At 60.8% G+C, this 56,017-nt stretch carries 59 protein-coding genes (2 of these 59 cut by a window edge); 24 read left to right on the forward strand and 35 right to left on the reverse strand.

Annotated features, from left to right (window positions below; translation table 11 throughout):
- On the reverse strand, positions 1–722 hold the 5' portion of the coding sequence (locus PSN43_RS06485) for an O-acetylhomoserine aminocarboxypropyltransferase/cysteine synthase family protein (RefSeq protein ID WP_272699909.1). It extends 583 nt beyond the left edge of the window; only the first 722 of its 1,305 coding nucleotides appear in the window; the start codon lies at positions 720–722; its stop codon lies beyond the left edge, outside the window.
- Positions 723–951: 229 nt separating this feature from the next.
- Positions 952–2,352 carry a methylenetetrahydrofolate--tRNA-(uracil(54)-C(5))-methyltransferase (FADH(2)-oxidizing) TrmFO gene (trmFO, locus tag PSN43_RS06490; protein WP_336314025.1) on the reverse strand — a complete coding sequence of 467 codons (1,401 nt, stop codon included), beginning with the start codon at positions 2,350–2,352 and terminating at the stop codon, positions 952–954.
- Positions 2,353–2,357: 5 nt separating this feature from the next.
- Between trmFO and PSN43_RS06495 the strand changes: the two genes are divergently transcribed.
- The 13 genes from PSN43_RS06495 to PSN43_RS06555 all read left to right on the forward strand — a co-directional run bounded on the left by PSN43_RS06495 (position 2,358) and on the right by PSN43_RS06555 (position 15,227).
- Positions 2,358–3,326, forward strand: coding sequence for an ABC transporter ATP-binding protein (locus tag PSN43_RS06495; protein WP_272699911.1), 969 nt, complete (start codon positions 2,358–2,360; stop codon positions 3,324–3,326).
- 3 nt (positions 3,327–3,329) lie between these two features.
- A complete protein-coding gene (locus PSN43_RS06500; RefSeq protein WP_272699912.1) occupies positions 3,330–4,289 on the forward strand; it encodes an ABC transporter ATP-binding protein in 960 nt (319 codons plus the stop codon).
- A gap of 91 nt (positions 4,290–4,380) precedes the next feature.
- Positions 4,381–4,944 carry an HD domain-containing protein gene (locus tag PSN43_RS06505; protein WP_272699913.1) on the forward strand — a complete coding sequence of 188 codons (564 nt, stop codon included), beginning with the start codon at positions 4,381–4,383 and terminating at the stop codon, positions 4,942–4,944.
- A gap of 96 nt (positions 4,945–5,040) precedes the next feature.
- On the forward strand, positions 5,041–5,811 hold the full coding sequence (gene cbiQ, locus PSN43_RS06510) for a cobalt ECF transporter T component CbiQ (protein WP_272699914.1): 771 nt from the start codon (positions 5,041–5,043) through the stop codon (positions 5,809–5,811).
- The gene (locus PSN43_RS06515) at positions 5,808–6,524 is read left to right on the forward strand and encodes an energy-coupling factor ABC transporter ATP-binding protein (RefSeq protein WP_272699915.1); all 717 of its coding nucleotides are present in this window, start codon (positions 5,808–5,810) and stop codon (positions 6,522–6,524) included. Before cbiQ ends, PSN43_RS06515 begins: the two co-directional genes overlap by 4 nt.
- Positions 6,525–6,705: 181 nt before the next feature.
- Positions 6,706–8,070: an MATE family efflux transporter gene (locus PSN43_RS06520; protein WP_272699916.1), complete on the forward strand. Its 1,365-nt coding sequence runs from the start codon at positions 6,706–6,708 to the stop codon at positions 8,068–8,070.
- A gap of 9 nt (positions 8,071–8,079) precedes the next feature.
- Positions 8,080–8,961 carry a DUF2156 domain-containing protein gene (locus PSN43_RS06525; RefSeq protein ID WP_272700007.1) on the forward strand — a complete coding sequence of 294 codons (882 nt, stop codon included), beginning with the start codon at positions 8,080–8,082 and terminating at the stop codon, positions 8,959–8,961.
- 3 nt (positions 8,962–8,964) lie between these two features.
- Positions 8,965–10,263 (forward strand): alkaline phosphatase family protein, encoded by a 1,299-nt coding sequence (locus PSN43_RS06530; RefSeq protein ID WP_272699917.1) that lies wholly within the window; start codon positions 8,965–8,967, stop codon positions 10,261–10,263.
- Entirely contained in the window at positions 10,264–12,399 is a 2,136-nt protein-coding gene (locus PSN43_RS06535) for an ATP-dependent helicase (RefSeq protein WP_272699918.1), read from the forward strand. It abuts the gene before it with no gap.
- Between the two features lie 17 nt (positions 12,400–12,416).
- Positions 12,417–13,364, forward strand: coding sequence for a thiamine-phosphate kinase (gene thiL / locus PSN43_RS06540; protein ID WP_272699919.1), 948 nt, complete (start codon positions 12,417–12,419; stop codon positions 13,362–13,364).
- An 11-nt stretch (positions 13,365–13,375) separates the two neighbouring features.
- Positions 13,376–13,780: a tRNA (N6-threonylcarbamoyladenosine(37)-N6)-methyltransferase TrmO gene (tsaA, locus tag PSN43_RS06545; RefSeq protein WP_272699920.1), complete on the forward strand. Its 405-nt coding sequence runs from the start codon at positions 13,376–13,378 to the stop codon at positions 13,778–13,780.
- 4 nt (positions 13,781–13,784) lie between these two features.
- Positions 13,785–14,651, forward strand: coding sequence for an alpha/beta fold hydrolase (locus tag PSN43_RS06550; protein WP_272699921.1), 867 nt, complete (start codon positions 13,785–13,787; stop codon positions 14,649–14,651).
- A gap of 9 nt (positions 14,652–14,660) precedes the next feature.
- A complete protein-coding gene (locus PSN43_RS06555; RefSeq protein ID WP_272699922.1) occupies positions 14,661–15,227 on the forward strand; it encodes a chalcone isomerase family protein in 567 nt (188 codons plus the stop codon).
- A gap of 3 nt (positions 15,228–15,230) precedes the next feature.
- Here PSN43_RS06555 and PSN43_RS06560 read toward each other — a convergent pair whose 3' ends face one another.
- The 5 genes from PSN43_RS06560 to PSN43_RS06580 form a co-directional block, all read right to left on the reverse strand.
- Positions 15,231–16,022 carry a formate dehydrogenase accessory sulfurtransferase FdhD gene (locus PSN43_RS06560; protein ID WP_272699923.1) on the reverse strand — a complete coding sequence of 264 codons (792 nt, stop codon included), beginning with the start codon at positions 16,020–16,022 and terminating at the stop codon, positions 15,231–15,233.
- 4 nt (positions 16,023–16,026) lie between these two features.
- Positions 16,027–16,941, reverse strand: a complete 915-nt coding sequence (locus tag PSN43_RS06565; protein WP_272699924.1) for a formate dehydrogenase accessory protein FdhE — start codon at positions 16,939–16,941, stop codon at positions 16,027–16,029.
- An 81-nt stretch (positions 16,942–17,022) separates the two neighbouring features.
- On the reverse strand, positions 17,023–17,757 hold the full coding sequence (locus PSN43_RS06570; RefSeq protein ID WP_272699925.1) for a 4Fe-4S dicluster domain-containing protein: 735 nt from the start codon (positions 17,755–17,757) through the stop codon (positions 17,023–17,025).
- 11 nt (positions 17,758–17,768) lie between these two features.
- A complete protein-coding gene (gene fdnG, locus PSN43_RS06575) occupies positions 17,769–20,810 on the reverse strand; it encodes a formate dehydrogenase-N subunit alpha (RefSeq protein WP_272699926.1) in 3,042 nt (1,013 codons plus the stop codon).
- Between the two features lie 149 nt (positions 20,811–20,959).
- The gene (locus PSN43_RS06580) at positions 20,960–21,349 is read right to left on the reverse strand and encodes a winged helix-turn-helix domain-containing protein (protein WP_272699927.1); all 390 of its coding nucleotides are present in this window, start codon (positions 21,347–21,349) and stop codon (positions 20,960–20,962) included.
- A 526-nt stretch (positions 21,350–21,875) separates the two neighbouring features.
- Between PSN43_RS06580 and PSN43_RS06585 the strand changes: the two genes are divergently transcribed.
- Both PSN43_RS06585 and PSN43_RS06590 read left to right on the forward strand, forming a co-directional pair.
- Positions 21,876–23,153, forward strand: a complete 1,278-nt coding sequence (locus tag PSN43_RS06585; protein ID WP_272699928.1) for a double-cubane-cluster-containing anaerobic reductase — start codon at positions 21,876–21,878, stop codon at positions 23,151–23,153.
- Positions 23,150–23,929, forward strand: coding sequence for an acyl-CoA dehydratase activase (locus tag PSN43_RS06590; RefSeq protein ID WP_272699929.1), 780 nt, complete (start codon positions 23,150–23,152; stop codon positions 23,927–23,929). Before PSN43_RS06585 ends, PSN43_RS06590 begins: the two co-directional genes overlap by 4 nt.
- 9 nt (positions 23,930–23,938) lie before the next feature.
- Here the strand turns inward: PSN43_RS06590 and PSN43_RS06595 are convergent, their stop codons facing one another.
- The 11 genes from PSN43_RS06595 to PSN43_RS06645 all read right to left on the reverse strand — a co-directional run bounded on the left by PSN43_RS06595 (position 23,939) and on the right by PSN43_RS06645 (position 31,634).
- On the reverse strand, positions 23,939–24,511 hold the full coding sequence (locus PSN43_RS06595; protein WP_272699930.1) for a DUF2179 domain-containing protein: 573 nt from the start codon (positions 24,509–24,511) through the stop codon (positions 23,939–23,941).
- A gap of 456 nt (positions 24,512–24,967) precedes the next feature.
- Positions 24,968–25,957: a ketol-acid reductoisomerase gene (gene ilvC / locus PSN43_RS06600; protein WP_272699931.1), complete on the reverse strand. Its 990-nt coding sequence runs from the start codon at positions 25,955–25,957 to the stop codon at positions 24,968–24,970.
- Positions 25,958–26,076: 119 nt separating this feature from the next.
- On the reverse strand, positions 26,077–26,568 hold the full coding sequence (gene ilvN / locus PSN43_RS06605; RefSeq protein ID WP_272699932.1) for an acetolactate synthase small subunit: 492 nt from the start codon (positions 26,566–26,568) through the stop codon (positions 26,077–26,079).
- Between the two features lie 9 nt (positions 26,569–26,577).
- Positions 26,578–28,269: a biosynthetic-type acetolactate synthase large subunit gene (gene ilvB / locus PSN43_RS06610; protein ID WP_272699933.1), complete on the reverse strand. Its 1,692-nt coding sequence runs from the start codon at positions 28,267–28,269 to the stop codon at positions 26,578–26,580.
- Between the two features lie 3 nt (positions 28,270–28,272).
- Entirely contained in the window at positions 28,273–28,503 is a 231-nt protein-coding gene (locus tag PSN43_RS06615; protein ID WP_272699934.1) for a DUF465 domain-containing protein, read from the reverse strand.
- Positions 28,504–28,523: 20 nt separating this feature from the next.
- Entirely contained in the window at positions 28,524–28,832 is a 309-nt protein-coding gene (locus tag PSN43_RS06620; protein ID WP_272700008.1) for a DUF167 domain-containing protein, read from the reverse strand.
- A 10-nt stretch (positions 28,833–28,842) separates the two neighbouring features.
- On the reverse strand, positions 28,843–29,346 hold the full coding sequence (locus PSN43_RS06625; protein ID WP_272699935.1) for a DivIVA domain-containing protein: 504 nt from the start codon (positions 29,344–29,346) through the stop codon (positions 28,843–28,845).
- Between the two features lie 23 nt (positions 29,347–29,369).
- Positions 29,370–29,678 carry a YggT family protein gene (locus PSN43_RS06630; protein WP_272699936.1) on the reverse strand — a complete coding sequence of 103 codons (309 nt, stop codon included), beginning with the start codon at positions 29,676–29,678 and terminating at the stop codon, positions 29,370–29,372.
- Between the two features lie 85 nt (positions 29,679–29,763).
- Positions 29,764–30,444: an HAD family hydrolase gene (locus PSN43_RS06635; RefSeq protein ID WP_272699937.1), complete on the reverse strand. Its 681-nt coding sequence runs from the start codon at positions 30,442–30,444 to the stop codon at positions 29,764–29,766.
- Between the two features lie 15 nt (positions 30,445–30,459).
- Positions 30,460–31,242 (reverse strand): hypothetical protein, encoded by a 783-nt coding sequence (locus PSN43_RS06640; protein ID WP_272699938.1) that lies wholly within the window; start codon positions 31,240–31,242, stop codon positions 30,460–30,462.
- A 14-nt stretch (positions 31,243–31,256) separates the two neighbouring features.
- Positions 31,257–31,634: a hypothetical protein gene (locus tag PSN43_RS06645; protein ID WP_272699939.1), complete on the reverse strand. Its 378-nt coding sequence runs from the start codon at positions 31,632–31,634 to the stop codon at positions 31,257–31,259.
- Positions 31,635–31,875: 241 nt separating this feature from the next.
- Between PSN43_RS06645 and PSN43_RS06650 the strand changes: the two genes are divergently transcribed.
- Positions 31,876–32,079, forward strand: coding sequence for a twin-arginine translocase TatA/TatE family subunit (locus PSN43_RS06650; protein WP_272699940.1), 204 nt, complete (start codon positions 31,876–31,878; stop codon positions 32,077–32,079).
- 393 nt (positions 32,080–32,472) lie between these two features.
- Here the strand turns inward: PSN43_RS06650 and pgsA are convergent, their stop codons facing one another.
- Genes pgsA through PSN43_RS06665 form a run of 3 tightly spaced genes read right to left on the reverse strand, consistent with a single transcriptional unit; the run spans position 32,473 to position 34,813 of the window.
- The gene (gene pgsA, locus PSN43_RS06655; RefSeq protein WP_272699941.1) at positions 32,473–33,039 is read right to left on the reverse strand and encodes a CDP-diacylglycerol--glycerol-3-phosphate 3-phosphatidyltransferase; all 567 of its coding nucleotides are present in this window, start codon (positions 33,037–33,039) and stop codon (positions 32,473–32,475) included.
- A 21-nt stretch (positions 33,040–33,060) separates the two neighbouring features.
- The gene (locus tag PSN43_RS06660) at positions 33,061–33,966 is read right to left on the reverse strand and encodes a hypothetical protein (RefSeq protein ID WP_272699942.1); all 906 of its coding nucleotides are present in this window, start codon (positions 33,964–33,966) and stop codon (positions 33,061–33,063) included.
- Positions 33,959–34,813 carry a hypothetical protein gene (locus PSN43_RS06665; RefSeq protein ID WP_272699943.1) on the reverse strand — a complete coding sequence of 285 codons (855 nt, stop codon included), beginning with the start codon at positions 34,811–34,813 and terminating at the stop codon, positions 33,959–33,961. Before PSN43_RS06665 ends, PSN43_RS06660 begins: the two co-directional genes overlap by 8 nt.
- Positions 34,814–35,048: 235 nt before the next feature.
- On the opposite strand from PSN43_RS06665, the gene PSN43_RS06670 reads away from it, so the two are divergent.
- Positions 35,049–35,537, forward strand: coding sequence for a SixA phosphatase family protein (locus PSN43_RS06670; protein WP_272699944.1), 489 nt, complete (start codon positions 35,049–35,051; stop codon positions 35,535–35,537).
- On the opposite strand, the gene miaA is transcribed toward PSN43_RS06670, so the two are convergent.
- The 4 genes from miaA to PSN43_RS06690 are packed head-to-tail and all read right to left on the reverse strand — an operon-like array spanning position 35,538 to position 39,150.
- Positions 35,538–36,467 carry a tRNA (adenosine(37)-N6)-dimethylallyltransferase MiaA gene (gene miaA / locus PSN43_RS06675; protein WP_272699945.1) on the reverse strand — a complete coding sequence of 310 codons (930 nt, stop codon included), beginning with the start codon at positions 36,465–36,467 and terminating at the stop codon, positions 35,538–35,540.
- On the reverse strand, positions 36,464–36,991 hold the full coding sequence (gene coaD, locus PSN43_RS06680; RefSeq protein WP_272699946.1) for a pantetheine-phosphate adenylyltransferase: 528 nt from the start codon (positions 36,989–36,991) through the stop codon (positions 36,464–36,466). The genes miaA and coaD overlap by 4 nt, the downstream gene beginning before the upstream one ends.
- On the reverse strand, positions 36,979–37,539 hold the full coding sequence (gene rsmD / locus PSN43_RS06685; protein WP_272699947.1) for a 16S rRNA (guanine(966)-N(2))-methyltransferase RsmD: 561 nt from the start codon (positions 37,537–37,539) through the stop codon (positions 36,979–36,981). Before rsmD ends, coaD begins: the two co-directional genes overlap by 13 nt.
- A 3-nt stretch (positions 37,540–37,542) precedes the next feature.
- Positions 37,543–39,150, reverse strand: coding sequence for an MBL fold metallo-hydrolase RNA specificity domain-containing protein (locus PSN43_RS06690; protein ID WP_272699948.1), 1,608 nt, complete (start codon positions 39,148–39,150; stop codon positions 37,543–37,545).
- Positions 39,151–39,320: 170 nt separating this feature from the next.
- On the opposite strand from PSN43_RS06690, the gene PSN43_RS06695 reads away from it, so the two are divergent.
- Together PSN43_RS06695 and PSN43_RS06700 are read left to right on the forward strand one after the other, a co-directional pair.
- The gene (locus tag PSN43_RS06695) at positions 39,321–39,977 is read left to right on the forward strand and encodes a TIGR00730 family Rossman fold protein (protein WP_272700009.1); all 657 of its coding nucleotides are present in this window, start codon (positions 39,321–39,323) and stop codon (positions 39,975–39,977) included.
- 3 nt (positions 39,978–39,980) lie between these two features.
- Positions 39,981–40,883: a DMT family transporter gene (locus tag PSN43_RS06700; protein WP_272699949.1), complete on the forward strand. Its 903-nt coding sequence runs from the start codon at positions 39,981–39,983 to the stop codon at positions 40,881–40,883.
- A 34-nt stretch (positions 40,884–40,917) separates the two neighbouring features.
- Here the strand turns inward: PSN43_RS06700 and PSN43_RS06705 are convergent, their stop codons facing one another.
- The 5 genes from PSN43_RS06705 to PSN43_RS06725 form a co-directional block, all read right to left on the reverse strand.
- The gene (locus tag PSN43_RS06705) at positions 40,918–42,285 is read right to left on the reverse strand and encodes a methyl-accepting chemotaxis protein (RefSeq protein ID WP_272699950.1); all 1,368 of its coding nucleotides are present in this window, start codon (positions 42,283–42,285) and stop codon (positions 40,918–40,920) included.
- Between the two features lie 513 nt (positions 42,286–42,798).
- Positions 42,799–43,041, reverse strand: a complete 243-nt coding sequence (locus PSN43_RS06710) for a hypothetical protein (RefSeq protein WP_272699951.1) — start codon at positions 43,039–43,041, stop codon at positions 42,799–42,801.
- A gap of 2 nt (positions 43,042–43,043) precedes the next feature.
- Complete coding sequence (gene gpmI, locus PSN43_RS06715; protein ID WP_272699952.1) at positions 43,044–44,573, reverse strand: 2,3-bisphosphoglycerate-independent phosphoglycerate mutase; 1,530 nt, start codon at positions 44,571–44,573, stop codon at positions 43,044–43,046.
- An 11-nt stretch (positions 44,574–44,584) separates the two neighbouring features.
- Positions 44,585–44,929, reverse strand: coding sequence for a ribosome silencing factor (rsfS, locus tag PSN43_RS06720; protein WP_272700010.1), 345 nt, complete (start codon positions 44,927–44,929; stop codon positions 44,585–44,587).
- 62 nt (positions 44,930–44,991) lie between these two features.
- A complete protein-coding gene (locus PSN43_RS06725) occupies positions 44,992–45,579 on the reverse strand; it encodes a nitroreductase family protein (RefSeq protein WP_272699953.1) in 588 nt (195 codons plus the stop codon).
- Between the two features lie 321 nt (positions 45,580–45,900).
- Between PSN43_RS06725 and PSN43_RS06730 the strand changes: the two genes are divergently transcribed.
- Together PSN43_RS06730 and PSN43_RS06735 are read left to right on the forward strand one after the other, a co-directional pair.
- On the forward strand, positions 45,901–47,205 hold the full coding sequence (locus tag PSN43_RS06730; protein ID WP_272699954.1) for a phenylacetate--CoA ligase family protein: 1,305 nt from the start codon (positions 45,901–45,903) through the stop codon (positions 47,203–47,205).
- A gap of 23 nt (positions 47,206–47,228) precedes the next feature.
- Positions 47,229–47,660, forward strand: a complete 432-nt coding sequence (locus PSN43_RS06735) for an ACT domain-containing protein (protein WP_272699955.1) — start codon at positions 47,229–47,231, stop codon at positions 47,658–47,660.
- A gap of 79 nt (positions 47,661–47,739) precedes the next feature.
- On the opposite strand, the gene PSN43_RS06740 is transcribed toward PSN43_RS06735, so the two are convergent.
- Positions 47,740–48,408, reverse strand: coding sequence for a substrate-binding periplasmic protein (locus tag PSN43_RS06740; RefSeq protein ID WP_272699956.1), 669 nt, complete (start codon positions 48,406–48,408; stop codon positions 47,740–47,742).
- A gap of 341 nt (positions 48,409–48,749) precedes the next feature.
- On the opposite strand from PSN43_RS06740, the gene PSN43_RS06745 reads away from it, so the two are divergent.
- Together PSN43_RS06745 and PSN43_RS06750 are read left to right on the forward strand one after the other, a co-directional pair.
- Positions 48,750–49,379: a CPBP family intramembrane glutamic endopeptidase gene (locus PSN43_RS06745; RefSeq protein WP_272699957.1), complete on the forward strand. Its 630-nt coding sequence runs from the start codon at positions 48,750–48,752 to the stop codon at positions 49,377–49,379.
- A 175-nt stretch (positions 49,380–49,554) separates the two neighbouring features.
- A complete protein-coding gene (locus PSN43_RS06750; protein WP_272699958.1) occupies positions 49,555–49,830 on the forward strand; it encodes an Hpt domain-containing protein in 276 nt (91 codons plus the stop codon).
- Positions 49,831–49,890: 60 nt separating this feature from the next.
- On the opposite strand, the gene PSN43_RS06755 is transcribed toward PSN43_RS06750, so the two are convergent.
- A complete protein-coding gene (locus PSN43_RS06755) occupies positions 49,891–51,171 on the reverse strand; it encodes an MATE family efflux transporter (RefSeq protein ID WP_272699959.1) in 1,281 nt (426 codons plus the stop codon).
- Positions 51,172–51,349: 178 nt separating this feature from the next.
- Between PSN43_RS06755 and cls the strand changes: the two genes are divergently transcribed.
- Positions 51,350–52,789, forward strand: a complete 1,440-nt coding sequence (gene cls, locus PSN43_RS06760; protein ID WP_336314024.1) for a cardiolipin synthase — start codon at positions 51,350–51,352, stop codon at positions 52,787–52,789.
- A gap of 98 nt (positions 52,790–52,887) precedes the next feature.
- Here cls and dapB read toward each other — a convergent pair whose 3' ends face one another.
- The 3 genes in view from dapB to PSN43_RS06775 are tightly spaced (at most 34 nt apart) and all read right to left on the reverse strand, a layout consistent with a single transcriptional unit that may run on beyond the window.
- Positions 52,888–53,667, reverse strand: a complete 780-nt coding sequence (dapB, locus tag PSN43_RS06765; RefSeq protein WP_272699961.1) for a 4-hydroxy-tetrahydrodipicolinate reductase — start codon at positions 53,665–53,667, stop codon at positions 52,888–52,890.
- 34 nt (positions 53,668–53,701) lie between these two features.
- Positions 53,702–55,759 carry an NAD-dependent DNA ligase LigA gene (gene ligA, locus PSN43_RS06770; protein ID WP_272699962.1) on the reverse strand — a complete coding sequence of 686 codons (2,058 nt, stop codon included), beginning with the start codon at positions 55,757–55,759 and terminating at the stop codon, positions 53,702–53,704.
- 23 nt (positions 55,760–55,782) lie between these two features.
- Positions 55,783–56,017, reverse strand: partial view of a potassium channel family protein gene (locus PSN43_RS06775; RefSeq protein ID WP_272699963.1) — the end only. It continues 776 nt past the right edge of the window; the window shows 235 of its 1,011 coding nt (coding positions 777–1,011); its start codon lies off the right edge, out of view; its stop codon occupies positions 55,783–55,785.

Raw genomic sequence — 56,017 nt, forward strand, 5'->3', positions numbered from 1 at the left:
GGCGCGGTCAATTCAGGATATTTTCCACCGGCGGCCCAATCGAAATCCCCCTTCTCCACAATGGCCCCGCCCATGGCCACGCCATGGCCGCCCACGATCTTGGTCAGGGAATACACCACGATATCGCAGCCGAAGTCGAAGGGATTGAAAATCGGCGGCGGAGCCACAGTGGCGTCAAGGATAAACGGCACCCCGTGGGCATGGGCGACTTTGGCGATGCCGGACAGATCGTCCACGTTGCAACGCGGGTTGCCTATGGCCTCGCTGTAAACCAGCCGGGTATTTTCGTCGATGGCGGCTTCGAAATTCGCAGGATCGGAGGAATCCACGAAACGCGCCTCGATCCCGAACCGCTTGAGGGTATGCTCGAACAAGGTCTGGGTCCCGCCGTAAAGGTTGGAGCCGGTGACGATGTTCTGGCCTGCGGACGCGATGGTCGTGACCGCATAGAAGATGGCGGCCATGCCGCTGGCGGTGGCGATGGCCCCGGCCCCGCCGTGCAGGGCGGCAAGCCGCTTCTCCAGCACGTCGGTCGTGGGGTTGTTCAGCCGTGTGTAGATATAGCCGGGTTCCTTGAGGGAAAAAACATCCGCGGCGTGTTTCGTGTCGCGGAACAGGTACGCGGTGGTCTGATATATGGGCACGGCCCGCGAGCCGGTCTCGTCCGGGGTATGCCCCGCGTGAAGGGCCACGGTCTGAGGCCCGTAATGTCTGTCGGTCATGGTATGTCTCCTTGGTCTGGGCAAAAACACGCCCGTTGCCCAATAAAATGCGCCTTCGACCTCGGGTTGGCAAGGGCGGACGCATCGCGATTCATGATCGGCTCCATAACCGGCGGGCAGTAAACCTGGCCCCCACCCCATTGAAGCGGGAACGCGCCGCGCCGGGGCACTGCGCCTTTCAGCCGGGCTGCCATTAACGGGAAATCAATCCCTCGGCCGCCCGACGGAATCAGCCCGCCAGGCCCGCCGACTCGAACCAGGCGGTGAAGGCTTCCTGGGCGCGCTTGCCGTAGGCTTCCTTGCGGAACTTCTTCTTTATCCGCCCCTCAAGCCCGGGCATAAGGCCGAAATTGACGTTGGACGGCTGGAACTGCTTGTCGGGCCGGGTCCGCAGATGATTCATGAGCGCGCCGAGCGCCGTTTCCACGGGCGGATCGACGACCTCCCCCCCATTGAACCGCTTGCCCAGGGTCAGTCCGAGCCACAATCCGCAGGCCGCCGACTCCAGATACCCTTCCACTCCGGTAATCTGCCCCGCCAGATATACGCCGGGCCGGTTCCGGAGTTGCAGGGTCCCGTCCAGGACCTCGGGCGCATTGACGTAGGTGTTGCGGTGAATGGAACCGAGCCGCAGGAACTCGGCATTTTCCAGGCCGGGAATCATGCGGAAGATGCGTTTTTGCTCCGGGTACTTGAGCTTGGTCTGGAAACCCACCAGATTGAAGGCGGTCTTGTCCGCGTTCTCGGTGCGAAGCTGAACGATGGCGAAGGGACGCTCGCCGGTCCTGGGGTCCACGAACCCCACGGGCTTGAGCGGGCCGAAAGCGAGCGTCATCTCGCCGCGCTCGGCCATGGCCTCCACGGGCAGGCACGCCTCGAAATGCACTTCCTTCTCGAAGTCGCGCGGCTTGACCTTCTCGCCCTCCAGCAACGCGGCCACGAACGCCTTGTACTCGGCCTCGTCCATGGGGCAGTTGAGATAGTCGTCGTCCTCGGGCTTCCAGCGTGATCCCCAGAACGCCTTGTCGAAATCGACGGATTCGCGCGAAATGATGGGCGCGATGGCGTCGTAGAAATAGAGCCGTGCGTCGCCTACGGCGGACATGAGGCTTTCAGTCAGGTCGGCGCTGGCCAGGGGACCGGCGGCCACGACCACCGCGTCGCAGTCCTTGAGCGCGTCGTCGTCCAGGGAGGTTATTTCCCGGCGGACCACGGTAATGAGCTCATGGCCCTCGATCTTATCGGTGATGTATTCGGAAAACAGGGTGCGGTCCACGGCCAGCGCTCCGCCCGCCGGAACCCTTGTGGCAAAGGCCGCTTCCATGACCAGGCTGCCCAGGGCTTCCATTTCATCCTTGAGCAGGCCTATGGCCGCCGCCGGACCTGTGGCGCGAAAAGAGTTGGAGCAGACCAGCTCGGCCAGTCCGTCCTCGGTGTGGGCCTCGGAATGTTTTTCGGGCTTCATCTCGAAAAGAGTCACCGAGACCCCGGCGCGCGCCAGTTGCCAGGCGCAGTCGCACCCGGCCAGACCGCCGCCCACTATCACCACATGTGCCATTTCCCCTCCCGGGTATCGTTTACGTCCGCCGCAATATGCCGTATAGGTGGCCTGACTGCGAACCTGCGGAATTCCTTATGACAAAACCATTACTGGACATACGCGAGCTGACCACCTGCTTTTCCTCGCCCCAGGGCATCGCCAAGGCGGTGGATAACGTCAGCCTTTCCTTTATGCAAGGAGAAACCCTGGCCGTGGTCGGCGAGTCGGGTTGCGGCAAGACCGTGCTCGCCCTTTCCATCCTCGGACTCATACCCGACCCGCCGGGCCGGGTCACGGACGGAAGCATCCTGTACAGGGGCAAGGACCTCCTCGACATGCCTGAGAGCGAACTCCGGCGCATCCGGGGCAACGCCATCTCCATGATCTTCCAGGAGCCCATGACCGCCCTCAATCCGGTCTTCCGCATCGACGACCAGATCGCCGAGCCGTTGCGGCTGCACCAGGGATTCGGCAAACACGAGGCCCTGGAAAAAGCCGTGGACGCGCTCAAGCTGGTGGGCATCCCGAACCCGGCCAAGGTCGCGCGGTCCTACCCGCACGAGCTGTCCGGCGGTATGCGCCAGAGGGTCATGATCGCCATGGCCCTGGCCTGCAATCCCGACATTCTCATCGCCGACGAGCCGACCACAGCACTGGACGTAACCATACAGGCGCAAATTCTCGACCTGATGGACGACCTCAGGGAACGGATGAACGGCTCGCTCATGCTCATCACCCACGACCTCGGCGTGGTGGCCCGCATGGCCCGGCGCGTGGCCGTCATGTACTCGGGCAAAATCGTCGAACTGGCGGGAGTGGACGAACTCTACGCCGAGCCGCTGCACCCCTACACCAGGGGGCTGCTCGCCTCCATGCCGTCGCTGGGCGAAACCCGCGAGCTCAACCCCATCCCCGGCATCGTGCCGGGCATCTTCGACCTGCCCCAGGGGTGCCGCTTCCATCCCCGCTGTCCCGAGGCGTACCGGAAATGCTCGCTCCTGCTCCCTCCGCTGTTCGAACCCGAGCCGGGCCGCAAGGTCCGCTGCTGGCTTTACGAGGACTAGGCCATGGCCCTGCTCGAACTGATAAACGTGACCAAACACTACAGGGTCTCCGGCGGAATGCTCGGGCTCGTCACCGGCACGGTGCGCGCCGTGGACGGCGTGAACCTGAGCGTGGACCGCGGCGAGACCCTCGGCCTGGTGGGGGAATCGGGGTGCGGCAAGTCCACACTCGCGAAATGCATCATGGGCCTCGAACCCATCACCTCCGGCGAAGTCGTCTTCGGCGACCGTTCCATCGCCGCCTGGGATGAAAAAAAGCTGCGCGCCAAAATGCAGATGATCTTCCAGGACCCCTATTCCTCCCTCAATCCGAGGCAGAAAATCGGCTCCATCATCCGCGAAGGGCTGGATATCCACGATATCGGCACCAAGGACGAACGGCGCGATAAAGTGGCCGACCTTCTGAAGCTGGTCGGACTGCGGCCCGAACACGGCCAACGCTACCCCCATGAATTTTCCGGCGGCCAACGCCAGCGTGTGGCCGTGGCCCGCGCCCTGGCCTTGGACCCGACCCTGGTGGTCTGCGACGAGCCCGTGTCCGCCCTGGACGTGTCGGTGCAGGCCCAGGTCCTCGGCCTGCTGAAGACCCTGCAGAAACGGCTGAGTCTGACCTATGTCTTCATCTCCCACGACCTGTCCGTGGTCAGCCACATCTGCGACCGCGTCGCGGTCATGTATCTCGGAAGGATTATGGAAATAGGTCCAAGCAAGGCCCTGTTCGCCGCCCCCAGGCACCCGTACACCGAAGCCCTGCTCTCAGCCGTGCTGCGGCCTGATCCGACCGTCCGGCCCCAGCGCATCGCGCTCACGGGCGACATGCCCAGCCCCATGGACCCGCCCAAGGGTTGTCCTTTCCATCCCCGCTGTCCGAAAGCCTTCGACAAATGCAGGACGGACCGCCCGGAGCTCATGGAGCAGCCCGACGGCGTACGCGCGGCCTGCTGGCTCCACGGCGGGCTGTAACTGTACCGCACCGCTACCGGGCCATCTGTATCTGGACCGGGCGGTGACATTGGGGCATCCTTTCCCGAAATCAAACCAGTTAGGAGCGCACATGATAACGCGAGAAGAAGCCGTCGCCCTGCTCAAGGCGCACAACACCGAAGCCAACCTGATCCACCACGCCCTGGAATCCGAGGCCGTCATGCGCGGCCTGGCCCGCAAACTGGGCAGGGATGAGGATCTGTGGGGCCTTACGGGCCTGCTCCACGACCTCGACTACGCCACGACCAAGGACGTCCCCGCCCGCCATGGGCTGGATACCGTCGACCTGCTGGCCGACAAGCTGCCTGAAGAGGCCCTGTCCGCCATCCGCCGCCACGCCGCCGAAATGAACGGCTCCGAGGGACCGGAAGCCGAATTCGACTACGCCCTGCGCTGCGGCGAGACCGTCACCGGCATGGTCCACGCGGGCGCGCTGGTGCGACCGACCAAGATTGACGGCATGACGCCCAAAAGCCTCAAGAAAAAGATGAAGGACAAGGCGTTCGCGGCAAGCGTCAACCGGGACTGTATCCGGGAATGCGAGAAGATCGGCGTGGAGCTCGGCGAATTCCTGCAAATCGCCATTGATTCCGTTACCGACATCGCTCCGGAAGTGGGACTCGCCGCCGAGTAGGGCCTGTTGCGCGGCCACGGGTTTTGTATTACTCCTGTGAATCGGCCGAAGCGTCGTATTGAATTCCCCGGATATGCTTGACAAACAGGAGGTTGAGTGGCCGCACTGACCGAGCCGTTCGCCACGGGCGACTCCTTTCTGCATCGCATGGATCCGCGCATCCGACTCGTCGCCGCGCTGGTCCTGAGCGTGCCTGTGGCCCTGTTGCCCGAGTCCCGGCCCGCCTGGCTCGCGCTGGCCGCCGGGCTGATCCTGGTAAAGATGGCCCGTCTCGATCTTTTGGTGGTGCTGAAAAGGCTGCTGATGGTCAACTTCTTCATCGCCTTCCTGTGGTTCTTTCTGCCCTTCTCCGTGCCCGGCGAACCGGTCTTCGACCTCGGCCCGCTGCACGCCACGGCCCAGGGCATCGACCGGGCCCTGCTCATCACGGTCAAGTCAAATGCCGTGGTCATCAGTCTGATGGCCCTGCTCGGGACCATTTCGATACAGAATCTGGGCCCGGCCCTGCAACAGCTCGGCGTTCCCGACAAGCTGTGCCACATACTGCTCTTCACCCACCGCTACGTCTTCTCCATCTATCAGGAATACACGACCATGCGCCAGGCCATGCGGGCGCGCGGGTTCAAGCCGCGCACTGACAGGCACACCTACCGCACCTTCGCCTGGCTCGTCGGGATGCTCCTGGTCAAGAGCTGGGACCGCGCGGAACGGGTTCAGGGGGCCATGCGCTGCCGGGGATTCCACGGCCGTTTCTACAGTCTGGCCGCGTTCAGGACACGGCCCCCGGATTATCTGTTTCTCGCCGCCTGCGTCGCATTGAGCGCGGGCCTCGCATACATGGGCTTCATCCAAGGGGGACTGTCGTGAGCCACGCCATCATCCAATTGAAGGACATCTTCTATGCCTTCCCCGGCCGGGGCGACACCCTCAAAGGGCTGACCTTCCATCTGCATCCGGGAGAAAAACTCGGGCTGTTCGGGCCGAACGGCGCGGGCAAATCCACCATGCTGCACATCCTCATGGGATTGATCGCCCCGGACAAGGGCGAGGTGGAGCTGTTCGGCGTTCCCATGACCGACAACAAAGCGTTCGAGACCGCCCGACCGAGGATAGGCTTCCTGTTTCAGCACTCGGACGACCAACTGTTTTGCCCCACGGTCCTCGACGACGTGGCCTTCGGCCCCCTCAACCAGGGACTTACGCGCGAGCAGGCCGCCGACCGGGCCAAAGAGGCGCTCAAGACCGTCGGCCTGGAGGGATTCGAAGACCGCGTTCCGCACCGGCTTTCCGGCGGCGAAAAGAAGCTGGTCGCCCTGGCCACGGTCCTGTCCATGCGGCCCGAAGTCCTGGTTCTGGATGAACCGACAACCGGCCTCTCTCCCGAGGCCAAAGAGCGACTGGTAGCCATCCTCGCCGGGCTGGACATGGCCCGCCTGGTAGTCTCCCACGATATGGACTTCCTGACCGCCACCACGGATCGGTTGCTGGCCATGCGCGAAGGACAAATCGGGCACGGCGAGCTAAAGCCGCACAGCCACATCCATGTGCACGTGGAAGGGGACATCCCCCATCAGCACTGAGCCTTCCACGGCCGATATGACGCGTTACGGGAATCGCCCCTCGACGCTTCCGGGCCGGGCAAATACCGTCCCTCCCCTTGGCAACGCGAAATAAGAACCTATTATGAAGCACAGGCCCGTCAAATTCGTCGGGTCCGAGACAAAACGCCCCACGATGCCGAACACCGATCTCACCGCACAAATGTCGCACTCCCCTTCCAGAACCATCTGGAAACTGGCGTGGCCCCAGCTCATCATGACCATGTTCCATGTGCTCATCGGCATGACGGACGTCTGGGTGGCGGGATATATCTCGCGCGAGGTCCAGGCCTCGCTCGGCATCATCACCCAGTCCCTCTTCTTCCTGCTGGTGGTGGCCATGGCCGTGGCCAACGGCGCGGTGGCGGCCATCAGCCAATCCATCGGGGCGGGACTGGAAAAACGGGCCACACGGTATGTGGGCTTGTGCCTGATTCTGGCGGCCCTGCTCGGCGCGGTGTTCCTGGTTCTGGGCCTGCCGCTCAAGAACCTCCTGTTGAGCGCATTGCAGGTGCCGGAGTCCATGCGCCCGGTGACGCAGTATTTCCTGACCGTGTTCCTGCTCCTGCTTCCGCCTTACTATATCCTGCTCATCACCAACGCCATCTTCCGTGCGCGCAAGCAGGTGATCTACCCCCTGTATTGCATGATAATCGTCACGTCCCTCAACACCGTGCTCGACCTGGGACTGGGCCTGGGCTGGTTCGGTATGCCGAACATCGGTTACAAGGGGTTGGCCTGGGCCACCTTCGGCTCGGTCACCTGCGGCGCGCTTTTCAATCTGGCGCTCCTGGCCAGACAGGGACAACTGCGTCCCGCCTGCTTTGCGCCCTGGCGCTGGATGAAACGGGCCACCCCCTACCTTGTCAAAGTCGCATGGCCGTCGGGCCTCATGCAGGTCGTCTGGCAGTCCGGCTACCTGGTGCTCTACGCCATCACCGCAAGCCTGCCCGGCGGCGCGGTCAACGCGCTGGCGGGCATGTCCATCGGACTGCGCATCGAGTCGCTCCTGTTCATGCCGGCCATGGCTTTCAACATGACCGCGTCCATCCTGGTGGGCCACTACCTCGGAGCGCGGCAGCCGGAAGAGGCCAAACGGTTCGGCTTCCGCATCCTCGTCATCGGACTGGTGTCCATCTCTGTTTTCGCCCTGGTGGTCTGGCAATTCATCAACCCGTGGGTGGCCCTGCTCACCCGCGACGCCGCCGTGGCCGCGCAGGCGGTCAGCTATCTTAAATGGAACCTCCTGGCCATTCCCTTCACCCTGTCCAGCATGATCCTGGCCGGGGCGTTCAACGGCGCGGGAGCCACCCTGTACAACATGCTCATCATGGGGGCGGCCACATGGTGTCTCAGGCTGCCGCTGGCATACATCCTGGGCCACCAGATCATGGACGGCGCCGAAGGCATCTGGATCGCCATGTTCTGCTCACAGATCGTCCAGTCCTCCACCCTGCTCTACTTCTACAAATTCAAGAACTGGCAACGTTTCGCCATGATCCGCAATCGAAACGGCCACAAAGGATAAGCAATGTCTATGACCCTGCAATTCGAACCCATCTCCCTGGACCGGCAGGACGAATACCATGAAGCCCTGACCGGCTGTCCTCAACTCATGACCAGCGACTTCTCCTTTGCCAACGTTTTCGGCTGGGCAGAACACTATGGACTGGAATGGGCCTTCCACGACAAACTGTGCTTCATCCGCCAGACCAAGCCGGAACAGGTCTGCTGGGCTCCGGTGGGTCCCTGGGAAGAGTACGACTGGGCCGATTGCCGGGCCATGACCGAAGGGAAACGGTTCGTCCGCGTGCCCGAAGCCCTGACCAGGCTGTGGTCCATTGCCTACGGCAACAAGATCACCATTTCCGAGAGCCGCGAGCATTGGGATTACGTCTATTCGGTGGAAGAGCTCATCTCCCTCAAGGGCAAGGCCTTCCACAAGAAAAAGAACCTGCTCAATCAGTTCAAGAAGAGCTACCTCTACACCTACGAATCCATGGCCCCCGAGTGCGTGGAGGAGGTGCTGGAGATGCAGGACGAGTGGTTCAAGTGGTACGAGGAGAACAACCCCTCGGAAGCGCTTGAGGCGGAAAACCACGCCATCACCCGGGTGCTCCAGCACATCGACCAGATCAAGGGGCTGATGGGAGCGACCATCCGCGTGGAGGGCAAGGTCATCGCCTACACCGTGGCCGAACCGCTGTGCGAAAACTCCCTGGTCATCCACTTCGAGAAGGGGGACGTCCGCTACAAGGGCGTGTACCAGGCCATCAACCAGATGTTCCTGGAAAACGACGGCGCGGAGTTCACCAACGTCAACCGCGAACAGGACCTGGGGGACCCGGGCCTGCGCAAGGCGAAGATGTCGTACAATCCCTCCTTCTTCCTGAAAAAATTCGAGGCCGAACTGCTCTAGCCCATGTCTCTTCTCCTGTCCTCCGCGCCGCGCTCCCGACTGGTCGTTCTCGGGCTGGACGGCCTGCCCCTGAGCCTTGCCAGGACCCTTGGCGCTTCCCTGCCCAATGTGCGGCGGCTGGCTGAAAACGCCTGTTCGGTCAAAGCCGAACTGCCCGAGCTCTCCCCGGTCAACTGGACCAGCTTCTACACCGGGGAAGGCCCGGAGACGCACGGGATTTTCGGTTTCTCCCACATGGACCCGCGAACCTACGAACTGCGCGTCAACCAGGGCGCGGACGTCACCGCGCCGACCGTCTTCGACCGCCTCGGGGAACACGGGCTGGTCTCCCGGGTGGTCAATCTGCCCAACACCTATCCCGCCCGCCCGTTGCGCGGGATGCTCGTGGCCGGGTTCGTGGCCCCCGATCTCGGAAGAGCGGCCTACCCGCCATTTCTCGCAGGCAGGCTCGCCGACGCCGGGTACAGGCTCGAAGCGGACACCAACCGGGGCCGCGGCGACCTCGCCCACCTGCTGGGGGAACTGCGCGCCACCCTCAAATCCCGGCTGACCGCCCTGGACATCCTCTGGCCCGATCTCTCGTGGGACCTGTTCGTGCATGTCTTCACCGAGACCGACAGGCTCTTCCACTTTTTCATGGACGCGGTGCTTCACGCCGACCATCCCGACCACATGGAATGCATACGGTTCCTGGCAGACTGGGATTACGCCCTGGGCGCATTCCTGGCGCGCTACGACGCACTTCCCGGCCCCAAGCGGCTGCTGGTCCTGGCGGACCACGGATTCACCGAATTGAAGACCGAGGTCAGCCTGAACACATGGCTCATGCGCGCCGACCTGCTTTCCCTGTCCGGACCGCCGCGCGACGAATGGGATGTTTCGAAAATCACTCCCGAATCCAAGGCGTTCGCCCTGGACCCCGGCCGCATCTATCTCCACGACCGAGGCCGGTTCGAACGCGGCAACGTGGCCTCGCCCGAACGCCAAGGACTGCTTCGGCGCATCGCCGACGGCCTCATGGAGCTCGAATACGAAGGAACGCCCGTCCTGCGGGCCGTGCATCGGGGGGAAGCCCTCTACCCGGGAGCTACCTCGAACCAATGCCCGGACCTGGTCTGCGAGGCACGCCCCGGATTCGATCTCAAGGCCAAATTCGACCGCCGGGAAATTTTTGGTTTGCATGGACGCACCGGGACACATACGGTGGACGGAGCCATCTTCGCCGACTCGCACGGGGCGCGCCCCGAACGCATGAGAGACGTCGGACGCATCATACTACAACATTTCGACATCACAGAATAAATGAGCATCGACTTCGAACACGAATTGAACGAGGCCCAACGCGAGGCCGTTACCACCACCGAAGGACCGGTGCTGGTCATCGCCGGAGCAGGATCGGGCAAGACCCGCACCATCGTCTACCGACTCGCCAACCTGGTCAGCCAGGGCGTGGACCCGGCCCAGATTCTCCTCCTGACCTTCACGCGCAAGGCCGCACAGGAAATGCTGGTCCGCGCCGAGAGCATTCTCGGCCGCCCGCTGCACGGCACCTCGGGCGGAACCTTCCACTCCTTCGGCTATGCCACCCTGCGCCGAAACGCGGCGGACATCGGCTTCGAAAGCGGTTTCACCCTCATGGACCGGGCGGACAGCGAGAACATCTGCAAAGACGTCAAGGAAGCCCTCAAGCTGGGCAAGGGAGACCGCTCCTACCCCAAGAAGGCCACCCTCCTGGACATGATAACCAAGTCCCGCAACAAGGAGCTGTCCATCGAGGGAATCATGGAGCGCGAGGCATACCACCTGAGCCCCTACCTCGAAGACATCCAGCGGATCGCCGACGGATACGCCAAATTCAAACGCGAACACGCCCTGGTGGATTACGACGACCTGCTCTTCCTGCTGGATGAATTGCTCGCCTCCAACGAACCGCTCAAGAACCAGCTCCAGTCCCGCTACCGGTACATCATGGTGGACGAATACCAGGACACCAACCTTGTCCAGGCCCGCATCGTCAAGCATCTGGCCGGGACGCGGGGCAACGTCATGGCCGTGGGCGACGATGCCCAGTCCATCTACGCGTTTCGTGGGGCCAATGTGGCGAACATATTGGAATTTCCTCATATATTCGAGGGCACGAAAATCATCCGGCTGGAAAAGAACTACCGTTCGGTACAGCCCATTCTGGACCTGACCAACGAGATTCTCAAAGGCGCGACCACCAAATTCGAAAAGCACCTCTATTCGGACCTCAAGAGCGACCGACTGCCTCAGGTCATCCACCCATTGAGCGACCAGACCCAGGCGCGCCTTGTGGTGGACCAGATACTTCAACTGGGCCGGAAGCACATGCTGCACGACGTGGCCGTGCTCTTCCGCGCGGGCTATCAATCGTACCCGCTGGAAGTGGCGTTGACGCGCATCGGCATCGACTACCAGAAATACGGAGGCATCCGCTTCCACGAGGCCGCCCACGTCAAGGACGTGCTTTCCTTCATCCGCCTGGTGCTCAATCCCCACGACCTTCTCGCCTGGCAGCGGGCCATGGAGCACATCAAGGGAGTCGGCCCCAAGACCGTGGCCAGGATATACCAGGCCATGCACTCCGGCGACAGCAAGTACATGGCCCAAATGGTCAAGAAGCATGAGCAGTTGAAGGAATTGCTCACCGAACTCGACAGGCTGCGCGCCGGTGAACGGCGGCCGTCCGCCGTGCTGGAAGCCGTGCTCGCCTTCTATCAGCCCATCCTCATCGAGAAATACCCGGACGACTATCCCAAACGGCAGGCAGGGCTTGAGCAACTCAGCCAGATCGCAGCAAGCTACAAGGATATGGAGCAGTTCATCGGCGACCTTTCCCTGGACGGCGACCCGGACGAGGAAAAGCGCAAGGAGAACGCCGTGGTCCTGTCCACGGTCCATTCCGCCAAGGGACTGGAATGGGCGGCGGTCATCATCATCGACCTGGTTGAGGACCGATTCCCGTCGCGCAAGGCAATGCAGCGGGCCGAGGACCTGGAGGAGGAACGCCGCCTCATGTACGTGGCCTGCACAAGGGCCAAGGAAGAGCTTAAGCTGTTCGTGCCGGGCTCGGTATACAACAGGGCCAGCGGCATGTCCGACCCGACCCTTCCTAGTCCCTTCGTGCTGGAACTGCCCGACAATGTCTTCGAGCGCGTGAACGAGTCCTACGGCGGCGGCCTGGAAACACGGCGCAAGGACGTCTACTCCACGCCGGACTACGAGATTCCCGACACGTCGCCCGAATCGGCCGAACCGCCCAAGCCCAGGTTTTCCCCGTCCAAGCTCGGCTTTTGCCGACACAAGATTTTCGGCAAGGGCAAACTCGTCGCCCAACTTGAATCGAACAAATACAGGGTCAACTTCCCCGGCTTCGGCCTCAAGGTCATCATCGGGGACTACCTCGAATTCCTCTGATGGAGTATGAACAGCATATGCGAAGCGAAGAACACTTTCTGGAGCTGATCGACCGCCACTTTCCCCGTGAGCACGACTTCATCGCCCTCGGCAGGGGTGACGACTGCGCCGTGCTCAAGGGCGGGACCGATTACTGCGTGTCCTCGGACCTCTTCCTTGAAGGCGAGCATTTCCGGCGCGATTACTTTTCCGCCGCCGATATCGGCTACAAGGCCCTGGCAGTGAATATCAGCGACATCGCGGCCATGGGCGCCAAACCCGTGGCCTTCACCATGGATTTGATGGCCCCGACCGATCTGCCGGACGAGTTCTGGGATGAATTTCTCAAATCCATGGCCGGGCTGGCGCGACAAAACGACATGGTCCTGGCGGGCGGCGACCTGAGCCGTTCCAGCAGGCTCGGCGTGTCCATCTCCGTTTTCGGCGCGCCCGGCTCCACCGGATTCATCCGGCGCGGCAACTGCGCTTTCGGCGACATCCTGTTCACCGTGGGCGACATCGGGATGGCCCGGACCGGGCTCATGGCGCTCGAAGCCGAGGGAATCAAGGCCCGCGAAACCCTGCCCTCGGCGGTCATGGCCCACCTGCGGCCCCGGCCCAAGGTCATGATCGGCACCCTGCTCAACGCGGCGGGCGTCAAGAGCCTCATGGACCTTTCCGACGGATTGGCCCGCGATCTGCCCAGGCTCCTCGGCCCGGACCTCGGCGCGAATCTGACCATCGCTCCCGAAGCGCTCAACCGCGACGTACACGCATGGTGCAACACCGTCGGCCTGGACCCGGTGGAATTCGCCGTGCTCGGCGGCGAGGACTATGCCCTGCTCGGCGCGGTCTCCCCCTTCGAGGCGGGCAAGGCCCGGTCCGTGCCCGGCTTCATGGAAATCGGCACAGTGACAAGAGAGCCCGGCCTCATCCTCAACGGCAAGCCGTTCGTCAACCCGGGATTCGACCACTTCAGCCAATAAACGGAGGCGACATGGATAGGGAACTGGCCGTCATCGGCACCATTCAATCGGAAATCAAGGATATTGCCTCGGCCCCCAAGATGGAGGACGAGCCCGGCGCGGTACGCGCCCGCATCGTCATGGACCCGGCCTATGCCGAGGGACTGGACGGACTCGAACCCGGTGCCGCTCTTGAAATCTTCACATGGTTCCACAAATCCGACAGATCGGTCCTCAAGGTTCATCCCCGAGGCATCAAGGAACGCCCCCTGCGCGGCGTCTTCGCCACCCGATCCCCGGCCCGCCCCAATCCCATCGGCCTGCACCGCGTGACCCTGGTTGCCATCGAAGCCCCCCTGACCCTGGTCGTGGAGCCGCTTGAGGCCATTGACGGCACTCCGGTCATCGACATCAAGCCGAAGCCGAAAGGCAGCTAGCGGAATGGACCTCTTCGAGGCCGTGGAAACCACCGGCGAAAACCAGGTGGGCGGATGGGTCCGCACCACGGACGGAGTACGTCTGTGGGTGGAAATCAGAGGCACGGGACGTCCCGTAATCCTCCTTCACGGCTGGACCATGAGCTCCCTTTTCTGGCGTCGCCAGGCACAACTGGCCGAATCCTGCCAGGTGGTGACCATCGACTTTCGCGGCCACGGGCGCTCCCAGACTACGCCGCGCGGGCACAACGTTCCGCGTTACGCCATGGACGTGCGCGAAGTCGCTTTTGCGCTGGGGCTGAACAAAGCGATGCTTCTCGGCTGGTCCATGGGCGGCTCCGTGGTCCTCGACTATTGGCGGCAGTACGGGGCGGACCGCTTATCCGGCCTCGGGCTGGTGGAAACCGGCCCCTACCCCATGTCTCCCGCGCCGTGGAACGTGCACAAGTGCCGGGACCACAACGAAGAGGCCATGCACCACGACCTGGCCGCCATGAAAACGGACCGGCAGGGATTCGCCGCCAGATTCATCAACGCCATGTTTCTCTCGGGACAGGCCCCGGAACACGCCCTGCACTGGATGGTCGCCGAACAACTCAAGACCGATCCGGAAACGGCCGCCGCCATCTACGCGGACTACGCCAGGCGGGACGCCACTCCCCTGTTGCCCACGGTGAGCGTGCCTGCGATGGTGGTTTACGGCCGCTCCCTGCACATGTGTTGCGGACCTTCCACCGGCCGTTTCGTGGCGGGCACCCTGCCCGGATCGCGATTCGTCATCCTGGACAGAAGCGGCCATATGCCGTTCTATGAACAGCCCGAGGAATTCAACCTGACCGTGTCCCGATTCCTGGACACCCTGGACGCATAAGGAAACGCCATGAGACATCTTGTCCCCTCCGCCGTTCTGATCGCGGCCCTGCTTTGCCTGAGCCCGGCCTTCGCAGCCGAATTGGCCGGAGTCGCCCTCCCCGACACAGAGAGCGGGAACGAGCGGGAACTCGTCCTCAACGGCATCGCCCTGCGCGAGAAATTCTTCGTCGACGTCTATGTTGCCGGACTGTATCTTGCCGAAAAATCAAATGAACCCAATAAGATTCTTGAAAACGGCGAACCGAGGATAATGGTCATGCGCTTCCTGCGCGATGTGGATGCCAAAGCCATAAACCAGGCATGGATCGAAGGACTTGAAGCCAACGTAGAAAGCGTCGCTCCGGAACTCAGGAAGGAATTCGACGAACTGACCGGCATGATGGCTGACATGAAGGAAGGGCAGGAGATGCGCTTCACCTACACCCAAGGTGTCGGCACGCTCGTCATGATCGCGGGACAGGCCAAAGGGACCATTCCCGGCAAGGACTTCGCCGACGCCATCCTGTCAACATGGATAGGACCGAAACCCGGGCCGGGCGCGTCCTTTAAGCGGCAAATCCTCGGCGGAAAATAACCGTCAGCAAAAACGCCAGCCGTTGGCGTAGACATTGAACGAGTTGCCCTTGATGCGCCCCACCAGACTCAGGTTGTTGCGCTCCGCAAAAGTAATGGCCGAACTCGTGGCGGCCGAGAACCCGCACAACACCGGAATGTTGGCCGTGGTCGCCTTCATGGCCAGCTCCAGGGCCAGCCTGGACGAGAGCATGGCGATGGTCACGGTCTCCAGAGTCCCTTCATTCAGGGACCGCCCCACGGCCTTGTCGAAAGCGTTGTGCCGTCCGACGTCCTCCCCGTAGGAAATCAGCTCCCCCTCTTTGGAAAACAGCGCAGCCGCATGGGTTGACCCGGTATTCTTGAACAGGCTCTGCCGCCTTTCAAAGATTTCCTTCAGCCTGAAGAGCAGCTCGGGCGCGATATGCACGGGTCTGGGCGAGGGGTAGATGCGCCGCACGACGCTCGGGGCCTTGAGAACCACATCCACCCGCGACGGCCCATGGTAGGAGAACGTAATGCTCAGGATATCCTCCGGACACATGACCATGGCCCGGGAGAACAGGTAGCCCGCCACAAGGTTCATGTCGTCGCCGGGCGTCCGGGCCAGGACGGCCTCCTGCTGTCCGTTGACGGTCAGCCGGATGTCCGCCTCCTCGGCGATGCTGTCCTTCTTGAAGGCCAGCTTCCCGTCGGCATACCGCTGAATGGTCACCGGACAGGCCAATTGGATGGGCCGGTTCCCGGTTTCGCGGACGGGCCGTTCCGTTTCGGCCGGACCGCTCACGGCCCTGAGATGCGTGGTGGACGCGGTCATGCGCCTACTCCAAACTGTTCCACAGCGTTGAAGAAATGGGGCTCAAATCATGTTCCCGGGCAAAGATGTCCAAATGAATGAGCCCGATCTGAACGGCATCCAGGTCCGGCTGAGGGTCGCACTCGCGCATGTCGATGTTCAGGCAGTACTTGCCGCACTTGTGGCACGCCTCGATACGCTCGAACTTCACGTCGTCCATGAAAAAGATTTCACGCGACTCGTTCTCGTCGTTGCCGCAGGACGGGCAGGCGTTGCGCTTGTAGCGCCAGTCATGGCCGCACAGGGAACAGTGCAGGAACTTCTTGCCCCCGCCGCCGACCAACTGATCCAGCTCGGTGACTTCCTTGGGGGAAAGCTGCGAAATGGAGGGCGCGGAGCCGCACACGGGACAGTATCCTTCATCCCAAGGGAGCTTGGAAAGGGGCTCGCCCAGGGCGTCGGTCAATGCACACAAAACAGGCGAGAAAACGGTCTCTGAAATATACAGCAGCGTGGTATACGGTGTTATGCCGAGCTGTACGGAGGTATTCTCAAAGTGTTTCCAATTACCTTCGATCCGAGCCTGGGCAAGCCCTGCAATCTTGTCGGAATCGTCCAGAAAGGCTTCAAGATTCCTCCACGCCTTCTCATCCGGCTTGAATACGTCGAAAAGCAGGGGCAACAGGGCCGCCGCCGACTTCTTCAAACTTTCAGCCCAAGGGGAGAAATCAGTATCGACCAGGACCGGCACGCCCTGATTGGCGCGCGCCGTGTCGATGGCGGGCGCGACCGGCCCCGCGGCCGCGAATTCATCGCGCAACCGGGCTTTTTCCACAAAAAGCGGACCGAATGTTTCGGCCAGCTCGGTATACGCGGGCACGCGTTTCTTGATGGCGTCGAGAGTCGTAGCCACAGTCTTCTGGTCGGAAACCGTTTTCATGGAGCGCTCCATACTCCGCCCCGCTTCGGGCCAGGGCGTCCACGGCGGACGCCCCGGCCTCTGCGGAGAGGTTGTTTCAGGTTAAGCCTTCATGGCCTTGAAGGGTCTTGCCAGGGTGGCAAGGAACTGCTTCTTCGACATGGGGCCGACATTGGCCTCCGCAACCGCGTGATCGTGATAATTCGCGGGTTCGTCGGTGAGCAGGTAGATGACGTTGACGTCTTCGGGATCGGCCAGCATAGCCTTGGGCCATTTCTGCTTCAGGGTGGCGAGGCGCTGCTTGCCGAGGGCGAGCATCTCCTCGCGGTCGCCGAAGTTCATGGTCCCGGTGGGACAGACCTTGACGCACGCAGGCAACATCCCCGCATGGACGCGGTCGTTGCACATGGTGCACTTGGACAGCATCCCGGTGGTTTCGTTGCGCCTGGGGATGTTGTACGGGCATGCCTCGCGAACCTCTTCAGCCTGTTCCTTGGAGAAGTCCTTGGTCTTTTCGGTGAAAAGAACCGCACCGGTCTTCTCGTCCTTTACGATGGCCTCCTCGATGTACACGTCGCCCAGTTCCTTGCACGGAGGGACTTCGCAGTGGCGGCACTGATCCGGGAAGAAGTTCCAACGGACCACGCCGTCTTCGAGGTGTTCGCTGAAGCGAACAAGTTTGTAGTTGTTGGGGTTCAGGTCCTGCGGGTTCTGATGACTGCCCCAATGGTACTGGGTCGTCTTGTTGGCGGGCAGTTCATGCCACTCCTTGCAGGCTATCTGACAGCCGCGGCACGCGGTGCAGCGGGAAGTGTCTATCAAGAATGACTTAGGCATGTCGCATCTCCTTAGGTTGCCAGCTCAGTGAGCTTGTCGGCCTTGCGAATGTTCACGCAGCAGGCTTTATACTCGGGAATGGTGGTGTTCGGATCGCCCACCGAAGGCGTCAACCTGTTGGTGGCGTCACCACTGCCCGGAGTCGTCCAGCCAAAGCAGAACGGCATACCGATTTCGTGGATGATGCGTCCATGGACCTTGAGCGGCCTCATGCGGACCGTGACCATCGCGATGGCCTCGACCTTTCCGCGGATGGATTCGATGATTACGCCGTCGCCGTTCTTGATGCCTTTTTCCTGCGCCAGCTCCGGGCTCATCTCGACGTACTGCTGCGGCTCGGCCTCAAGCAGGTTCGGGATGTTCCGGGTCTCGCCGCCGCCACACCAGTGCTCGGTCAAGCTGTAGGTGGTCAGCACGATCGGGTAGTTGGGATCGGCGGGCTTGGCCAGCTTGTCCATGTTGGAGGAAACGAACTTGTACACCGGGCTGTTCAACTGCTTGGAGAACTTGTTCGAATCCACCGGAGTCTCGACCGGCTCGTAGTGCTCGGAGAACGGGCCGTCCTGACGGCCGGGGCCGTAGATCTGGCCGAAGCCGTGCTTGGACATGATGAACGGGTAGCGGCCCTTGCCGGAGGCGACGGGCGGCCATCCGCCGTCGGGGATGTCGCCGATCCACTTGCCGTCCTTCCACTCGATAACGGCCTTTTCCGGGTTGTACGGCTTGCCGTTCAGGTCGACGGAGGCGCGGTTGTACAGGATGCGGCGGTTGACCGGCCAACACCAGGCCCAGTTGGGGAACAGGCCGATCTTCGCCTGCATCTCGGTCTGCTTGGTGCTGCGGCGCTTGGCCTTGTTGCCGTCCTCTTCGGTGTAGCTGCCCGCGTACAGCCAGTTCAGACTCATTGTCGAGCCGTCATCCTTGAGCGCGGTGAAGGAAGGCACCTGCTGGCCCTTCTTATACATCTTGTCGCCGACCTTGCTATCCTGGGTGAAGCGACCGTTGATGCGGGCGCACAGTTCATCGGGATCGTAGGTCTCGGGGTAGTCGAGCCAGGTGACGGACTCGGGCAGCTTGCCGCCCTCCTTCGCATACAGGGCCTTCAGCCTGGACATGAATCCGCAGAACATGTCGCCGAAGGGACGCGCCTCGAAGGCGGGTTTCACGGCCTGGTAGTGCCAGAGCATCCAGCGACCGGAGTTGGTCACCGAGCCTTCCTTCTCCAGCCGGTGGGCCGAAGGCAGGAGGAAGACTTCCGTCTTGACCGTCTTGGGGTCCACGCCGGGACGATGCCAGTTGTCGGTGGTCTCGGAGTGGTGAAGCTCGGATGTGACCAGCCATTCCAGGTTGTCCAGGGCCTTGCGGACCTTGTTGGTGTTGGGCACGGAGTTCATGGGGTTCAGGCCGATGATGATGCCGCCCCGGATCTTGCCCTGATACATCCGGTCGAAGAGGAACATGTAGGAGTAGTCCTCGCCCTTTTCGATCTTCGGAAGCAGTTCATAACAGAAGCCGTTTTCCTTGTTGGCGTGATCGCCGTACCAGGCCTTGAGCAGGCTGGCGAAGTACTTGGGCTTGTGCTGCCACCAGTTGGCGGACATGGGATCGTTGCTCACCGGGGTGTTGCCCTTGATGTACTGATCGTAGGTCTGCCAGCCGCTGTGCGGCATGGCCATGTAACCGGGGATGATGTGGTACAACAGGGTGTGGTCGGTGGAACCCTGGACGTTGGGCTCGCCGCGCAGGGCGTTGATGCCGCCGCCCGCGATGCCGATGTTGCCGAGCAGCAGCTGGATGATGGCCGCGGAGCGAATGTTCTGCACGCCCACGGTGTGCTGCGTCCAACCCAAAGCGTACATGACGGTTCCCGCCTTGTCGGGTTTGCCGGTGGCCGCGAAGGCCTCGTACACCTTGAGCAGGTTTTCCTTGGACACGCCGGTGGTGGCGGAAACGGTGTCCAGGTCGTAGCGGGAATAATGTTGTTTGAGAAGCTGGAACACGCAACGGGGATTATTCATGCTGGTGTCGCGAACGGGAACGCCGTTGGCGTCCATTTCGAAGCCCCACTTGCTCTTGTCGTAGGAACGGGTCTTCTCGTCGTAGCCGGTGAAGAGACCGTCCTTGAACCCGTACTCCTTGCCGACGACCAGAGCGGCGTTGGTGTAGTTGGCCACGTACTCCTTGAAGTACTTCTCATTGTCGACGATGTACTTGATCATGCCGCCCAGGAAGGCGATATCCGTGCCGGACCTGAGGGGGACATGGAAATCCGACCGCGCAGAGGTACGCGAGAACTTCGGGTCCACATGCATGACAGTGGCGCCCTTGTCCTTGGCCTGCAATACCCACTTGAACGAAATCGGATGATGTTCGGCAGCATTACTGCCCATTATAAGGATTGAATCGGCATTCTTGATGTCGATCCAGTGGTTGGTCATCGCACCGCGTCCGAACGACTCTCCCAGAGCCGCAACTGTGGCGCTGTGTCAGATACGGGCCTGGTGGTCCATATGGACGACGCCCAGGCTGCGCATGGCTTGATGCGCGATGGCACATTCCTCGTTACCCGCATGGGAGGTGCCCAGCAGGAACATGGATTCGAGGCGATTGACCGTTTCGCCCTTGCCGTTTTTGAGAATGAGGTCCTTGTCGCGGGTGTCCTTGATGCGGCGCGCGATGCGGTCCAGCATCCAGTCCCAGCTCTTCTCTTCCCATTTGTCGCTGAAGGGTGCGCGGTACAGGGGCTTCTGCAACCGATGATGGCTCGTGGTCATGCTGAACATGGCCGCGCCCTTGGCGCACAAGGATCCTTCGTTGATGGGGTAGTCCGGATCGCCCTCGGCGTTAACGAGCTTCCCGTCCTTGACGTACCCGATGACGTGGCAGCTCACCGAACAGAACGGACAGACCGTCACAACCTCTTTCGCACCGGATATCTTGATCTCCGCTGCGTAGGCCTTGATCGGCGTCAGGCTGACACCGAGCTGCCCGAGGGTGAGACACGCCGCTCCGGAGCCTGCGAGCTTCATGAAGCTTCGGCGGTCGAGTTTCATACCTATGGCCTCCTTGATCTATGCCGGAATACGTAAACCTGCCCGGCAGTTGCTTCCCCGCGCGAAATGCCCAGGTATCGTCATAATAGCATAAAATTCAATTAATTCAATATGTTATATTTAACACATTGAAAAATACTGAATTAGGCTCATTTGTACCGATCAAGAGAAAAAGGCAATAATTCATGACTCTTGGATAATGCGAAGGCCTCGACCTCCTGATACCACCTGTCATAGCACTTGGCGATGGATTTTCCGTAGGTGGTCAGGTGATACCCGGCACGTCTGTTGGAGGCCCGTTCGATAAGTTTGTGGCCTATCAATTCCTCGGTTGTCTTAATCTTGCCCCAGGCTCCCCGATAGGACATGCCCAAGGCCTCGGCCGCCGCCTTGAGAGAACCATACTCCTCCACACATTTGAGCAGTTGCAGACGGCCAAGACCGAAAAGGACGCCCTCATCGGTCTCAAACCACAGATGCATGCGCATGGTGGGATTGCTCTTTCCGACGGTGTTTTTTCTCGTTATTGCTTCAAGCATGGACTCCCCCCTACCTTACGAGCATCAAGGCGATCCGTCCCCGACATGACCTGAAGTCCGGTTACGTCGGTCCGTACCCTCCGCCTTCAGCGCATTCCGCAGCCACGCCATGACGGAGTCGGGCACTGAAAAAAACAGTTTTTCAGAAATCGCCCCATTCAATATTATGCTCGACAAGACATAACTGAACCTATGAAACTGACGCGCCCTATTCAATGGAGAAGCGACTGCACAAAGATTTGACACCAACACATACATAACAGGTTGAAATAAAGATATTAAATCATATGGCATTTCCAAAGGAAATTTGACTGATTGCAGCGTCCATGGAATTTCCCAGCTAAATCATCCAGTTATGAATATGCTGAAATTCCGATGTTTTTCAAAAAATTGGTGCAAAAGCTTTGTACAGTGCATTTTTCTGTCATTATCCCCCTTCGATATATAGAAAATATAGCTAGTCATCTATCTACTTTTTCGATAGATAAATCGCCCAAGAATCAACACCCAGCCCATGGAGACCGTCATGTCAGATACCGGCCACCACGCAATGTGGGAAAAACTGAATATGGACCTGGAAGCCCACGACGGGCTCCTCGAAGTGCTCGGCAAATTCTACGGCGACATTTACCTGTCCCAGGAGAACAGGCTCAAGGGTGCGGAGTATCTGGACTTCGTTCTCTCCGAAGTACACGGGCTGCGGATACGCGAACTCCAGGAAGCCAAGGCGGCAGGCCGCAAGGTGATCGGCTCCTTCTGCGTTTTCGTGCCTGAGGAAATCACTCTGGCCGCCGACGCCATCCATGTCGGACTGTGTGCCGGAGCCGAGGCCGGCAGCGACCTGGCCGAACAACTCGTGCCGCGCAACACCTGCGCCCTCATCAAATCGTTCATCGGCTTCAAAATGGCCAAACTGTGCCCGTATATCGAATCCTCCGACATGATCGTCGGCGAGACCACCTGCGACGGCAAGAAGAAGGCATATGAGGCGTTCAACGAGATCGCGCCCACATATGTGATGGAAGTGCCGCAAACCAAATCGACGGCGGCCCGCGACCTCTGGAAATCCGAAATCCTCCGCTACATGAAAACCGTCGAAGAAATGACCGGCCGCACCGTCACCGCCGACAGGCTCAAGGAGGGCATTCGCATCGCCAACGGCAAACGGCGCGCCCTGCAACGGCTCACGGCCCTTCGCGCGGCCTCTCCCGCTCCCATTTCCGGACGCGACGCCCTGCTCGTCAACCAGATCAGCTTCTACGACGATCCGGTCCGGTTCACGGCCAAGATCAACGAACTGTGTGACGAGTTGGAGGAACGTATCGCGGCGGGCGGCGGCGTGGCCCCGGCGGATACCCCCAGGCTTTTGCTTTCCGGCTGTCCCATGGCCGTGCCCAATTGGAAGCTCCCCTACGTGGTGGAAAGCTCGGGTGCGGTCATCGTGGGAGAGGAATCCTGCATCGGCACCCGCAACTCCCGCGACCTGGTGGACGAATCTGGCGAAACCCTGGAAGAAATGATCGACGCCATCGCCGACCGATACATGAAGATCGACTGCGCCTGTTTTACGCCGAACGAAGAACGCCTGAACAACATCACTTCCCTGGCGAAAACGCTGAAGGCGGACGGCGTGATCCATTACAGCCTGCTTTTCTGCCAGCCCTACACCCACGAAGCCCTCAAGGTCGACAAGACGTTGCAGGCCGAAGGCATTCCCATGCTCTCCATCGAAACGGACTACTCCATGGAAGACGTGGAGCAGCTCAAGACGCGGGTGGAGGCGTTCGTGGAGACCCTTGCATGATCGTGGGACTGGACATCGGGTCCCGCTCCATAGAGCTGGTTGGCCTGATCGGCGGCGAGGTGGTGTTGTCGAGAAAGCTCCCCACCACCTTTTCCCCTCTGGATCAATGTTCCAGATTGCTGGAGGGATTGCGCCCCGCCTCCTTGGTCGGGACCGGCTACGGGCGCAATCTCATCCAGCGGCTGGACCTGGACTGCGAATGCTCGACCATCACGGAGATCAAGGCCCATGCCCTGGGCGCGGCTCACCTGTTTTCCGATGCGGCGACCGTGCTCGACATCGGCGGGCAGGATACCAAGGCCATGTCCCTGGCGGACGGCAGGGTCCTGAAATTCGAGATGAACGATCGATGTGCGGCAGGGACAGGCAAATTCCTGGAATACACGGCCGGAGTCTTCCAGATTCCGGTGGAAGAGTTCGGACCTTACGCCCTCAAAGGAGAGAATCCGCCCGAGATCAGTTCCATTTGCACGGTCTTCGCGGAAACCGAGGCGACCTCCCTCATGGCGCGCGGCGAGAGCCCCGAGGCCATCGCGCTCGGTCTGCACAAGGCCATTGTCAAACGTACCGCCAACATGCTCCGCAGGGTGGGACTCAAATTCCCCATGGTATTCACGGGCGGCGTGGCGAACAACCCCTGCGTGCTCAGACTGCTCGCCCAAGCCGTGAACGGCGAAATAGGTCGGGACATTCTCATTCCGGAAAATCCCGACCACATGGGAGCGCTCGGCGCGGCCCTGCACCGCCATAACGGCAATGCGGCCCGCGTTGCGTGACAGGCGGGATCAGAACTGCGGGACCAGGCGGCGGATAGGACGCAGGAACCTGTCCATGCGGCCGGCCGTCGGACTCGGCACCTCGCTGGCGCCCCCCGCGGTCTCGAAGGTATAGAACAAATCGGGATCGACCCCGCGAGCCTCGGACAGCACCAGCTTCATATCCTTCCGCTTGCAAACCACGAACTGAACCGAAACCGCGCCATGGCAGCCTTCACCTGCCACCGTGGTAATCATGAAACCGGCCCGGCGGACCGCGCGGGCTATCTCATCCCCGCCGTTCGCGCTGATAAGACGCACGACCACGTTGCCTAGGGCCAGCTTCTTCTCGGCCATGATGCCCACCACGTTGCCGCAGGCGAACCCGACGGCGTAGCACACGCCCAGAATCGGCTCGTCGCCGACCTTGAGCATGACGGCCGAAGTCCCGAACACCCAAAGGGTCATCTCAAAGCAGCCGAGATAAAAAGCCGCCCGGGATTCACCCAACACGGTGACCATGGTCCGCACCGTGCCGATAGTCAGCACCAGCACTTCGGCAAGGAAGACGAGCCCCCCGAGAAACAGCACATCCAAAGACATGTTTTTCACCCCTCAAAGAAAATAGAGAGCGTCCTCTAAAAACGATCACACACTGCGTCAAGCGAAAAAAACGCGGGAGGAAATAATGTCACAAACACGGCTTCCAGGCCCATTCCACGGGTATTACGACGGAGCGCTCCGCCCTCTTCCTCTCCCATTCGCCAACCTTCCGTAAACAAAGGAAGACCTTCCTCGCAGGCAAAAGAAAAGAGTCCCATATATCCAACGCCCCGCTTTCGCCGCAGAACGCACGTAACGAACCCCCTGCGCCGAAGGCGCTTACATGGGATGCAAGGGTGCGAACCCTTGCCCGCCGGAGGCGAAATCACCCGACTATCGCCGCGAAGCGGCTTTCAACACCTGATTTCCTTCTTCAGAGACTTAAACGATGAGTCCCAAAGAAAAGGCCTCCGCACAACTGTGCGGAGGCCTTTGTATGTCACAAGCGAAAGAGAGCTACTTCTTGAGCCAGCTCATCATTTTGCGGAGACGGCCGCCGACTTCCTCGATCTGAGTCTCGGCTTCGATGCGGCGCATGGTCTTGAGGCCCACCTGACCGGCCTGGTTATCCAGGATGAAGTCGCGGGCGAACTTTCCGGACTGGATGTCCTTGAGCACGCGGCGCATTTCTTCGCGGGTTTCGTCGGTGATGATGCGCGGGCCGGTGACGTAGTCGCCGTACTCGGCAGTGTCGGAGATGGAATAGCGCATGTTGGCCAGGCCGCCCTCGTACATCAGGTCGATGATGAGCTTGAGCTCATGCATGCACTCGAAGTAGGCCATTTCGGGCTGATAACCGGCCTCGACCAGGGTGTCGAATCCGGCCTTGCACAGAGCGGTCAGACCACCGCAAAGCACGGCCTGCTCACCGAACAGATCGGTTTCGGTCTCTTCCTTGAAGGTGGTCTTGATGACGCCGGAACGAGCTCCGCCGATGCCCTTGGCGTAGGCCAGAGCGATTTCAGTGGCTTTGCCGGAAGCGTCGGCGGCCACGGCCACCAGGCACGGCACTCCGCCGCCCTCGGTAAAGGTGCGGCGAACCAGATGGCCCGGTCCCTTGGGGGCGATCATGACGCAGTCCACGCCCTTGGGCGGGGTGATCTGCTGGAAATGGACGTTGAAGCCATGACCGAAGGCGATGATGTTGCCTTCTTCGAGATACGGGAGAATATCCTTCTTGAAGACCTCGGCCTGATACTGGTCGGGCAGCAGGATCATAATCATGTCGGCCTGCTTGGCGGCGTCGGCGACGGACATGGGCTCGAAGCCGTGCTCCTTGGCCAGATCGTAGTTGGGGCCACCGGGACGCTGGGCGACGATGACGTTTACGCCGGAGTCGCGCAGGTTCTGCGCATGGGCATGACCCTGGCTGCCGTAGCCCACGACGGCCACGGTTTTGTCTTTCAAAAGGCTCAGGTCCGCATCTTTCTCGTAATACACTTTCATGGGAGTTTCTCCTCGATATTATTTGCCCCCGTTGAGGGCGCAACAGCTTGAATTATATAAACATGCAAAAGACCGGGCAAGGAGCGAACTCCTGGCCCGGTGACTCGCCTGATTGCAAATTATAGGTCGATCTGCATGGATCGTCGCATTGCGACGTTGCCGGTGCGGGCGATTTCCTTGATACCGAAACGGGTGAGCAGGTTGATGATCGCGCTGATCTTTCCCTGGTCTCCCGTGACCTCAATGGTCAGTTCGTCAACGCTCACGTCTACAACCTTGCACCTGAAGATGTCAACAATACGCAGGATCTCCGCCCGTTTTGAATCTTCGGCATTGACCTTGAGCAGGACCATTTCCCGTTCAACCGAATGCAGCTCGGTAAGATCCTTCACTTTAATGGTGGGGACCAATTTCCGGAGCTGCTTGACGATCTGCTCGATGATGGAGTCGTCGCCCTCGGCCACAATGGTCATGAGGGAGACCCCCTTTTCCAGGGTCGGGGCCACGTTCAGGGAGTAGATGTTGAAGCCGCGTCCGGAAAAGAGCCCGGCCACGCGGGACAGGACGCCCGGCTCGTTTTCAACCATTACGGAAAGAGTGTGTTTGCTCATCACGGCCTCCTAAACCAGCAGCATCTCGGTCAGCGACGCTCCGGCCGGGACCATGGGGTAGACATTTTCTTCTTTTTCCACGCGGATATCCACGATGACCGGCTTGTCCACCGCAAACGCCTCGCGCAAGGTCTTCTCGACGTCCTTCTTCTCGGTCACGCGATAGCCTGCGGCTCCGTAGGCCTCGGCCAGCTTGACGAAGTCGGGCTGGGCGTCCATGCAGGTGGCGCAGTAATTCTTGTCGTAGAAAAGCTCCTGCCACTGCCGGACCATGCCGAGATAACCGTTGTTGAGAATGACGATCTTGACCGGCAGTTTGTTGCACACGGCGGTCATCATCTCCTGGATGCACATCTGTATGGAGCCGTCCCCGGCGATGTCGATGACCAGCTTGTCTGGGAAGGCCCTCTGCGCGCCCAGGGCCGCCGGAAAGCCGTATCCCATGGTGCCGAGACCGCCCGAGGTCAGCAATGTGTTGGGCCGGGTGTATTTGAAGAATTGGGCAGCCCACATCTGGTTCTGCCCCACTTCCGTGGCGATGATGGCGTCGCCCTTGGTTATTTCATAAATCTTTTCGACCACGAACTGGGGCTTGATGCTGTCGGAGTCGTCCTTGTAGGTCAGCGGATGCTCCTTGGCCCAGCCCTGAACCATGTCCACCCAGGGCTTATGGTCGGCAGCCCAGTCGAATTCGTCCAGCGTGCCCTCGGTCTCCGCCTTGAGAGAAGCCAGGGCGGGCTTGCAGTCCGCCACCAGGGGCACATGGACCGAGACGTTTTTCTGGATGGAGGTCGGGTCAACGTCAATATGCACGATTGTCGCGTTGGGCGCGAAGGTGTCCACCTTGCCGGTGACGCGGTCGTCGAACCGCGCGCCCACTGCCAGGAGCAGATCACAGTTGTTCACGGCCATGTTGGCCGCATAGGTGCCGTGCATACCGAGCATACCGAGAAAGAGCTCATCGTCGCCCGGAAACGCGCCCAGGCCCATGAGGGTGGACGTCACCGGAATGTGGAGCGTCTGGCCCAGCCAGGTGAGGTCTTCGTGGGAGCCGGAGGTTATCACTCCGCCGCCGGAATAGATCAACGGCCGTTTGGCCTTCTTGAGGAGTTTGACCACCTTGCGGATCTGGCCGATGTGCGGCTTCCGGGTCGGTTTGTAGCTGCGCATGGACACGCTGTCCGGGTACTCGAACTCGGCCACCTGCTGCTGAATGTCCTTGGGCAGGTCCACCAGCACCGGGCCGGGACGTCCTAAGCGGGCCAGATAGAACGCCTGCTTGACGGTCCGGGCCAGGTCCTCGATGTCCTGCACCAGGTAGTTGTGTTTTGTGCAGGGCCGGGTGATCCCGACGATGTCCACTTCCTGGAATGCGTCATTGCCGATCAGGGCCCGGGGCACCTGACCGGTAAAAATGACGACCGGAATGGAATCGGCGTAAGCCGTGGCGATTCCGGTCACGGTATTGGTGGCGCCGGGGCCTGAGGTGACTAGGCATACCCCTACCCGGCCGGTGGCGCGGGCATATCCGTCGGCGGCGTGAATGGCCCCCTGCTCGTGACGCACCAGAATGTGCTCCACGGACGAATTGGGAATCTCGTCATAAATGTCGATCACGGCTCCCCCGGGGAAACCGAACATGACATCAACACCTTCCTCTTCCAGACACTTCAACAGAATCTGGGCCCCGGTCAATTTCATCGGCTATGCCTCCAATTTGCGATATTTGTCGAGCAGAGCCAGCAAGGTCGTCTTGCCCGCCAGCTTCTTCTTTTTGAGCTCCTTCACTTCCTGCATTTCAGTAGGAGACAGGTAGGCCTTGGACTCAAGCTTATCCAGCATTTTTTCGTAATTGTTATGTTGATCCCACAGAGCCTTGAGTTGCGAATCTTCGGCCCCGTACTTCTCAATGAGTTCAAGGTCTTTGGCTTCCATGTGTTGCTCCTTTTTACAGGTTAACGCGGTGACTCGCCTGGAAGAAGACTTCCCCAGTCCGGCTCTCCCGCAATATTAAGGGCCAGGTGCTTTTTCCGGCTGGAGTGGCCGGAGGCGATCTCCACCTGACTTTTTTTCAACCGCAACAACCTGGCGATGAATTCGACCAACCCCTTGTTGGCCTTGTTGTCCACCGCCGGTGCCCTAAGGCGAACTTTCAGGCACCCCTGGTACACGCCGGCGATCTCGTCCTTTCTTGCGCCCGGTTGGGCCCAAACGTCGAGGGACCACCCCGACTCCCGCCTTGAAACGAACTCCGGCCTTGAAATACGATTCTCCCTATTCGACCTTCTTCAGGTACTTGAGCTTGGACTCGATCTCCTCGACCTTGTCCCTTTCAGGATCGCTGTGCTCAAGCATTTCAAGATGCGCGTTGAGCATCCCCTTGAGCTGGACCTCGAACTGGGTGCGGGTCCGCTTCAGGGACTCTATCTCCTCATGGATATGAGCCAGGCGGTTGTGCCCCTTGCGCACGGTTTCGTCCGCCTTGGCGCGCGCCTCGTCCAGAATGAGCCGCGCCTCGCGACCGGCCGCGACCTTGAGATCGTCGACCATCTTCTGAGTGGACATGAGCGTGTCGCGCAGGGTCTCGTCGCGCTGGCGGTACTCCTTGAGGGAACTTTCCAGCCGCTTGATCTTCACGCGCATGGCCTTCTGCATGTCGGCCGCGTCGCCCAGGACTTCGGCCAGCTCAAGCATGAACTGGTCGACCTCGGCGCGCGAATAGCCGAGCAGGCCCCGCGAGAACTGTTTGTTGAGCAAATCGATCTTGGAAACCGTCACCACAGTCCTCCTTGGTCAAAGGGCTACATGGACATCCCGGAGCCCATGGAATAGGCCAATCGCAGGAGGTTCCCCACCACCACGATCTGGCAGACCTTGATGGCCAGCAGCACCACGATGGGGGAAAGGTCGAAACCGCCGACAACGGCGAACGGAATCCAACTGCGAATCTTGTAGAAAACAGGCTCGGTCACGCCGCGCAGAAAACGCACGACGGGGTTGTACGGGTCCGGATTCACCCAGGACAGGAGCGCAGATATGATGACGACCCAGAAGTAGGCAGAGAGAACGATGTCGAGAACTGTAGCAATTGCTTGGACAATCAAGTCCATGAGGCCTCCAAACGACGCGGTGCCAAGCACCGGTGATTAGTATCAATGTTGGTAATTTCGCATACGGGAATGCAAGAATCAAGTCCTAAAACGCGGGGGCGCACCCTTTATAGCAGCGTTGCATGGCCGCCCGGATGGCCCAGAAATTCTCAACGTGCACATCGGCCTCAAGGCCCTGGTCGCGATATGCCCAGAAACGCACCCCCGCCGCCTGCGCGGCCCGCTGGTCCACCACGGAGTCGCCGATGTAGGCCACTTCGTCCGGACGCACACCGTGTTCCTGCATGATCCGGAACAGCCCCTCGGGATGCGGCTTGGGCTTGCTGACCTTGCAGGAAGTGATGACCGGGTGGAAGAATCCCTCCAGATCCGTAAGCTTGAGGACCAAATCCATGGACGAGCCCCGGCTGGTGTTCACGGCCAGACCGAACCCGGCCGAGCGGAGCCAGCTCAAGAACTCGCGGATGCCCTCCGAACGCTTAAAGTACGGGGCCAAGGACGCCTGGTTCATGGTCGCGCCGATCTGGAAAGCCCGCTCAAGCTTGTCGGCGGGAACGATATGGCGCACGGCTTCTTCGTGGGTGCGCGTGTGCACATAATACTTCTCGGCCTCGGTCATGGGCGGCAGCCCCAGCTCGCGCCGGATGGTGCCGTAATAGACCATATTGGCCTCATAGGAATCGATCAGCACCCCGTCATTGTCGAAGACAACGGTCTTGACGCCCTCGATCAGGCGGGGGTTCATCAATGGGTTGGCTATCGCCATGTATCACTCCGAAATCTATTTGAGAATTGCGACGGTCAGTTCCTTCAAGGCCGCAGGCATCCCCTTGGGCTCGCTGCGGCGGCAGCCAAACCGCCAGGCCGGGGCCGTGGCCCGCAGGAGTCCGTCCTCCCCTTCCTCGAAGGCGATGCCGAACTCTTCCCAAACCTCGAATATCTCGGGATCGGCGCAGACCAGCTCGGCGTCCCCGGGGATGAAGGCGGGCAAAGCCTCGATCACCCGCTGCCAGGGCAACTGGATTTCCTGGCCGGCGGACGCGCCCCCGGTGTGGCTTAAAGTCTCGCCCAAAGCGGTCTCCCGCTCACCAAGGCTGTCTTCCTCGTCCACCCCGATAGTCCGGTCCATGGAGTCCCAATGGTCCTTGATCCCCTCTTCGAGCCCGACCAGTTCCAGGATGCGCTCTTCAAAGGACCAAGCCAGAAGCAGCACGAACTGGGCCTTGGAACGGGCGTCACGCTCTTCACGCTCCGCCTTCGATCCCTGCCCGTCATCGAACTGGCGGGTCAACTGGGCCTGGATGGACATGGACGAGCCCTCGTAGAAATCGTCGGAGGTCAAGGCTCCGAAATAGGCCATTTCACTGGGGTCCTTGAACTGCTCTCCAAAATTGATGCAGTCCTTGATGAGCGACCGCGCCGTCTTCGGATCAAGGGGCAGCCCTTCGGGCCGAAATGCGTGGTGATCGGCCTCGTCGGTCAGGCCGGGATCGAAAAAGGTCAGTCCGTCGAGGTCGTCGCCCGACCACAATTCGGGATGCATGTAGGGAAAAGCCAGCAGCATGATGCGCAATCTCCTTAGCTCTGTTCGTCGGTGTTCAGACCGTAATGGCGGCACCGCCCGTTACATCGGGGCAGCCCCATGACGCAGACCCCGTCCAGATGGTGGCCGCAACCCGGCGCGTCCGTGCCGGGCCTGTAGGTGTACATCCCACAGTGGAACGTGTCCCGGGCCATCCGCTGGAATTGGCGTCCCCAGAGGTCGGGGGCCGCGTCCTCGGCCACGCCGAAGAATTCGGCGCGCCGCAAAAAATCGTCGAAGGAAGACTCCCACCGGGCCGTAACCTGGCAGCGCCATGACTTCGTGTATCCGGGATTGAGCCACTCCTCGTAAAGGCAGCGGCCATTGAGATGATGCCGACAGTCCGTGCCCGGCAACCGGGAAATTCTGCTCATCCGTACCCTTGATTCAGTGCGTGCGAAATCTTCGGAGCCGTGACCGGCCGGTCTTCCTGCGCCAATGGGGATCATGTAAGGCCCGAGCATTCAATTGTAAAGTCAAACCGGCCTTTTCCCGGCCGCGACACGGCCGGACCATATCGGGGAAATGATCCGCCGTCCTTGACTGGGCAATGAGGCGGGTGTATAGCCCTAACACAAATAATCGCGAAGTCATTCACGCAATTGGAGGCAATATATGATTGGCGGATTCGGCGTTTGGGAACTCTTGATTATCCTCGTTATTGTCCTGGTCATTTTCGGCGCGAAAAAGCTTCCGGAAATCGGCGGCGGCATCGGCAAAGCCATCAGCAACTTCAAAAAGGCCACCAGCGAGCCTGACGAAATCGACGTGACCCCCAAATCCTCCACCTCCGAAGAAGAGAAGAAGAAGGACAGCTAGACACTGCCCTAATCACATAGCTTTTCCGGCCCGCCTGCAAACGCAGTCGGGCCTTTTTATTTCCCTGGCCCTTCCTTTATTCTCAACTCCTTTAATGCCCAAATACCCCGGCGCACGATCAGCCCAAATACTCTCCCCCAAAAAAAGACCTATATATCCCCCCCCTTTCGCAGCAAAACGCTGCCAAACCCCAAAAGCCCGCGCCGAAGGCGCATACAAGGGATGCAAGGGTGCGAGCCCTTGCCCGCCGGAGGCGAAATCACCCGACTATTGCCGCGAAGCGGCTTTCACCACCTGATTTCCTTACCACAAGCTAAAGGGGTATCCCCCCCAAAAAAAAGGGAAGCTCAACGAGCCTCCCTCTTTCCTTTCCTCTGTCCACCCAACGATCTGTTAAGCAGTGCCTTCTTCCGAGAAAATTTCGAATCCGCGGCGGACGTAGGCAATGCCGGAGAGGATGGTGGAAATGGCGGTAACGGCCAGCAGCCCATTGATGATGAAGCCGTAATCCAGCTTGAAGGTGCGATGGATCATGACCGACACGACGAAAAGGATTTGGGCGGCCGTGTTGAATTTGCTGATCCAGATGGGCTTGATTCGGTTCTTCACGTCCACGCCGAGGAAAGCGAGCACGGCCAGGCCGCCGACGATAATCAGATCGCGGCTGACCACCAGGACGGCGAACCAGAAGGGAATCCATCCCTTGACCGCCAGACAGATGAAGGAAGTCACCAGCAGCGCCTTGTCGGCCAGGGGATCGAGCACTGCCCCGAGTTGCGTGCGCTGATTCCATATGCGGGCCAGGAAGCCGTCGAAGGCGTCGGTCAGACCGGCCACGGCGAACAGCATCCAGGCGAGATTGAAATTCTCGCCCACGTAGGCCACGACGAAAAGCGGCGTCAACAGTATGCGGACGACGGTCAGAATATTGGGAACCGTCCAGATTGCGTCACGCGACACGTTGCTCGTCCCCTCTCCCGCCTAGTCCTTGTTCCCTTCGGCCAGATGGAAACTCAAACCACGCTGGGGCAGAAAGGCATTGAGCTGCGTTTCCAGCCGGTTGCGGTTGACCACGGTAAGAGTCCAGGTGGCCCCGGCCCCGGTGGGCTGCATATCCATCTCCACAAGCTGCGCATTCTGCACGGCGGAATCCCAACCGTGCAGCACGCGATCGAACTCCAGCACGCCATCGGCGGAGAACCAGCCGGAAACGGTCAGGGATTCGCCGCCTCCCCGCGCAGCCTTGGCCACGGGACGATTGAAGAACCTCGGCCAGAGAGTGAACCAGGCCTGGGCCATGTCGCCGTTGAGGGCCAACCACTCCTCGCCGTTGTAGGACAGGCGGCATCGATAGACGCCCTTCTCGTCGCCCCGCTCCAGGGTGAACACCGGAGAGACTCCCTCGGCGGGTGCGATTCCGGTCAGTGCGATGAGATGGTGCAGGGCCAACAGCTCCTCGTCGGCAAGGTCTCCGGGCCAGACAACGGTGGCGGGCTGAGGCTGGGACAGGGTGGCGAAAAGCCCCATGGAGCCCAGGCTGTCGCGCAGGGTCCGGCGATCCACCCGCACGTCCATGGTCAGGTCCAGGCCTTCCGGGGTATTCTGAAAGGAGACGACCTTGTACCCCTGAATAAACGGCTCGGCGTGCCCCGCGAGATACTCCTTGAACAGAGCGGTACGCTCCTTGGAAAGCTTGCCCGAAAGCATGACCGAAGCCTCGTCCAGCACGGCCTGCGCGAACCCCTGCGAGCGGGCCTTTTCGCGTAGCTCGGGCTGGGACACGCCTTCCGCGGCGGGTTCGAACACCTGCACCTGACCGGCGAAGGCCTCGGGCCACGCGGTCAACAAGCAGCAGGCAACAGAAAAAATGAACAGCAATCTACGCATCGCCCTCTCCCTTGGCGGCTCCGGCCGCATCCCCGCTTTCTTGGCTGTTGTCCGGACGGTCCACCAGGATAACCACCCTGCATCCGTCCGCGACCGGGCCGGTCTTGGTCACAGCCCGGACAAGCCGGGCGTCGTCGGCCGCAATGACCACATCGGTCCGCCACGAACCGTAGGCGCTCAGCCCACGGACCATCAGCGGCCTGTCGCCGACACGCTCGGCCAGCACCTTGGGGTTGTCGCTGTCAGAATAGGCGACCATGCCCTTTTCCACCACGCTGTTCCGGCTGACGCCGTAATAACCGTAGGCTCCGTAACCGTCCTGGCCGAAAATGACCGGGGCCAGCGCCGGAGTGATCCCGAGTCCTCGGGCGTCGATGACCACGCCGGTATAGCCGCGAGCGTCGCCGCCGACGGCTTCGGGCGCATCGCCGGGCAACTCCGGTCCCCTCGCCGTGGAAAGCTTGGGAGGAATGCCGCTCTGAAACTGAATGGTGGTGGGCAGAATAAGTTCGGCCAACTGTCCGCGAAGCCGTTCAGAGACGCGGATGGTGCCCGCCTCGTCGTAGAGGCCCGGTCCCCGATATAGGGAATTCTGGATGATGCCGCGCACCTGGGCGACGGCGTCGCTGTTCCCGGACAGAAAAGCGCGCACGGTCTGACGGCCGTCGATGCGCACGGACATGACCATATCGAGAAGCTGTTTACGCGCCTGGGTCACGGCCGTACGCAGGGCCAGCGGGGAAAGCGCCGCGTTGGACTCGTCCGAAGACGCGCCCTCGACGCCACGCGCCACGACCACCTCGCCGGTCCCCCAAGCGATGGAACCATTCGTCCCAACGGGCTGCACAAACCCGTCAAAGGCGAAAGTCGGCAGCGGTAAAAGCAAAAACGACAATATGATGGGAATAAATATTCGAAACGGCATTTGGCAATTGTCCTGAAGTGTTCATGGCCTCGGGCGGCCGGAATGGCCAAGGCTTCATCCATGTATCGCGCTTGCCGCTTTTCTGCAAGCCGCTTGCCGCTGGGCGGGTCCGGTGCTACCCTGGTTCGGTTACGCAAATCAACTATCGGAGCGAGACATGCTTATCCATCTCATGCAGCACGGAGCCTGCCTTCCCAAGGAAGTCAATTTGAATCAGCCCCTGAGTCCGGTGGGTCGGGAACAAGTGGAGAAATCCGCCAGGTCCGCGGCCATTCTCGGCCTGCGCTTCCAGCTCGTGGTGGCCAGCCCCAAGCTCCGCTCCTTCCAAACCGCCGAGATCATGGCCAAGCGAACGGGCTACCCGGCCTCGCGCATAGTGGTCACGGACGCGGTCAAAGCCATGGCCCCGGCTTCGGAAGCCTTACGATTCATCAAAGAATACGATGGGCTGGATTCCATTTTCATCGCCGGGCATCTGCCCTCGCTGGCCCTTCTGGCCTCGGCCATCCTGTCGCCGGCCAAAGGGGTGGACGTCCGAGTGGAAAACGGCGGGCTCATGCAGATCGCCCTTGAACCGGGCCAGGCAGCCGGGACCCTGAACTGGGCCATGACCCCGACGCAATTGGCCGTCCTGGCCGGGTGCTGATCAACTCCGCTCGGACAGCCATGACTCCACGAGATCGGCAACGCCCTCGCCGTTGCCGGGCGCAAACCAGTGGATGCCCTCTTCCTTGTTGAACCAGGTGATCTGCCGCTTGGCATACGCCCGGGTGTTCTTCACCCAGTGCTCGCGTGCCTGAACCATGGTTGACCGGCCCCGCAGGAAGGCGAGAAGCTCGGCGCAACCGATGCCGGTCCAGCCCGGCGCGTCCGGGTCAGGGCAACGCTCGAAAGCCGCATGAGCCTCGTCCAGGGCTCCCAGGTCGAGCATCATGTCGATACGTTTCGCCAGATGCGGCTCCAGGTCGTTCAGGGCGATGCGCATTCCCACCTTGAGGGCGTCGTATGGCGCCGGGGCGTGCTCGCTTTCGGTGTGCCACCAGGTCATGGTCCGGCCCGTGGCCAGGTGGACCTCGGCGGCACGGGCGTTGCGCTGGGTGTCGTTGGGGTGAATCTTGGCCGCGTAATCCGGATCGGAACGCGTCAACTCGGCGTGCAGGGCCTGAGGCCCCTCCTTGGCGATACGATCGAGAACCTGCCGACGAATCTCGGCGGGAATATTCGGTATGGGCGCAATACCGGACAGAAGCGAACGGAGATAGAGGCCGGTGCCACCCACCAGAATGGGCAGTCGGCCCTCCCCGCGCACCGCCTCGATTGTATCCACGGCCAGCTCCACGAACCGCGCCGCGTTCATTTTCTCTTCCGTCGGCAGGAAGCCGTAAAGATGATGCGGGCAAGCGCCGCGCTCATCCTCGTCGGGCTGGGCAGTGATGATCGGGAAGTCCCGGTATACCTGGCGGGAATCAAAATTGATCACGGCGGCGGGCCGACGCCCTGCAATGGCGATAGCCGCCGCCGTCTTGCCCGTGCCGGTAGGCCCGAGCAGACAAACTATGGGAGGCTTGCGGCTCATATGTAGTGATTTTGTCCCCAGTCCTGGGGTTTGACGCCGTATTTGACGGAAAGGGCCGTGGCCACCGGGCCGGGCACCAAGCCGCGAATGTCCCCGCCGTACTGGGCCACTTCCTTGACGATGGTGGAACTCAGATACATCCACTTGAAGTCGGTCATCATGAACACGGTCTCGATATCTCCCTTGAGCTTGCGGTTCATGAGCGCCATCTGGAACTCGTACTCGAAATCCGAAACCGCACGCAGCCCGCGCATGATGGACCCGGCCCCCCTGCTCTCCACGTAATCGATGAGCAGGCAATCAAAGGATTCCACTATAACCCTCGGCTCGTCGCGAAACACGTCCTTGGCCAGGGCGACCCGTTCGCCCACGGTCAGCAGCGTCTTCTTGGGCGTGCTTTCGGCCACCGCAAGAATGATGTTGTCGAAGACATTCAGCCCCCGGCGGGTCAGGCTCACGTGGCCCATGGTCAAAGGATCGAAGGTGCCGGGGTACACGGCCAGCCTGGGGTTCATTTTCGCCATATCAAAATCCTGGTTTGACCGTATTCACGGTCGGTTAACAATTCCATTTCCCCGACAGGGCCTTCCTGCGGGGCTTCCACGGAATTTTCCACTTCGGCCAGCACCAACGCTCCCTGCGCTATCCAGCCGTTTTCCAAAGCTTTCTCAAGAGCCGGAACAAGAAGATCATAGCCATAGGGCGGATCGATAAAAATCAGATCGAAGGGCTGATCCGGCCTTGCGGACAGTACACTGAATAGGTCTTTGCAAACCACTCTGAAATGATTTTTATCGACTTTGAGGTCCGCCAGATTGCGGCGGATCAAGGCCGCGGCCTTGGGGCTCTTTTCGACAAACCAGGCCGTGGGCGCGCCCCGGCTGAGGCATTCGAGAGCCAGCGAGCCGGACCCTGCGAACATGTCGATAACCCTCGCATGGCCGAAGTCGACGCCCCTGGCCATGAGCATGGAAAAAACCGATTCCCGCACCTTCATGGTGGCGGGCCGGTATCCCGGTCCCTCGCAGGTCAGAATCCTGCGCCCTTTGTATTGTCCACCAATAATCCGCATCGGCTACATCTCGGAGACGAGCTCCACGATATTTCGGTTGATGTCAAGAAGCTTGTCGCGCAATTCCGCCTGATCGACCCAGGGGCGCTTCTCCACGTCCCGGATACGATCGCGCAGCTCCCGGTAAAGATTCTCGGAATCGGCCAGCAGGAAATTCCAGTCCACGCGCGGCCGAGCCACTTCCATATCCACCACGGGCTGCAAGTCCTTGCCCGGCTCAAGATCAAGCACTTCCATATATTCGGGAATATGCACCACGAACCCGAACTTCTCGGTAATGAGCCTGGCGAACTCCTTCTGCACTTCGGCCTCGCCGTGGACAAGCAGGATCTTGATGGGCTTGCCCTGCATGGTGCCGAGCCAGTCCACGAGTTCGTCCTGTCCGGCATGGCCCGAGAACCCGTTGATGGTGAAGACCTTGGCCTTGACCAGCACCTCTTCGCCGAAAATGGTTATCTTATCGGCCCCGTTGACGATCTTGCGGCCCGGCGTGCCCACGCCCTGCCAGCCCACGAAGACCACGCTGGCCCCGGGCCGCCACAGGTTGTGCTTGAGGTGATGCTTGACGCGGCCCGCATTGGCCATGCCGCTGGCCGAAATGATGATGGCCGGGCCCTTCGACTCGTTGATGGCCTGGGACTGCTCACGGCTCTGGGTGAAATGCAGGTTGGGCAGATCCAGGGGATTTTCTCCGGCCTCGATGTATTTCTGGGTCGCCGCATCGTAATATTCCGGATGCTTGCGGAATATCTCCGTGGCCCTGATGGCCAGCGGACTGTCCAGGTAAACGGGCATGTCGGCGGGCAGCTTGCCCTGCTTGCGGAGCAAGAACAGGGAATAGATGATCTGCTGGGAACGCTCCACGGCGAAAGCCGGAATCACCACTTTCTCGCCGTTGCCGTAACTATAGGCGATGGCCTCGGCCAGCTCGTCCAGACTGCCTTCCGCGTCGACATGGTTGCGGTTGCCGTAGGTTGACTCCATGAAGAGGTAGTCGGCGCATTCCATATCCGAAGGGTTGTTGACGATAAGCTGTTCCGGCCTGCCAAGATCACCGGAAAAGACGGCCTTGGTCATCTTGCCGTCCTCCTCGTACTCGATCTCGATGAAGGCCGAGCCGAGGATGTGCCCGGCGTCCTTGTAGGTCACCTTGATGCCGGGGACGGGTTCGAAAGTCTTGGAATATTCAATGGGCGCGAACAGGGGCGTGGTCCGCTCCGCGTCGGCGATGGTGTAAAGCGGCTTTACCATGTCTCCGCCGGTCCGCCGCTGCTTGCGGTTGTCCCATTCCGCTTCCATTTCCTGAATATGGGCGGAGTCAAGCAGCATTATTTCCAACAGGTCGCGGGTGGGCTCGGTGCAGTAGATGGGGTTGCGGTAGCCCTTGGCGACCAGAGCGGGCAAAAGCCCCGTATGATCGATGTGAGCGTGAGTGATAAGAATGAAATCCAGCTTCTTGGGACCGTAGGCGTCTATATTCCAGTTCCGTTTTTCTATTTCACGGTTGCCCTGGTGCATTCCACAGTCCACGGCGAAACGCCTGCCGCCGCATTCGAGGATGAAACAGGAACCACTAACGGTACGGGCGGCGCCCATGAAGGTGACTTTCATACGTTGTCCTCGTGTTGGCATTCCATCCCGTTATCGAAGTAATAGCCCTTCCGAACGGGACAAAATCAGTGTAATGAAGCTTTCAGCGGAAACAGCATCCGCCGCCCGGACTACATGCCTTATAAACCGTATCCAGGCAACCTTGCCACGGAAACACAGGAGAACCAATGATACATCGTTCCAAGCAATATCTCATCGATGATCTGTCCATTCACGAGTCCTGGCGGCTCTTCAAGATCATGTCCGAAATTGTCGACGGTTTCGAAAACCTGTCCGAGATCGGCCCGGCCGTATCCGTGTTCGGCTCGGCCAGGGTCAAACCGGACGAACCGCTCTACCAGAAGACCGAGCAGCTGTCCAAGGCCCTGTCCGAAGCCGGATTTTCGGTCATAACCGGCGGCGGCCCGGGCTTGATGGAAGCCGGAAACAAGGGTGCGTTCGAGAACGACGGCGAATCCATCGGCCTGCACATCCACCTGCCCATGGAACAGAAGAGCAACGCGTTCCTGAACGTCAAGAGCGAATTCCGCTACTTCTTCATCCGCAAGCTCATGTTCATCAAGTATGCGCTGGCCTACGTTGCGCTGCCCGGCGGATACGGCACCCTGGACGAGCTTTCCGAAGCCCTGGTGCTTATCCAGACCCACCGCATCAAGCCGTTCCCCATCGTACTCTTCGGCACCGAATTCTGGACGGGGCTCATCGACTGGTTCAGGGACCAGATGGTCTCCAACGGCTTCTGCAAGGCCGAAGACCTCGAATTGTTCATCGTCACGGACGACGTGAGCGAAGTAGTCAGCCACATCCGCAAGCACGTAATCGTCTAGCCCGTGACCGACAACCGGAAAGCCCTTCTCTTCGGCCTGGCCACGGTGACCATCTGGTCCACCGTGGCCTCGGCCTTCAAAATCGCCCTGCGCGGGCTGGACCCGCTCCAACTCCTGCTCTGCGCCTGCGCGGTTTCCATCGCGGCTCTGACGCTGATCCTGTCTTTCCAGGGAAAACTCGGCGAAATCCGACGAATGGGGCGCAGGGAAACCCTGCGTTGCGCCCTGCTCGGCGCGCTCAACCCGTTTCTCTACTACGCCATCCTGTTCAAGGCATACGACCTGCTGCCCGCCCAGGAAGCCCAGCCCATAAACTACACCTGGGCCGTGACGCTGTCCCTGCTGTCCGTGCCCCTGCTCGGCCAGAAACTCTCTTTCAAGGACTTGGGCGCGATCGTCCTCAGCTACCTCGGCGTCGTGGTCATATCCACCCACGGCGACCCGTTCTCCATGCGCTTCTCCAGCCTGCCCGGCGTGGCCCTGGCCCTGGGCAGCACGATCATCTGGGCCGTCTACTGGATTTTCAACACCAGGAGCAAAGCCGACCCCATCGCCGGGCTGCTTCTCAGCTTCCTGACAGGCTTTCCGTTGATTCTGGCGGCCACGCTGCTCTTTTCCGAACTGCCGCCTCTGGAACCCCGCCCGCTCCTGGCCGCCGCATATGTGGGCCTCTTCGAAATGGGCATCACCTTCGCCCTCTGGCTCACGGCCATGAAATACGCAGCCAAGCCGTCGGGCGGCGGCACCGCCCGCGTGGCCAACCTCATTTTCCTTTCGCCCTTTCTCTCCCTGATCTTCATCCACTTCCTGGTGGGCGAAACCATCCACCCCGCCACCGTGGCGGGCCTAGCCTTCATCATCGCGGGCAACGCCCTGATGCAGTACAGGCCCAAGAAACGCGCCTGACCCGATTCGCCAGTGAGAAGGAATCCGCGCGCCGCTATCGCAAGCCGCCTCCCAAAACACTGACATCCGCGGCGATGACGCCGAGGACCTGCCCATCCCGGCCGAAATAGGGACCGGACACGGTGATGCACTCTCCGCCCGAAGCCGAGGATGTGTACACATCGGAAATCTGAAAAGTTCGGTTGTCCATCGCCCCCCGGAACCAGGGCCGTCCGCTCCAGTCCGCGCCAAAGGCCGCAGGGTCCTCGGCGAAGCCGGAAACCTTGCCCCCCATGTTGCTGACCGTCTGCCTGCCGTGCCCGTCGGTGGCATACAGGAGCTCCAGAAAATCATTCTCCCGCAAGGCGCTGCGCATGGCCTGCTCCAGGGGTTCGCGCCGCCCGGACCGGACCTCTTCGGAACCGGCCAGGACGCCGAGAATTTCCTGAACCCTGCCGCTGCCGACCAACCGAAACACGCCGGTCATGACCGCCAATTCCTCCACTCGCGCGGACAGATCTTCCACGGCGCCGACCGCCTCGGCCATCCCCTGGTCCGTGGCCAAGGAGATATCATGCACAGCGGCAATGGTCCGAGTGACCTCCTCGCTCGACACCGACTGCTGAGCCGAGGCGGCGGCAATGGCTCCGATGCGTTCGGCGCTGATGCCGGAATGGGACACGATCTCTTCCAGGGCGGCCCCGGACTCCCCGGCCATCCCGGCGGCTTCGTCCGCCAGTCCGGCCATGGCCTTGACGCCGTCAATGGTTCGAGCCACCTGAGCCTGAATGCCCTGGATGGCGACACCGACGTCGCGGGTGGCTTCCATGGTCTTTTCGGCCAGCTTGCGCACCTCGTCGGCCACCACAGCGAAACCGCGTCCGGCCTCCCCCGCCCTGGCGGCTTCGATGGCGGCGTTGAGAGCCAACAAATTCGTCTGGTCCGCGATGTCGGAAATCACGCCCATTATTGCCCCGACCCCCTCCGCCTGGGAGCCAAGCCCGGCCACGCTCTCCATCAAGGATTGGGAATTGCGGGAAACCTCGCTGATGGAATCCAGGGTCCGGGCGACAACAGCCGAACCGGCCTCCGCGCGCTCCATCACCATGTCCGCCTCTGAAGCGGCCGCGCCGGCCCCGGCCGCGGTCTCGCCCACGGCCGCATTCATCTCCTCCATGGCCGAAGCCGCTTCGCCCATGAGCCGCTGCTGCTCCGCCGCACCGGCCCGCGCCTTGCCCGAAGCAGCGCCCAGAATGACCGAATGATCGCGAATGGACTGCACGGAACGCTCAAGGGTTCCGGCGGCGGACAAGAGCCCTTCGCACCTAGCGGCCTCGCCATGCCTGCGCGCCTGCTCGGCCCGGACCAAAGCATCCCGCGCGCGGGAGTCGGCCTCCCGGGCTACAATTTCGCTCTTTTCCACCTGAGATTCCAACTCACCAATGTAATTGACAATATGGTTCAAATTCCCAGAAAATCTGTCAAAAATGTCACAACCGTCGATAAACGCCTCCACATCGGGGATTCCCTTTGCCGCGCGTTCCGATATTTGCGCCAATTCATTATATTTATTGTGGATCATCTTGGCAGCCAACAGACCGCAGGACACACAGGCCGCCACAGTAAGGGCAATCAGGACAACCAATCCCCAAGCCGATCCGCCGGATAACCCCGACAGAATTGTCACCCCGCCGTCCGAGGCCAGGGCCGTACCGTTCGCAAACGAAACGCCCAAGATCGTGGAAAACACCGCCAGTACCGCCATAAACATGCTCATTGCTCGCATCGTAGTCCTTCTCCGCCGAATTAAGACAAAAATTGATGCGGAACATAAGCAAGACCCGGACCACGGTTCGGGATTCGAAAAACGAAAAGGCCGGTCGAAGCGTTTCCGCCTCGCCCGGCCTTATAACCATACAGTCTATTTGATGCCGTTCTACAGGAAGTCAGGATCGATGCCCGCCTTGCCTCCGGCCAGAATGAGCTTGAGGTAACGGATGGTCCGATCGTCCACGGGCACGATCGGAAAGTTCTCGCGGCAGGCGTCGCACTGGGCCATGGCGGGCCTGGACGGAGCGATGAGGGGAACCTCGCGGCCGCAGTGCGGACAGGGGTAGAGGAATATCATCTCCATGGCCGCAGGCTTGACCGGGGTCATGGGTTTCTTGCTTTCAGCCATGCTTATCCCTTTTGTACCAGGTTCTTGCCGGTCATCCCGGCGGGCGGCTCCAATCCCCACAGACCGATGACGGTGGGGGCGATATCGCCGAGGATTCCCTCTTCGAGCACCGCGTCCTCACGCCCCTTTTCCATAAAGACAAGAGGCACCGGATTGGTGGAATGGGCCGTGTGCGGAGCGCCTTCGGCGTCCAGCATCTGCTCGGCGTTGCCGTGGTCGGCGGTCATGAGCACCCGGCCGCCGCTTTCGAGCACCGTATCCACGATGCGGCCCACACAGCCGTCCACGGCAACGCACGCCTTTTCAGCGGCCTCCATGACGCCCGTGTGTCCGACCATGTCCAGATTGGCCAGGTTGCAGACGCACAAATCGTATTCACCCCACTTGCCGATCAGGGTATCCGCGACTTCGTCCGCGCTCATCTGCGGCTTGAGGTCGTAGGTCGCCACCTCGCGCGGAGACGGGATCATGATCCGGTCCTCGCCGGGGAATGGCTCCTCGCGCCCGCAATTGAGAAAATAGGTCACATGGGCGTACTTCTCGGTCTCGGCAATGCGCAACTGCTTCATGCCCCGGCCCGAGGCGAACTCGCCCAGGGTGCCCTCATAATTCTCCGGCGGAAAAGCCGTTTCCATGGGGAAACCGGATTCGTACTGGGTCATGGTCGCAAAGGCGGCCAGATCGGGCATGTTGGGGCGATCGAATTCGCTGAAATCCTTGTCAAAGATGGCCCGGCTGATTTCCCTGGCGCGGTCCGCGCGAAAATTGAAGAAAAACAGGCCGTCGCCGTCGCCGATGCGGCCATTCACGCCCGTCACCACGCTCGGCTTGACGAACTCGTCGAATTCGCCCGCCGCATAGGAAGCCTCGATGGCCGCGACAGGATCGTCGACCTCGACGCCCCGACCGTCCACCAAAGCCCTGTAGGCCACTTCCACACGCTCGAACCGCTTGTCGCGATCCATGGCCCAGAACCGACCGGACAAAGTCGCGATCCTGCCCACGCCGAGTTCGTCCAGCTTGGCCAGGAGGGTGCGCATGTAGGCGAGACCGCCCTTCTGCGCCGTGTCGCGGCCGTCCATGAACAAATGGACATAGACCTCGGGAACGCTCTCCGCCTTGGCCATTTCCAGCAGGGCGAACAGGTGGCGCAGATGGGAATGCACCCCGCCGTCCGAGAGAAGACCCATGAGATGGAGCCGTCCGGAACCGGCCTTGGTCTTGTCCATCATCCCCTTGAGGACCGGATTCTTCGCAAAGGAGCCGTCCTCAATGGACATATCGATGCGGGTCATGTCCTGGTAGATGACCCGACCGCCGCCGATGTTCATGTGCCCCACCTCGGAGTTGCCCATGAAACCGTCGGGCAGCCCCACGGACCGGCCGGAGCAGATCAGACGGGTGGAGGGATAGTCGGCCAGGAGCCGATCGATATTCGGGGTGGCGGCATTGCGCACGCAGTTGCCCGCGCCTTCCGGGGCGATGCCCCAGCCGTCCAGTATCAGCAGAAGCGTCTTCTTTGGTTCGGCCATGTCCTTGTCCGTCACGCCTCCAGCCCCACTCTGGGAGCCTCGGTCCACATGCCTTCGATGTTGTAGAATTCCCGCAGGTCGTCCAGGAAGACGTGAACCAGCACATCGTTGAGGTCGATCAGGACCCACTCGCCGGTCTTGTGGCCTTCCATGCTCAGGAATTCCATGTTTTCCTCGGCGGCCTTGTCCAGGACATGGGAGGCCAACGCCTGCGCGTGCTTCACGCCCCTGGCCGAAACCACCAGAATCATGTCCGTGACCGAGCTCAAGCCGGTCACGTCGATAAGGGTGATCCGCTCGCCCTGCTTGTCGTCAAGCCAACCGGCCACGCTACGGGCCTTGTCCACGCTTGCCATCTCTGCGAATTTTTTCTCTTTATTAATCAATGTATGTCCTTGATGTTTGCCGTTTGACGGCATCAGTCTTCGGGAAAACGCCCCACCAGCAGCTCGTCGAGCCCGCGTTTGGGCACATGATGCTTCCCGTCCTCGCCGGTCCAATACTTTATACTGCCGCCGGAGGGAAGCGGTTCCACAACCACATCCTGGGCCGGAACGCCCAGAGCCAGAACCATCAGAATCTCGTAACGATCAGGGAGATCGAATATGGCGGCCAGCTTGGGTCGGTTTACGGTGGCGATGATGCAGCCGCCGTATCCCTTGTCCACGGCCCCGAGCATGAGGGTCTGGCAGGCTATGCCGTGGTCGCAGCCGGGAGAATCGGCCAACTCCCTGTCCAGGAGCATGACGATGTACCCAGTGGGCCGCTCACCCTCGGCCGGGCCTTTCCAATCCGTAAGATAACCGGCCCAGCCCAGAAGCGGAAACACCTTGGCGCATTGCTCCGGGTCGGCGGTGACGATGTACTTGAGAGGCTGCATGTTCCGGCCCGAAGGCATGAACCGGGCGAGATCGACCAGTTCGACCAGTTCGTCCGCGCGTATCGGCCTGCTCTCGTCGAACTTCCGCCGGGTCCGGTTGCGCTCCACCAATTCCCTGAATGTCATGACGACTCCAATGTTGGTTGTTAACCTCGGATTGTGTAATGCACTTTGGGACGGTCCGCAACAATCACGCCCGCCGCACGCCGCGCGAGCCGCCGGAAACCACAAAATTCTTGACGGTAATCCGATCATGGGGCACTGTTCGACCTATGCGGAATTTCCTATTTGCTCGCTTTTTTCAGTTTACGAACTCCTTATAGGAGGCTCGTGGCTTTTGAAGCGACGCAAGGAAGGCGCTAATGCGAACCACGGGCTGTATCAGACCGTGGTTTTTTTAATGTGGACACCAGGGCCGATTTAAGGCCGCCCAAGGAGGATGAAGGGATGATCTACGACGTTAAGAATGAGACGCTGCCCAGGGAGGACCTGGAAGCCCTCCAATTACGAAGGCTCCAGGCTTTATGTGAACGGGTGTACGCCAACGTTCCGTTCTACAAGAAAAAATTCGATGAGAAAGGGGTCAAGCCTCAGGACATCAAAACCCTGAAGGACGTCAGGCTGCTGCCGTTCACCGTCAAACAGGACCTCCGCGACCAGTATCCCTTCGGGATGTTCGCCGTGCCCAAGGACCAGATCGTCCGCATCCATTCCTCCTCCGGCACCACCGGCACGGCCACCGTGGTAGGCTACACCAAGCGGGACATCGAGAACTGGGGCCAGCTCGTGGCCCGGTGCCTGATGGCCGCGGGAGCCTCCGCGTCGGACACCGTCCACAACGCATACGGCTACGGACTTTTCACCGGCGGCCTGGGCGCGCACTACGGTGCCGAAGCGCTGGGCGCCACAGTGGTTCCCATGTCCGGCGGCTCCACCCGCAGGCAGGTAACCCTGCTCAAGGACTTCGCCCCGGATGTCATCTGTTGTACCCCCTCCTACGCCCTGTTCCTGGCCGAGACCGGCCTTGAAATGGGCATCGACATCCGCGATCTGCCCCTGCGCATCGGCATTTTCGGAGCCGAGCCCTGGACCAACGAAATGCGCACGGAAATCGAAAAGAAACTCGGCATCACGGCCATCGACATCTACGGACTGTCCGAGGTCATGGGCCCGGGCGTGGCCATCGAGTGCGCGGCCGCCCAGGACGGCCTGCACATCCAGGAGGACCACTTCCTGGCCGAGACCATCAACCCCGTGACCGGCGAACCCGTCGCACCGGGCGAGGAAGGCGAGCTCGTCTTCACCACCTTGACCAAGGAAGGCATCCCGCTCATCCGCTACCGCACCCGCGACCTGACCGTCCTGAACACCACCCCGTGCAAATGCGGCCGCACCACCGCCCGCATGAAGCGCGTGACCGGCCGTTCCGACGACATGCTCATCATCCGCGGCGTCAACGTGTTCCCGTCCCAAATCGAATCCATCCTCATCGACACCGAGGGGCTTACGCCGCATTACCAGCTTATCGTGGAGCGGCAGGGCAACCTCGACACCCTTGAAGTCCGCGTGGAAGTCAATGAGGCCCTGTTCTCCGACGAGATCAAGAGTTTACAGCGTGTGGAATCGAAGGTAATGAAGAACATTAAAGAATTCCTCGGCGTCACCGCCAAGGTCAAGCTCGTCGAGCCCAAGAGCATCGAACGTTCCTTGGGCAAGGCCAAGCGAATCATCGACAACCGCAACAAGGGCTAACCCGACAAGCCAAGGAGCACACCATGAAAGTCGATCAACTCTCCATATTTCTGGAAAACCGGGCCGGTCGCCTGGCCGAGGTCACCCGCATCCTGTCCGATTCAGGCGTGAATATCCGCGCCCTGTCCCTGGCCGACACTTCGGATTTCGGCATTCTGCGCCTCATCGTCTCGGATTTCGAGAAGGCCAAGGACAAGCTGAAGGCGGCGGGCTTCACCGTGGGCCGCACCTCGGTAGTGGCCGTTGAGGTCAACGACCAGCCTGGCGGCCTGCACAATATCCTGGGTATGCTCCAGGAAGCGGGCATCAACGTGGAATACATGTACGCCTTTGTCCAGCAGTCCGGAGACTCCGCGGTCCTCATTTTCCGCTTCGACCGTACCGACCAGGGCATTGAACTGCTCAGCAAAAACAACATCACCATCATCCCCGGCGACAAGCTCTACACTATGTAGCCCCGCGCAACATCGCGAAAAAAAGGGTGAAGGCGTCAAGCCCTCACCCTTTTTTCCGTCCCCCCAAGGGAACCGAAGCTCAATACTTGTCCATGATCTTTTCGTAGACCCCTTCCATCCGATTTCGGCGAATGAGTTCATCGACCTCGGGCAGACGCTCTTCCCAGCCTGAATACCGGTTGAAGACCAAACGCAGATCGGTATTGCCGAGCGCACGCATGGAGTCGTGAAAATCCGTCCAGCTCAATTCCGCAGACCGACGGATTATCCACCGGGCCGTATACTGATCGAACAGAGCAGCATCCACCCTCCCCGCCTTGAGCATCCGCAGCAGGACCACGTCGCTGTTCACGTCATAGCGGTTGGCCTTACCGCTCCTGAACAGCGGCTCCACTTCGGGATACCTGAAGGACTTGATGCAGCCGATGGTCATGCCGACCAAGCTGAACGGCCCCTTATACTCCAATGGATTGTCCTTCCTGGAAAAAAGGACAGTCTTCAAATTCAAGACAGGTTCGCTCCACAGGTAGAGATCGCAATTGTCGATCCAATCCTTGGACTCCAATCTCGTATAAACAGTGTCCCCCGGTATCCGCAGCACGCTTCTGGAAGCCGGAATCATCTTCACGCGGACCTCGACCCCTTCGGGCATGGAAACGCGGATGATCTCCGACGCAGCCCCGGTCGGCCTCCCTTCGAGCATCATCTCGAACGGCGGCCACCCCCTGGAGAACTGAGCGAACGTCACGGAATCGCCGGCCAACGCAGGGCAACCGAAGCGTATGCTTCCCGCCAACAGCAACGTCGACACAACAAGCCATTTAACACGCTTAAAAAACAACTAGAAAGCTCCTTTCTCAAGACAGGAACAAAATTAGGGATGCGAATCATTATCCCAAAGGAACCACAAAATTAAACCGACGCTTGAAGGTTTTTTCCCGACTTTCCACATTTTATCCACACCTCGAATCGGTCATACACAATATTCAGGGACACCTGTTAAGAACCAAAGCAGGGCGAACCGCAACGTTTCCATGACATCGACGCCCCCCTATGGACCCATCTCCTAACCGCGCGTATAATCGGACCATGACCGCCTTTTCCCTATGGATCGAATTTCTGGCTCTATTCGGCCTGACCCCGCTGCTTTATGCATTCGGCTGGCTGCCCATTCCCAAAATCCCCCTGCTTCTGGCTATTGCGGGCGTCTGTCTTGTCTATCTCACCATGAACGGGTTCCTTCGAAAAACGGACATTTTCGGATTAATGCGAGAAAGCAGACAGACTTTGCGCACCATCGCTTTCAGGACCCTGGGCGTGGCCCTGATATCCACCCTGACGGTGTCGATTTTCCTTCCTGAACAGCTCTTCGGCTTTCCCCGCGCCCGCCCGCTCCTGTGGCTGGCCGTCATGCTTCTCTATCCGCTCCTGTCCGCCCTCCCCCAGGAAATCGTCTATCGCGCATTCCTCTTCCACCGCTACGTCCCCATCTTGAAAACCGAGACCGCCCGCACATGGGCCAGCGTCCTCGCCTTTTCCTTTCTCCACATCGTGTTCGGGGGCTGGGTAGCCGTGGCCTTGACGATACCGGCGGGGTACATATTCGCCCGGACCTACCGCCTGACCGGATCTCTTTTCCTGGCCTCGCTGGAACATGCCGCATACGGCTGCGTCATATTTACAACAGGACTCGGACAGTTCTTTCACCACGCCTCCTGACGACAATCCGCATTTCCCAGCAAACCTGTTGCCGAAAAGGCCCGCGCCAAGTATAACGGTAGGAGCCGATCGCCTGGATCGGTGTTTTGTAAAGGCGGTGACTAAGGTGGAAAAAGAAGTTGTCGATAGTAAATTTTTGGAATCAATGGCGAATCGTCGGCCATTCGTAAAACGGATGTTTACCGTTTTCATCTCTCAGGAACCCAAGAGAATCCAACACATCAAGGACGCCCTGAAATCCGGCGATGTGGAAAAGTTGCGCCATCTGGCCCACTCCCTCAAGGGCGGAGCCGCCACCATCGGCGTGGAACGAGTTCGCGAATGCTGCCTGCAACTTGAGAATGCCTGCAAAACGGGCAACCTGGATACGGCCATGTCCGTCATGGATGGACTTGAAGAAGAGATGCGCCAGGCCTACGAATTCATGTTCAATTATCTGGCCGAGAACTAAGCGGCCGACTGGACGTTTTGAAAAGGCCCGCCGGTCGAACCGGCGGGCCTTTTAGGACAACTATGCCTTGAGCGGCGCGCGGCCTATGCCCGGCCATATACGCGCCAGCCCCAGACCGGCCCGGATGAAAGTCCACAGGGCCGAGGCCAGCCAGATATACACCAGCACATGCTCGGGGCGTATCGCCTCGACGGCCAGAACACACGCCGCCCCCACCGCAGAGGCAAAGAGCATACTGTTGCGCAGGTAGGCGAAATCCCCGGTCCCCCAATGGATGCCGTCCGTGGCGAACGAAAGCGAACCAATGGGTTGGGACAGGGAAACCACTATCCAGCCCGGTCCGAACACCGCATAGGCAGCCGGAGGCACCAGCAGCCACGCGACAAGGTCTGCGCCGAGGAGCATAGCCGCGCACAGGACCACGCCCGTGCCCAAGCTCCACCAGCAGACCAGCCCAGCGACCTTGCGCGCCGCCTGTTTGTCATCCGCGCCCAGGAAATAGCCCACAAGGCTCTGCCCGGTAATAGCGAAAGCATCGAGGAACAAAGCCGAAAAGATAAAGAACTGCCGGATAGCCTGGAAGGCCGCGCCCTGATCGGCGCCGAACCTGTTGGCGGTGCGGGTGCAGAGCGTCAGAAATACCAGCACCCCTCCGGTGCGCAGGAACAGATCGCCGCCCACGCGCATGAGCCGGGCCATGCCCGCGCCGCGCATACGCCAGGTCAGGCCAAGAGTGCGTCGGACAACGGCCAGACACCAGAACGCGCCGACCCACTGGCTGACCGTGCTGGCGATCGCCGCCCCGGCCACGCCCATGCCCGGAAGCGACCCGACGCCGAAAACGAGCGCCCAGTCGAGCAGGATGTTGACCGCATTGACGCCCACGGCCACATAGAGGGGCGTACGCATGTCCTGCGCCCCGCGCAATCCTCCGAAACAGGCCAGGGAAACCAGCACGGCGGGCGCGCCGAGAAGCCGGTAAAGCATATATTCGCAGGCGAGTTCGTTGACCAGCCCCTCGGCTCCGAAAACAGCCGCGATGGGTGCCAGAAACCAGATGGAAACGGCCAACAGCGCCAAACCTATGGAGACGGCGAGCAGGCACGCCAAGGAGATCACTTTGACCGCGCGGTCATGATCGCCTCTGCCCACGCTGTGCGCCACCTCCGTCTGGGTGGCTATGCCGAGAAAGGCGAATGCCCAGAAAATGGCTGAAAAAGCCATGGTGCCTACACCCAGGGCGGCCACGGGCTCTGAGCCGGGGAGCCGGGCCACGAATGCGGTATCGGCCAACCCTGTCAGGGGTTCCGCCACCAGGGAAAAGAGTACGGGAACGGCCATGCGAAACAGCGTCCGATTGGGCCGGTCCAAAAAAGGATGTCGTGATTTCGATTCGTCCGCGCCGTCCTGCACCGCATTTCCTCCCGTTAGGCCGTTCCACAACACAAACCCACCGTAAAGACAAGCGAAGCTTTCCCTTTCAAACGCTTTTCTGCTATTCCTAATTCCCATGGAATCAATGGAAGCATCTTTTCTGTTGGGCTTGGCCAGCCTTTTCTACACCCTTCTGGAGATAACGGGCATCGTCACGGCCATCATAGCCGTGCGCGAGACCCGCACTCCGCAGGGCGCCGTCGCCTGGGCCATCAGCCTTATCACGTTCCCGATCATCTCCCTGCCCCTCTACTGGATCTTCGGCCGATCCAAATTCCACGGCTATGTGGACGCCATGCGTTCCGGCCGAGCGGAATTCCAGCGGCACATCGGCACCCGCCACCATGTGCCTTCCCTCCCTCCTCTTGCCGAGCGCAAACGCCCCCATTCTCCGGACACGGTTTTCGAGACCCTGGCCGAATCACCCTTTCTCGACGGCAACGACGTTGAACTTCTGGTCAACGGCCCTGACACCTTCGAGGCCCTGTTCCAGGGGATTGAAGGAGCGCAAAGCTATGTCCTCCTCCAGTTCTACATCGTCCACGACGACGCCCTGGGCAAGCGGCTTGGGGAGCTGCTCATCCGCAAGGCCCGGCAGGGAGTCCGCATTCTCTTCCTCTACGACGAACTGGGCAGCTACAAGACCCCGTTCGCCTACTGGGAAGCCATGCAGGCCGCCGGAATCAAGGCCTTCCCCTTTCACACCACGCGCGGAGCGGGCAACAGGTTTCAGCTCAACTTCCGCAACCACCGCAAGATCGTGGTGGTCGACGGCCATACCGCCTATGTCGGGGGGCACAACGTGGGTGTCGAATACCTCGGCGGCAAGGACAACGGCTACGGCGGCTGGCGCGACACCCATGCCCGGATTTCCGGTCCGGCCGTGCTCCCTATCCAGGTCTGTTTCGGCAAGGACTGGTACTGGGCCACCAGCGAAGTGCCGGACATCGATCTGACCATGCCCTTCCGTCGGGGGGAGGCGCGGGTACTGGCCCTTCCCACCGGCCCGGTGGACGCCCTGGAGAACTGCTCCCTCATGTTCATCCAGGCCATCGATTCGGCCAAGGACCGTTTCTGGATCGCCAGTCCCTACTTCGTCCCCGACAGCTCGGTCATGAAGTCCCTGCAGATGGCCGCCATGCGGGGCGTGGACGTGCGCATCATGCTCCCCAGAAAGCCGGACCACATCCTGGTTCATCTCGCCGCCTACGCCTGTCTGAAGGAATTGGCCCTGCCCGGCATCCGCGTCTTCCGCTATGACGACGGCTTCCTGCACCAGAAGGTTTTTTTGGCCGACGACACCCTGTCGGCCGTGGGCACAGCGAACCTCGACAACAGGTCCTTCCGCCTCAACTTCGAACTCACCATGCTTGTCAGGGACCCCGTCTTCGCCAAGAGCGTTGAAGCCATGTTTCTCCAAGACTTCAACCATTGCACCGAAACCGGCCCCAACGAATACGACAAAAAGGACCTCGTCCGCCAAACCGTCATCCGCTTCGCCCGCCTTCTGTCGCCTATTCTGTAGAGGCATAAGCGGCTTGTCCCGCCGGGCAACCCCGTTAAAGAGACAAAAAGGGGAGCCTCGTCCGAGACTCCCCTGAATGATCGGTTGCCGCTACCGGCCTAGAAGATATCGGCCATGGCGTAGAGCTTGCCGGGCTTCTGCCGGGCCAGCCACTTGGCAGCGCGCAGCGCTCCGGAGGCGAAGGTTTCGCGCGAGTGGGCACGGTGAGTGATTTCAATACGCTCGCCGGGGCCGAAGAAGTACATGGTGTGGTCGCCGACCACGTCGCCGCCGCGCAGGGTCTGAACGCCGATCTCCTTTTTGGGACGAGCGCCGATGATGCCGTCGCGGCAGTGCTTCTTGACCTCGTCGTAATCCCAACCGCGCGCCTCGGCCAGGCATTGGGCCAGCTTCAGAGCTGTGCCGCTCGGAGAATCCTTTTTCATCCTGTGGTGCGTCTCGACCATCTCCATGTCGTAATCCTCGCCCAGGGCCTGGACGAGTTGAGGAAGGACCTTGAGCAGGACGTTGATGCCCACGGACATGTTCGGGGCCCAGAAAAGCGGAACCGTGCGGGCGGCCTCGGCCAGCTCGGCCTGCTGCTCCGGGGTCAGCCCGGTGGTTCCGACTACGGCGGGATTACCGTGCCTGGCGGCGATCTTGGACATCTCCACCGATGCCTCGGGAGCCGTGAAATCGACGATCACCGCGCCCGGCACCTTGGGCAGGAGGTCTTCCAGGTTGTCCGAGACTTCGCAGTTCTCGTAAGCCAGCCCGTCCGTATTGCCCTTGCGCTCGCACGCGCCAACCAGGTTCAGTTCCTCGTCGGCGAGGGCCATGTTGATGAGGGTATTGCCCATGCGGCCCTTGGCCCCCAGGATGACGACATCGACTGTCATGGAGTCACTCCTTGCGTGTTGAAAGTTTGTATGGCTAGAAGTCCAGAAGGGACTTCGGCTTTTTTACGGTCTTGCCACCGAGTAATGCCTGAAAGGCGTCGAAGTCAATGACTTCCAGCCCCATGGCCTCGGCCTTGGCGACCTTGGACCCGGCCTTTTCGCCCGCCACCACATAATCCACCTTCTTGGAGATGGACTTGACCGAAACCCCGCCCAGGGCCTCGACCATGGCCTGAGCCTCATCACGCTTCACGGGCAGGGTGCCGGTGAAGATGAACACCTTTCCGGCCAGGGGCCGCCCTTCCGACGGCGCGGCGGAAGTCCCCTCCCCGCCTTGGGGCCGGACGCCCAGTTCGCGGAACTGCTCGATCATCCGACGATTGGCCGGATCAACCCGGAAATCCAGTACGGACTCGGCCATTTTCTCGCCGATGCCGTCCAGTCCGGTGAGGTCCTCGATATTGGCCTCGAACAAATCGTCGAGGCTCTTGAACCGGGCGGCCAGGGTTCGGGCGGCCTGCTCGCCGATATGGCGGATGCCCAGCCCGGCGACGAGACGCCACAGCGGAGCCGTCTCCCGGGCCTTCTCAATGGCGGCAATAAAATTCTCGGCCGACTTGTCGCCCATGCCTTCGTATCTGAGCAAGTCGGTTTTCTTCAGGGTGAAGAGGTCCGCAGGGCTGTTCAGGACGCCGTCCTCGGCCAGCTTGCGGACCCAGGACTTGCCCACGCCCTCCATATCCATGCCCGCCTTGGACACGAAATGTATGAGCCGCTGCACTGTCTTGGCCGGACAGGCCGGATTGGTGCAGACCACCCGCTCCCCGTCCTCCACGGCCTTGCTTTCGCAGACGGGACAGACCATGGGGAAAACAAAAGGTTCGGCGTGTTCCGGCCGCGCGTCCAGGTCCACGGACAGGACCTGGGGGATGACGTCGCCCGCCCGCTGGATGAGGACCGTATCGCCTATGCGGAAATCACGCTCCTCAATGTACCCCTTGTTGTGCAGGGTGGCGTTGGAAACCACGACTCCGGCCAGCTCGACGGGCTCAAGCTCGGCCACCGGGGTAAGCACGCCGGTGCGCCCCACCTGAATGCGGATGGCGTTGAGCCGGGTCTTGGTCTGATGGGCCGGGAATTTGAGCGCCAACGCCCAACGCGGCGCGCGGGAAGTGTAGCCGAGCGCCTCCTGCATCTCGCGGTCGTTGACCTTGGCGACCATGCCGTCGATCTCGAAAGGAAGCGTATCCCGAATTCCCATCAACTCCTGAAAATATTCACCCACCTCTTTGGCGGACCGGCAGAGCTTGACCTGTGAGGGAATGGCGAAACCGAGGGCGCGCAGTCCTTCCATGAGCTCCTGCTGGGTGGCCCAGTCCCCTCCGGCTCCGCTCCGCTCAACCCGGCCCACGCCGTAGGCCATGAAGCGCAACGGCCGGGATGCGGCGACCTTGGGGTCGAGCTGGCGGATGGTCCCGGCGGCCGCATTGCGGGGATTGGCGAAAACTTTCTCGCCCTTCTCCGCCTGACGCGCGTTGAGGGCGGCGAAATCCTTGTTGGCCATGACGACCTCGCCGCGCACCTCGATAAGATCGGGGATGTTGTCGCCGCGCAGAGTCAGGGGCAGGTTCATGACCGTGCGCATATTGGCGGTCACGTCCTCGCCCACCAGGCCGTCGCCGCGGGTGGCGGCGCGCACGAACCGCCCGCCCTCGTAAATGACTTCCAGGGCCAGGCCGTCCATCTTGGGATCGGCCCAATAAGCCGCATCGGACCGGCCCACGCCTTTGGCCACGCGCTCGGCAAAGGCGTACCAGGCGTCCAGGTCCATGGCGTTGTCCAGAGAATAGAGGTGCAGGGCGTGCTCATAGGGAGTGAAGCCCTCGGCGGGATCGCCGCCCACGCGCTTGGTGGGCGAATTGGGATCGTCAAGTTCCGGATGCTCCGCCTCCAGCGCGGCCAGTTCGCGGAACAATTCGTCGAATTCCTGGTCCGATATCTCGGGGGCGTCCAGGACGTAGTAGCAGTGGTTGTGATGCTCGATTTTTTCGCGCAGGAATGCCACGCGCTCGACAACGCTTTGGGAAACCATGTATTCCTTCTGTCTGAATAGTATTACAAAATTTCGAGAAGTTCAGCCAGGTTGGTCTTCTTCCCCACGGCCAGCAGGGTATCGTTCGCCCTGATGACCTCCTTGGGGCCAGGGTTGAAGACCATCTCCCCGGATTCCTTCTTGATGGCAATAATGATGAGATTGAAGTTGGCCCTGATCTTGGATTCGATGAGGTCCTTCCCGACCAGCTCGGACTCGGGCGATACGGGCAGCTCCTCCATTTGCAGATCGATACCG

Source organism: Desulfovibrio sp. Fe33 (assembly GCF_028532725.1).
In the GTDB taxonomy this organism is placed as follows: Bacteria; Desulfobacterota; Desulfovibrionia; order Desulfovibrionales; family Desulfovibrionaceae; genus Pseudodesulfovibrio.

Bases quoted from the DNA above. Each gene is read 5' to 3' on its own strand.
- rsmD (WP_272699947.1), bottom strand. From the start codon at position 37,539: ATGCGGATTATTGGTGGACAATACAAAGGGCGCAGGATTCTGACCTGC.
- PSN43_RS06725 (WP_272699953.1), bottom strand. From the start codon at position 45,579: ATGACATTCAGGGAATTGGTGGAGCGCAACCGGACCCGGCGGAAGTTC.
- dapB (WP_272699961.1), bottom strand. From the start codon at position 53,667: ATGACAGTCGATGTCGTCATCCTGGGGGCCAAGGGCCGCATGGGCAAT.
- PSN43_RS06645 (WP_272699939.1), bottom strand. From the start codon at position 31,634: ATGAGCAGAATTTCCCGGTTGCCGGGCACGGACTGTCGGCATCATCTC.
- gpmI (WP_272699952.1), bottom strand. From the start codon at position 44,573: ATGGCCGAACCAAAGAAGACGCTTCTGCTGATACTGGACGGCTGGGGC.
- PSN43_RS06505 (WP_272699913.1), top strand. From the start codon at position 4,381: ATGATAACGCGAGAAGAAGCCGTCGCCCTGCTCAAGGCGCACAACACC.
- rsfS (WP_272700010.1), bottom strand. From the start codon at position 44,929: ATGGCAAGCGTGGACAAGGCCCGTAGCGTGGCCGGTTGGCTTGACGAC.
- PSN43_RS06595 (WP_272699930.1), bottom strand. From the start codon at position 24,511: ATGTCTTTGGATGTGCTGTTTCTCGGGGGGCTCGTCTTCCTTGCCGAA.
- PSN43_RS06750 (WP_272699958.1), top strand. From the start codon at position 49,555: ATGTTTACCGTTTTCATCTCTCAGGAACCCAAGAGAATCCAACACATC.
- miaA (WP_272699945.1), bottom strand. From the start codon at position 36,467: ATGAGCCGCAAGCCTCCCATAGTTTGTCTGCTCGGGCCTACCGGCACG.
- thiL (WP_272699919.1), top strand. From the start codon at position 12,417: ATGCGAAGCGAAGAACACTTTCTGGAGCTGATCGACCGCCACTTTCCC.
- PSN43_RS06590 (WP_272699929.1), top strand. From the start codon at position 23,150: ATGATCGTGGGACTGGACATCGGGTCCCGCTCCATAGAGCTGGTTGGC.
- PSN43_RS06550 (WP_272699921.1), top strand. From the start codon at position 13,785: ATGGACCTCTTCGAGGCCGTGGAAACCACCGGCGAAAACCAGGTGGGC.
- PSN43_RS06710 (WP_272699951.1), bottom strand. From the start codon at position 43,041: ATGGCTGAAAGCAAGAAACCCATGACCCCGGTCAAGCCTGCGGCCATG.
- PSN43_RS06535 (WP_272699918.1), top strand. From the start codon at position 10,264: ATGAGCATCGACTTCGAACACGAATTGAACGAGGCCCAACGCGAGGCC.
- PSN43_RS06560 (WP_272699923.1), bottom strand. From the start codon at position 16,022: ATGACCGCGTCCACCACGCATCTCAGGGCCGTGAGCGGTCCGGCCGAA.
- ligA (WP_272699962.1), bottom strand. From the start codon at position 55,759: ATGGTTTCCCAAAGCGTTGTCGAGCGCGTGGCATTCCTGCGCGAAAAA.
- ilvN (WP_272699932.1), bottom strand. From the start codon at position 26,568: ATGAGCAAACACACTCTTTCCGTAATGGTTGAAAACGAGCCGGGCGTC.
- coaD (WP_272699946.1), bottom strand. From the start codon at position 36,991: ATGGCGAAAATGAACCCCAGGCTGGCCGTGTACCCCGGCACCTTCGAT.
- PSN43_RS06580 (WP_272699927.1), bottom strand. From the start codon at position 21,349: ATGCTTGAAGCAATAACGAGAAAAAACACCGTCGGAAAGAGCAATCCC.
- PSN43_RS06755 (WP_272699959.1), bottom strand. From the start codon at position 51,171: ATGGCCGTTCCCGTACTCTTTTCCCTGGTGGCGGAACCCCTGACAGGG.
- PSN43_RS06635 (WP_272699937.1), bottom strand. From the start codon at position 30,444: ATGGCGATAGCCAACCCATTGATGAACCCCCGCCTGATCGAGGGCGTC.
- ilvC (WP_272699931.1), bottom strand. From the start codon at position 25,957: ATGAAAGTGTATTACGAGAAAGATGCGGACCTGAGCCTTTTGAAAGAC.
- PSN43_RS06530 (WP_272699917.1), top strand. From the start codon at position 8,965: ATGTCTCTTCTCCTGTCCTCCGCGCCGCGCTCCCGACTGGTCGTTCTC.
- PSN43_RS06555 (WP_272699922.1), top strand. From the start codon at position 14,661: ATGAGACATCTTGTCCCCTCCGCCGTTCTGATCGCGGCCCTGCTTTGC.
- PSN43_RS06640 (WP_272699938.1), bottom strand. From the start codon at position 31,242: ATGCTGCTGGCTTTTCCCTACATGCATCCCGAATTGTGGTCGGGCGAC.
- PSN43_RS06730 (WP_272699954.1), top strand. From the start codon at position 45,901: ATGATCTACGACGTTAAGAATGAGACGCTGCCCAGGGAGGACCTGGAA.
- ilvB (WP_272699933.1), bottom strand. From the start codon at position 28,269: ATGAAATTGACCGGGGCCCAGATTCTGTTGAAGTGTCTGGAAGAGGAA.
- PSN43_RS06570 (WP_272699925.1), bottom strand. From the start codon at position 17,757: ATGCCTAAGTCATTCTTGATAGACACTTCCCGCTGCACCGCGTGCCGC.
- PSN43_RS06520 (WP_272699916.1), top strand. From the start codon at position 6,706: ATGTCGCACTCCCCTTCCAGAACCATCTGGAAACTGGCGTGGCCCCAG.
- tsaA (WP_272699920.1), top strand. From the start codon at position 13,376: ATGGATAGGGAACTGGCCGTCATCGGCACCATTCAATCGGAAATCAAG.
- PSN43_RS06745 (WP_272699957.1), top strand. From the start codon at position 48,750: ATGACCGCCTTTTCCCTATGGATCGAATTTCTGGCTCTATTCGGCCTG.
- PSN43_RS06670 (WP_272699944.1), top strand. From the start codon at position 35,049: ATGCTTATCCATCTCATGCAGCACGGAGCCTGCCTTCCCAAGGAAGTC.
- PSN43_RS06495 (WP_272699911.1), top strand. From the start codon at position 2,358: ATGACAAAACCATTACTGGACATACGCGAGCTGACCACCTGCTTTTCC.
- PSN43_RS06690 (WP_272699948.1), bottom strand. From the start codon at position 39,150: ATGAAAGTCACCTTCATGGGCGCCGCCCGTACCGTTAGTGGTTCCTGT.
- PSN43_RS06660 (WP_272699942.1), bottom strand. From the start codon at position 33,966: ATGCGTAGATTGCTGTTCATTTTTTCTGTTGCCTGCTGCTTGTTGACC.
- PSN43_RS06585 (WP_272699928.1), top strand. From the start codon at position 21,876: ATGTCAGATACCGGCCACCACGCAATGTGGGAAAAACTGAATATGGAC.
- PSN43_RS06630 (WP_272699936.1), bottom strand. From the start codon at position 29,678: ATGGACTTGATTGTCCAAGCAATTGCTACAGTTCTCGACATCGTTCTC.
- cls (WP_336314024.1), top strand. From the start codon at position 51,350: ATGGAAGCATCTTTTCTGTTGGGCTTGGCCAGCCTTTTCTACACCCTT.
- PSN43_RS06525 (WP_272700007.1), top strand. From the start codon at position 8,080: ATGACCCTGCAATTCGAACCCATCTCCCTGGACCGGCAGGACGAATAC.
- PSN43_RS06500 (WP_272699912.1), top strand. From the start codon at position 3,330: ATGGCCCTGCTCGAACTGATAAACGTGACCAAACACTACAGGGTCTCC.
- PSN43_RS06565 (WP_272699924.1), bottom strand. From the start codon at position 16,941: ATGAAAACGGTTTCCGACCAGAAGACTGTGGCTACGACTCTCGACGCC.
- PSN43_RS06615 (WP_272699934.1), bottom strand. From the start codon at position 28,503: ATGGAAGCCAAAGACCTTGAACTCATTGAGAAGTACGGGGCCGAAGAT.
- PSN43_RS06735 (WP_272699955.1), top strand. From the start codon at position 47,229: ATGAAAGTCGATCAACTCTCCATATTTCTGGAAAACCGGGCCGGTCGC.
- PSN43_RS06650 (WP_272699940.1), top strand. From the start codon at position 31,876: ATGATTGGCGGATTCGGCGTTTGGGAACTCTTGATTATCCTCGTTATT.